We start from the raw sequence: 57,671 nt of genomic DNA, 5'->3' as shown, positions 1-57,671 counted from the left end.
AACCGAATCATCGCTCTTCGGTTCAACTGCCGCCTGGTCTTTCTTGGAGGCTTGAGAAGCTGGATCTTTTGTTGCTTTAAATTGTTTTTTATTAGCAGAAGTGGTTTTCTTTTTAGTTTCTTCTTTAGTGGTATCTAAATTTTTTTCTGAAGGAAATTCTTCCGAATTAAGATCAGTTTTTGCCATCTTTCTTCCTCCCTTTAGCTGGAATTACCGTTAATCTCACGGAAGTAATCAAAAAGCCGTTTAGCTAGTTCTTTGCGTAAAGATGCAATCAAACCAATTAATTGTGAATACGGCATATTTGTCGGACCTAACAAAGCAATTAAACCCTTGCCATAATCACCCACACTATAACGAGCCGTAATCAAACTATAATTCTTTAAAATTTGTGGATCCAATTCATCACCTAATTGAACACTAATACTAGGTCCTTGATCGGTATCCAAATCATTTTGATCTAGCCCTAAAAGTCTAGTTAAATCACGATCACTATCAAATAATGAATAAAGATATTTTAAATTAGAGCTGTTGCGCACATCAATATAATTAAATAGATTTGATTTGCCATCCACGAAAAAGTGATCAGCCGAAACATTCGCAATAATTTCATCCAGCATTGATAAGAAACCATCCGGAGTTCTTAAATACTGGGAAACTAAATAAGGAAAATCAGTTTTCAGCCGTTGGGAAACTTTGGATAAAGTTTCTCCTACCAACTGATCATTAATGATTCTAACTACCGACTCAATTTGATCTCCGGGTAAATCAGCGGGAATTTTAAAAATCTGATTATAAACATCACCACTACTCGTGACAATAATCGCCATAATCTGCTGCTGACTTAAGGATACGATTCTAAAGCCAGTTAATTTTGTATTTTTACTTTCTGGACCTAAAGCAATCGCAGTATAACTTGTTAAAGTTGATAAAATCTTTGCGGATTGCTGAACAATCTCGTCAATTTTATTAAACTGGGGTTTGGAAAAGTCGGACTGAATTAATTCTGAAATTTGTTCAGAAACATTTATCGGCTCCAATAAGTTATCTAAATAATACCGATAACCCTTATCAGAAGGAACCCGTCCAGAAGAAAGATGAATTTTTTCAATTAATCCTGCTTTCTCCAAACTAGCCATATCATTCCGAATAGTAGCAGAACTAACATGCGTTGGCAAAACGTCCAATAACGCTTTAGAACCAATGGGCTGTCCCGTTTCAATATACTGTTGCACAATTGCTTTTAAAATCTGTGCTTGACGATCAGTTATCATAACAAATCACCTCGCTCTTAGCACTCAATATCTAGGAGTGCTAACAGTATAAAATATAGCAATCTATTAGCACTGTGTCAAGTTGATTGCTATTTTTTTTCAAAATATTTTCGCGTAGCTAGCTGATCTTGTTGTAATTGTGCAATTAATTGTTGTTTATTCGCAAACGCAATCTCACCCCGTAAATATTGCAGCCATTCTAAACGGACATTTTGGCCGTAAATATCTTGTTGAAAATTTAAAATATTGGCTTCCACCGTAACGGGATTTTGGCCCTGATTAAAGGTCAGATTACGCCCAATTTGCGTCATTGCCGGATACCAGCAATCATCGACTAAAATTCGTGTTACATAAACTCCCAAAGCGGGCAATAATTGGTCTGCAGCGACTGCCACATTGGCTGTGGGAAACCCCAAAGTTCGACCTATCGCTCGGCCATGCACCACCGGTCCGGAATTTTGATAATTATATCCTAAAAATAAATTGGCTTGGAAAATTTGGTGCTGTGCCAAATACTTTTTGACATTGGTTGAAGAAATTTTTTCACCAGCTAATTGTAGTTTAGGAATTTCCACTATGTCAAATCTATTAGCTGCTAAAATTTTTAATTGTTTCATAGTAGCAAGATCTTTAGGACCAAAGGTCCAGTCAAAACCGGCCACTAAAGTATCTAAATGTAAGGACATTAAGAATTTGTCGACAAACTCAGGCGGCGTTAATTGCGAAAACTCCCGATCAAATTGAGCAATATAAACAATATCAACTCCCAAGTTACGAAAAAGCTCTAATTTTCGCTTTGGAGCAGACAGATATTGATAATTTGCTCCTTTTTGGGGACCAAACACTACCGATGGATGCCGATCAAAGGTGAGAACTCCCGCTGGCAGGCCCTTGATGCGTGCCAAGCGAATTGCGGTTCCAATAACGTTTTGATGTCCCAAATGCAAACCATCAAAAAATCCGGCCGCTAAAATTAAAGGCTGGTGATTAATAATTTCCATTTGTTGTGGAAAAATTAATTTGCGCACTTTCATTAATTTTCACCTATCATTTTTTAATAGCATTAACTGTGGTACATATAAATTCTGCTGCCGTTGATAAATAGCCTTTAAAACTTTTTGGTAATATAAAGCCACTTGCGGTGCAGTTTCCTTGAGCTCTAAGAAACGTCCATTTTGCACATATTGCCATTGTTGAATATTTAAATCATAAGTAGGCAAGTTCGTAAAGACTTGACTTAAAGGTATTAAAAAATCCTGTTGCTGCTCGGCTATTTTTGCTTGAATTTGCTGTAAAGTAAAGGTTTCCTCTAAGTTAAAACCACCACCACTAACACGCGTTAACTGATTCATATGCGCCGGCACCTGCAATAATTCTCCCAATTGCACAGCTAAGGTCCGAATATAAGTTCCTTTAGAGCATTGTACCGTAAATTGCAGCACTTGCTCACCTTCAATAATGTGAAAGACGGGAGCCTGAGTTAATTCAAATTTATAAATATGCACCGTGCGCGTGGGTCGTTGGACTTCTTGTTGCGCTCTTGCATATTCATATAATCTTTTACCGTTAACTTTTACCGCTGAATACAGCGGGGGAGTTTGCTGTAAGGAACCCGTTAAGGCTTGCATTGCCTGTTTGATCTGCTGAGTAGTAAAGGGTTGAGATAAATGCTTTTGTGCTACCGTTTTTCCTGTAGCATCTTCGGTGGTAGTCGCCTTGCCCAAAGTAATTTGTCCGTGATAGGTTTTAGTTTGCCTCATCAAATAATTCACTAATTTAGTTGCTTGACCAACACAAATTACTAAAACTCCATCTACTTGTGGATCTAAAGTGCCGGTATGGCCAATTTTTCGTTCTTGTAGTATCTTACGTAATCGATAAACACAATCCGCACTGGTCATTCCACAAGGCTTATAGAGGGGAATAATGCCATTCAATATTTATTCCTCCGATTTTAATATAACTCTTAAAAATAATTCAACCCTTTAATTATAGCATAAATAATCCAGTAAAATAGCCGGTTTCCCGGCTATTGATCTTGCTCATGCAATTTATTTATTAATTCATCAATCCGTTCACCATAACGTACTGATTGATCTTGTTTAAAAAAGATCTCAGGTGTTTTATAAATCGATAGACGCTGTCCCAACTCATGGCGAATCAATCCCTTGGCCTTATCTAATCCTGCTTGAGCTTTCTGAGCATTACTAGCAGTTTCTGATAAGATACTAAAGTAAATTGTCGCCTGCTGTAAATCACCAGTAACATCTACTCCAGTGATAGTGACACCCTGAACCCGCGGATCGCGAACCCGCTTGAGTAAAATATCATTAACTTCGCGCTGAATTTCTTGTTCAACTCGACCTACGCGATATTTCATGGACAACCCTCCTATTCTACAGGAACTTCCTGCATAATATAAGTTTCAATTTGATCGTCAACTTTAATATCATTGTAGTTTTCAATCATTAAGCCGCATTCAAAGCCTTGCTTAACTTCTTTCACATCATCTTTAAAACGTTTAAGTGACGCTAATTTACCCTCATAAATCACAATACCGTCACGGATTAAACGCACTCCGCTTTCACGTTGAATCAAACCAGAATCAACAATGCACCCAGCTATGGTTCCTAATTTTGATACCTTATAAGTTTGCCGGACAGTTAAGTTACCAGTAATTTTTTCTTTATAAACCGGTTCTAATAAGCCTTTCATCGCTGATTCAATTTCATCAATAGCATTATAGATAACATTATGCAAGCGAATATCAACATTTTCTTCATCAGCCTGAATTTTGGCCTGATTAGTCGGACGCACATTAAATCCAATAATGATCGCATGACTAGCCGAAGCTAAAGTAACATCAGTTTCTGTAATTGCTCCGGCAGCAGCATGAATAATATTAACGCGGACACCTTCAACATCAATCTTTTCCAAACTATTACGCAGGGCTTCCACTGACCCTTGAACGTCAGCCTTAATAATAACGTCAACCTTTTTCATATCCTGCTGTTTCATAGTGTCGAATAAATTATCCAAAGTAACGGCATTAGTCCGCTTGCGCTCTTGAATTTGCGCTTGTTTAGCCCGTTCTTCACCAGCTGAGCGCGCTAATTTTTCGGTAGCAAATACCACAAACTTATCTGCCGATTGCGGCACATCGTTTAAACCGGTAATCATAACTGGCTGTGACGGCCGAGCTTCTTTAATGCGGCGGCCCCGATCATCTGTCATGACCCGGACACGACCAAAGGTATTACCGACAACGATCGGATCTCCCTTATGCAAAGTACCCTGTTGAACCAACAAACTGGCCACTGGACCTCTGCCTTTATCTAACCGAGCCTCAATTACAGTACCAACTGCCTTTTGTTGCGGATTAGCTTTTAATTCAAGAACATCAGCTTCTAACAGAATCATTTGTAATAAATCATCAATTCCGGTACCTTGTTTAGCAGAGATATTAACAAAAATTGTATCACCGCCGTAATCTTCCGGAATCAAGTCATATTGCATTAATTCTTCGGTAACATGTTGCGGATTAGCATCTGGTTTATCAATTTTATTAATGGCCACAATAATTGGATCGTTAGCTGCTTTGGCATGGTTAATGGCCTCAATAGTCTGGGGCATAACGCCATCGTCTGCAGCAACTACTAAGACAACTATGTCCGTAATGTCAGCTCCACGAGCCCGCATATTTGAAAAGGCCGCATGACCCGGAGTATCCAAAAATGTAATCAGCCGATCATCCAAACGTACTTGATAAGCACCAATATGCTGCGTAATCCCACCCGCTTCATCAGCAGTAACATGAGTATGACGTAAACGATCTAATAAGGTGGTTTTGCCGTGATCAACGTGACCCATAATTGTTACTACTGGGGGACGTTGTGTCAGATTATCAGTATTATTTACTTCCTCTTCAAAGAAAGTATCCAAGTCTGTAATATCTTCTTCTACTTTTTCTTGAGCTTCAATACCATAATCTGTAGCTAAAAGTTCAATGGTATCTTTGTCCAGGGATTGATTTTGATTGACCATAATTCCCAGCATAAAGAGTTTTTTAACAATTTCTGCCGGCTCTCGGTGTAAGATTTTGCCTAAATCCTGCGCATTCATACCAACACTATATTCCAAAACTTCTGGTAAAGGCCGTTCTTTACGCTGTGGCACTTGTTTTTTCGGTTGAGCAGCCTGCTGTTTGCGTAATTTCTTCTTATTTTTATGCTTTGGACGATTCTTATAATTATTAAATTCATTTTTACGGCGGTTATTAGTGAATTCATGTTGCCGCTTCTTATTATCAGTTGTTTGCGTCTCTTTCGTATTAGAAGCAGTAGCGGCCGCTACTGGTGCAGCTGGAGCCGGTTTGGCGGCAGCTTTGGGCTGAGATTTAATAGCTTGCTGTTTATTTTTGACAGGTTGATGCTTACTTCTTTGTGAAGTAGTCGCCTGCCCTTGCGGTTTAGCATGTGCACGTTGTTTGTTAACTGCCGGCTTGGCCGGTTTTTGCCGATCCTTTTCGATTTGTTCTACTGAAGCTTGTGCATTTTGTTTATATTGAGCCAAATGTTTCCGGCCCGCACTTGCACGATTGATCATTTGTGAGCGATGATCATTAACCCGGTTCGAATTGACATTGTTGTTATTACGCCGCCGCCGATTGTTATTATTGTTATTATTAGAATGATTATTATTGTTGCGATTGGAACGACGATTAGTCTGGTTGCTTTGGTTAGAATGATTTTCAGCGTTCACTTTTTTCTTTTCAGTTCTCCGAATTGCAGTTACTTTGATTTTGGTTTTCGTTGCCTTATTGTTTGGGGAAGCAGTTGGTGCCGTTTTTGCTGCCTTTTTCACTGGCTGTTGGCCCTTAACAATATGTGTTAATTGTGCTTCTTGCTGGTCTGATAAAACCGACATATGTGACAAAACCTCAATTTTATTTTTTTGTGCTAAGTCTACTAGCTTTTTGCTGGGAATTGCTAATTCCTTAGCTAATTCATATACACGCTTTTTTCCCATAAATTCACGCTCCTTAATTAATCATCGTTAACTCCTTAAATCTTTTAGCAAATCCTTGATCGGTAATCGCAATTGTTTTGCGCAAACGTCCAATAGCTTGGCTTAATTCAGCTTGTGAAAAATCAGTAGTAAAACTTACCTGATATTGGTCTAAGATAGACGTTATTTTCTTTAAAAAAGTGGTACTTAAATCACTCGCTAAAAAAACAAATTCCACTTGTCGTTGCTTTAAAGATTTTAATACTAAATCCTGTCCGCTGATCACACAATGAGCTTTATAAGCCAAACCTAATAAATTTAATATTTGCTGTTTATTCAATGTTTTTTCCCTAATTCTCCAAAGAGGTCTAAACGCGCCTTTTGGTGATCTACATAATCATACAACTGCTGGTAAAACTCAGCCGATAATTCTGTTTCTAAAACCCGCTCCAGCGTTTTGTTAGCTGCTGCTTGTTTAACCGCCGCCGGATCTAAACCCACATAAGCTCCTCGTCCCGGCTTTTTACCTGTGGGATCTAAAGCAACTTCGCCTTCTTTATTTTTCACAATTCTAACTAATAAGCGTTTAGGTTCCATTTCATTGGTTAGGATATTTTTACGCATCGGAACTTTTCTTTTTTTCAAGTCCACCACCACCTTTTAATTAACAGTGCCATTATTCTTGTTCATCATCCGGTAATTGTAAATCAGGATCCTGATTTAATTCAGCATCATTATCACTATCGTCAGCGGCTGTTGCATTATCATCATCAACAAATTCCACATCAGATTCAGGTTTAATATCGATTCGAAAACCGGTCAATTTGGCAGCCAAACGTGCATTTTGTCCTTTTTTACCAATTGCTAAAGATAAATGATAATCAGGAACAATTACAATACAGGACTTAGGATTGGTTTCATCGTCAAACTGAACTGCAATTACTTCTGCAGGATTTAAAGCATTCGCAATAAAATCTGAGGGATCTTCTTCATATTTTACAACATCGATATTTTCTCCATGGAGTTCATCAACTACCGCCTGCACCCGTTGACCACGCGGTCCGACAGTCGTTCCTACTGGATCAACATCAGGATTGACTGATTTCACAGCAATTTTGGTGCGATCACCGGCTTCTCGGGCAATGGAAACAATTTCTACAGTTCCATCATAAATTTCCGGGACTTCTTGTTCAAATAATCTTTTTACTAAGCCGGCATTAGTGCGCGAAACAAAAATCTGAGGACCTTTAGTTGTGTTTTCTACTTTCGACACATAAACTTTGAGACGATCCTGTGGCCGGTAAACTTCTCCCGGCATTTGATCGGCTCGTCCCATCACAGCTTCGACACGACCAAAATTGATGTACACAAAGCGGTTATCACTTCTTTGCACAACTCCTTGAATTATTTCATCCTGATACTGACTATATTCATCATAAATGTTATTGCGTTCGGCTTCACGGACTCTTTGCATTACTACTTGTTTAGCAGTTTGTGCCGCAATACGGCCAAAGTTGCTTGGGGTTACTTCAAAATTAATATGATCACCCAGCTCATAACCTTTATTAATATGTTCCGCATCTTCTAAACTGATTTCTAAACGCTCATCAGCTACTTCAGGCACTACTTCTTTGACGGTATAGACATGAAAGTCCCCCGTATGTTCATTAAAACTAACATCTACATTTTGTGCTTGCCCAAAATTACGTTTATAAGCAGAAACTAATGCGGCTTCCATAGCTTCAATAATAACATTTTTGTCGATGCCTTTTTCTTTCTCTAATGCTGATAATGCATCAACTAATTCTTTACTCATTTCCTTGTTATCCCCTATCTTTTAAAATTCGATTGCTAACCGCATTGCAGCAATATTTTTTCGTGCTAATTCAATTTCTGAAAATTTATTATTTTGATGTTGGCGCAAGCGCAAATATTGTGAATCATAATCGAGCAACACACCTTCAAAAATCTTCTGCTGTTGCTGTTTTTGATATAAACTAACATGAATATATTTGCCTACTGCCCTTTGCAAATCTTGTTCGGTTTTTAAGGGACGCTCAGCTCCCGGCGATGAGACTTCCAAAAAATAAGCATTAGGAATTAAATCTGGAGCCTGTTCGTCGAGTTTATCACTTAATTCTTGGTTAAAGAGAGCACATTCTTCAATATCAATGCCAGCTGGCTTGTCAATGTAGAGACGTAAATACCAATTGGCGCCTTCTTTAACATATTCGATATCAACTAAATAAAAACCATGCTTTTCTAAAAGTGGCTGTGCCATTTGCTGGATTTTTGCTGTTATTGATTGCAACTTATCACTCCTTTATTAAAAATCAACGCGGTTTCACTATTTTACCAGTACGGCTAATTCAATAAAAAGAGTGAGCATTCCTGCTCACTCGTCATGTAAAATCAACTTATAAAGTATTATATAACTTACAGCCTAATTTTTCAAGAATTTAAACAGGCAGCCTTTTCTCAGAACCACTTTTTCTGCCTTAAAATAAGGATAATTGATTTTCATCAGGTAATTGGTCAATTACATGATTTTGTGTCAAATATTCAATAATTGTTTTCGAAACTTTACCCCGCTTTGATAAATCCTCTTTGGACAAAAACGGTTGTTCTTCTCGGGCAGCCACAATTTGTTTAGCCACACTCAAGCCCAAACTCGGGACAGCTATAAAAGGTGCTAGTAAAGTATGCTCATCCAAAATTTGGAAATTAGTCGCATCCGACTTTTCAAGATCAACCATTTTAATCGTGATACCGCGTGCCAAACATTCATTAGCTACTTCTAAAACCGTCAAAAGATTTTTATCTTTAGCACTGGCATCCATACCTTGGTCTTGGATGGCTTTCATAGAAGCTTCAACAGCGTTTTTGCCCTGTGACATGGCCTGTAAATCAAAAATATCACACCGGACAGAAAAATAAGCACAATAATAAATGATCGGAAAATGCACTTTGAAATAGGCAATCCGTAACGCCATAATAATATAAGCTGTGGCATGGGCCTTCGGAAACATATATTTTATTTTTAGACAGGAATCAATATACCAATCCGGTACATTCTTATTAGCCCGCATCTCATCCTGCCATTCATCAGGAATACCGCGACCCTTGCGGACATGCTCCATAATCTGAAAAGATAGTTGCGGTTCCATGCCCCAATGAATTAGATCCATCATAATATTATCCCGACAGCCAATAACATCCTTTAAAGAAACTATTCCTTGGCGGATATATTCTTCAGCATTGCCTAACCAGACATCAGTTCCGTGAGATAAACCGGAAATTTGTAATAATTCCGCAAAAGTGGTCGGATGAGTTTCCTCCAGCATTCCCCGCACAAACTTGGTACCAAATTCGGGAATACCCAAAGTCCCCATCTTTGAATCAATTTCTTCCGGTGTAACTCCCAAAGATTCTGTTCCTGAAAATAATTGCATTACCCCCGGATCATCCGTAGGAATAGTTTGCGGATCAATACCTGAAAGATCCTGCAACATCCGAATCATGGTGGGATCATCATGTCCTAGAATATCCAATTTCAAAATATTGTCATGAATAGAATGAAAATCAAAATGCGTAGTTTTCCAGGCTGCACTTTGATCATCTGCCGGATATTGAATCGGCGTAAAATCATAGATATCCATATCCTCAGGAACAACAATAATTCCGGCAGGATGTTGACCTGTAGTGCGTTTAACTCCGGTAGCTCCGGCAGCTAGTCGATCTTTTTCTGCTCCGCGAAATCTTTGATCAGTTAATTCTTCATAATTGCTGACATACCCATAAGCAGTGCGATCTGCTACTGTTCCAATGGTTCCGGCACGAAAGACATGATCCTCACCAAATAAAACCTTCGTATAATTATGGGCAATGGGTTGATAATCTCCGGAAAAGTTTAAATCAATATCGGGAACTTTATCGCCTTTAAAGCCTAAAAAGGTTTCAAAAGGAATATCTTGACCGTCTTTTTTAAGAGAAGTACCACATTTTGGACAAGCTTTATCCGGCAAATCGAACCCGGAACCCACTTCACCGTTGGTAAAAAATTGGGTATAGTGACATTGAGGGCAACGATAATGCGGCGGCAAGGGGTTAACTTCCGTAATCCCTGTCATGGTCGCAACTAGACTGGAACCGACGGAACCACGTGATCCTACCAAATAGCCATCTTTATTACTTTTATGCACTAAACGCTGAGCAATAATATAAATAACAGCAAAACCATTCCCAATAATACTTTTTAATTCTTTTTCCAGTCGTTCCTGTACAATTGTTGGCAAGGGATCACCATACATTTGTTGGGCTTTTTGATAAGTTAAATCTTGGATTTCCTGTTCAGCGCCGGGCATCTTCGGAGTATACAACCGATCTTTAACTGGCGTAATATCATCGTCAATCCAATCAGCTACTATATGAGTATTATCAACAACAACTTTTTGTGCTTCTTTTTCGTCTAACCAGTCAAAAGCTTTGAGCATTTCTGTTGTTGTTTTAAAATTTGCCAAAGGTAATTTTTGTCGGGCGAGCGGATTACTTTTCACAGCTTTAACAATAATATCACGATAAATCGCATCCTTAGCCGCAATATAATGCACATCACCAGTAGCAACTACCGGTTTGTCTAAATCTTTTCCCAACTTAATAATATTAGATAAGATTTCATGCAAAGCATTTTCATCGGCAATCAAATTTGAATCTAATAAGGGTTGATAAATATCCGGTGGCATAACTTCCAAATAGTCATAGTATTGCGCCTTTTGATAAGCTTCGTCATAACCTTTTTGCATCATTGCCGTAAAAACTTCTCCGGAACTGCAAGCAGAACCGATGATAATTCCCTCACGATACTTATTTAAAATATTGCGCGGAACTCGCGGGGTACGATAATAATATTCAGTCATTGATAAGGAAACAATTTTGAACAAGTTTTTCAAACCGGCCTGTGTTTGTGCCAATAAGGTGGCATGATAAGGACGGGCTTGTTTATAAGCTTCCGGACCACCTAAGTGATCATTTAGTTGCTGAACATTTTCCGTTTGAAAACGAGCCTGCATTTCTGCTAATAATTTATATAATAAATACCCCGTGGTTAAAGCATCAGAATTAGCCCGATGGTGATGTTCCAAGTTGATAGAATATCTTTTGGCCAGACTATCCAATTTATGGTTGCGATATTCAGAATGTAAAGTGCGCGACATTTCTAAAGTATCAATGACCGGAACAGTAACCGGAGGTTGTTTTTGCCGACGTAAGGCAGTATTTAAAAAGCCAACATCAAAAGTTACATTATGCCCCACTAAGATGTCATCACCGACAAATTTTTGAAATTTGGCTAAAGCCTCCGCCTCAGTATTGCTGCCCTGAACCATTTCATCAGTAATCGAGGTTAAATTAATTGTTGTTGCCGATAAGGGATGACCCGGGTCAATAAATTCATCAAAATTTGCAACCACTTTACCATTTTTCATTTTGGTTGCCGCTAATTCGATAATTGAGTCATAGACTGCTGATAACCCGGTTGTTTCGACATCAAAAATAACATACTCAGCCGAACTCAAATCTTGATCACGTAAATTATAGGCAATCGGCTGCCCTTCATCTACTAAATTAATTTCTACACCGTAAATAATCTTCACGCCGTATTTTTGTCCAGCACTATGTGCTTCCGGAAAAGCCTGAGCGGTAGAATGATCGGTAATCGCAATAGCAGGTTGTCCCCATTGGGCTGCCTGTTGAACTAGATCAGTAGTCGAGCTGACTGCATCCATTTGACTCATATTAGTATGCACATGTAACTCAATTCTTTTTTGCGGTGCCTGATCTTGGCGGCCAATTTTTTTAATGATATTAAGATCATAAGCATTAACGGTTAAATCTCGGGAATAGGTATCTTCTTGCACTGATCCTCGAGCTTTAATCCAGACGCCTTCATGAAATTCTGCAAAAACATCAGGGGAATCGTTAGGTTTAGAGAATTTTTTAATTACAAATGAAGAGGTATAATCCGTTGCTTCTATAATTAATAATTGCCGACTATTTTTTAATTGTCGCACTTCTGATTTAAAAATATAGCCTTGAATAACGACTGACTGTTGCTCTTCGGTAATCTCTTTCATTGAAGTTACGCTTTGCTGTGCATCAATCTTTTTCCCGATAATTTGCGGAACTGCATTAGTATTAGCGGCAGGTGATTGATTCTGTTTTTGCGCGACAGACAAAGCTAATTGCTGTTGTTGTTCAGCCTGTTTTTTACGTAACTCCTCAATTTGAGATTGGGACTGCGAATGATCAATAATTACTTTAATATGAAAAGGCGCAAAACCCAGTTCCTGATAACAATTCTCGATGGCGGTTAGATAATTTTGATTCAAATAATCCCGTAAAACATCATTATCTACACATAAAATAACCTGCTGGCCTTGTAATTTTGGTGCCTGCTGCAAAGACAATTCCTTCATTACCGAAGAATTAGGATTGGTTTGATTCATTACATAGGGCCAGTAAGCCGATAATAATTTTTGGTCAAAATGAGCGTCCTGTGTCACAATTCGAAAATCAACAGCTTGAATATCGGTAAAACTATTCTGCAAATGTTGCGCCAAAGTTTGTAAATCCTTAATCGGCAAAATCTGAGCAAATTCCAAAATAAAAGTCCAACGCTGCGATTCAGTGTGGACTTGCACTTTTTGAATTTTTGCGGTCTGAAATAAGGCAGTTGAACAAAGATCATCTGGCAATTCTAGTTGTTGGACAAGGGTTTGAAATAACTTTTGCTGTTGAGAATTAGACAAGTAATCACCCCAATTATGATATATAATTTTTTAATAAAATATTAATTGTATCCACCAAATCATTCTGAGCCACTTCAATTGCTTCACTTTGATTACGTAATTTAACTTCTACAATGTTATCGGCAGCTTTTTTACCAATAACAATGCGGACCGGAATCCCTAATAAATCAGATTCAGCAAATTTGACCCCCGGACGCTGTTTACGATCATCAACTAAGACCGAAAAGCCTTCTTTTATTAACTGTTGTTCTACTGTTTTTGCCAGACTAGTTTGTTCTGCTTTTTTGGTATTAACAATGACAATATGAGCCTGATAAGGCGCTACTTCCAACGGCCAAATCATTCCTTTTTCATCGTTATGCTGCTCTACAATTGCCGATAATAATCGACTAATACCAATACCATAACAACCCATAATAATCGGTTGCGGCCGTCCAGCTTCATCCAAGAATTCAGCTTGAAAACTTTGAGAATATTTGGTTCCCAACTTGAAAACATGACCAATTTCAATACCACGAGTAAATTGGAGTGTCCCTTTATCATCAGGTGAAATTTCTCCTGCTTTAACGGTGCGGATGTCAGCAAATTGATCTACTTGATAATCTCGATCAATATTAGCATTTTGCACTTGTTGATCCTTATGATTACCACCAGTAGTAGCATTGCACAAATTTTGAACAGATAAATCAGCAATGATCGGCAGTTTAACTGATAAATGAACCGGACCGATAAAACCGGGACTACTCTGAAATTTTTCGGAAATTTCAGCATCTGTAGCTGGACGTAATTCATTAACCTCCAGTAAATTCTTTAATTTCACTTCATTAATATCATAATCACCACGAATAAGAGCCAGGACTGGTTTATCATCAGCCATAAAAGCTACATTCTTAATGATTTTTTGCGGTGCTACTTGCAAATGCTGCACTAAAGCCTCTATCGTATTAACTCCCGGAGCAGCAACTTCTTGCAGAGGCGCTAATTTTTCGGTAGGATTGTCCGCAATAATGCTCGTTGCCATTTCCAAATTAGCGGCATAATCACTCATATCAGAATAAACAATCGTATCTTCACCAATATCGGCAATTGCAGAAAATTCCCGCGAACTATTGCCGCCCATATCGCCTGAATCGCCTAAAATAACCCGATAATCTAAGCCGCAACGATCAAAAATATTATGATAGGCTTGTTCCATTTGATCAAAAATTTTATCGAGGTCATCACTGTTAGCAGTAAAAGAATACCCATCATACATAATGAACTCACGCCCGCGCAATAAACCATAGCGTGGACGGTCTTCATCGCGATATTTTGTTTGAATTTGATAAAGAACTTTCGGCATCATTTTATAGGAATTTAAAACATTTTTGACTAAATAAGTCATCGTCTCTTCATGTGTTGGTCCTAAAATAAAATCACGCTGATGTCGATCCTGTAATTTAAAAAGATTGTCACCATAGGTCTGATAACGACCACTTTCCTGCCATAATTCTGCGGGCAAAATTGCCGGCATTAAGGACTCCACGGCGTCAATTTTATCCATTTCTTCGCGGACAATCCGTTCCACATTTTGAATTACCCGTAACGCTAAAGGCAAATAAGCATAAACCCCAGCGGCAATCTGGCGAATAAAGCCAGCCCGCAACATTAATTGATGACTAACAGCCTCCGCATCAGTGGGTACTTCTTTTAAAGTTGGAATTAAGACTTGTGATTGTCTCATAGCAGCTACTCCTCCTCTTACTTTCGTTTAATTAATAAAAAACCGCATAATATCATTCCAAGTAACAGCAATCATCAAGCCCACTAAAAAGGCCATCCCAATCATCGTAATAACAATTTCCGTTTTTTGTGATACTGGTTTTCGTCTAATTGCTTCAATAATATTTAATAATAGCTTACCACCATCTAAGGCTGGAATTGGTAATAAATTCATAATTCCTAAATTAATTGACAGCCAGGCAATAAAGACAATAACTTGTTTATATCCCATTGCCGCAACTTGGGAAGTTTCAGAATAAATGGCCACTGGTCCGCCTAATTGGTTAATATTAAAACCGCCGCTCACCATCTGCTTCAGTGCATTAAAAATAATTACCATCGAGCCGAAAGCTGAATCGACCCCCGATTTTAAAGTCGGCCAAAAATGATGATCTCTGGCAGGCATAATCCCAATTTGGCCAATTGTTTCCTTTCCACTTTTTACTGCTCGGGGACGTAAAGTCACCTGCTGTACTTGCCGATTTTGTTTTTTAACTATCAGTTTGGTTGATTTATTAGGATTTTTGGCAATTTCCTGCGCTAACTGATCCCAATTTTTAATTTTTTGTTGATTTACCTGCATAATTTGATCCCCAGCTTGCAGATTAACCTGTGCTGCCGGTGAATGCGGCTGAATTTCACCCAATTTATTCCCTGAGCTTAAAGGACCGCCAATTAAAAAAGCACTAATAATATAAACAATAATTCCAAAAACCAAATTATTAAAAGGACCCGCCAAATTAGTCAAAAACCGATTCAGTAAACTAGCGGAATTAAATTGCACATCAACAGGAGCAATCTGCATTTCCGTACCGGTTTCATCAATAATTGTCGCATCATGATCAACAGCATAACGTCGCAAAATTTGTTCGTCCCCGTTGACATAACCTTCAATAAACAGATCTTTTTGTAAATCACTGCTGGCAACTTGTAAAGGTATTAAATCAGAGTTATTGGCTTTTTGTGAATTATCAATTTGAATCACTTGTTCTTGTTCATTTAATTGTAAACCAACAATTGTCCCCGGTTTCAGTTCTTCATCATCATCTTCTGCACCAGCTAACATGACATAGCCGCCGAGAGGCAGTAAACGAATCGTGTACAAGGTATGATTCTTGGTATAGGAAACCAATTTGGGACCCATACCGATCGAAAACTGCCGCACTAAGATGCCGGATCTTTTTGCCCAATAATAATGACCAAATTCATGCACAATAACAATTAATCCAAAAACGATAATAAATGTAATTATGGCTATCACTAGTTTACCTCCAAAGTTTTACCTAAATAAAGCCCAGAGCGTGAATCAACGGTAAAACAAATAGCATACTATCAAAACGATCTAAAATACCACCATGACCCGGCAGAATTTTCCCCGAATCTTTCACCCCATAAAATCTTTTATAAGCTGATTCGACCAAATCTCCGATTTGACCAGCTATCGATAAAATAATCACAGTGATTATCAATAAAGGCACACTTTGGTGTAAGGGCGCAATATATTGAAATTGCTTAAAACTAATCATATAAATCAAAGCAAAAATAACGGCTGCAATGACACCGCCAATCGATCCTTCCCAAGTCTTATTAGGACTGATCGCAGGGTATAACTTATGTTTACCCCATTGACGACCAATTAAATAAGCCCCGCTATCAGTGACCCAAACAATTATCATACCAAATAACAATAATGATAAGCCTCCGGAATCAGCATTACGGATTGCCGCTAAATAATGGAACCCATTACCAATATAAAACATCGACAAAATGGTAGTTCCAGCATCTTCAAAGTTATAACTGTTCTTAGTAAAGACCATCAAAATCAATAATAAGGCTACAAAAACATAGGCTAAATCAAAGCGGGAAAAATCATTTGGTAACCAGCGCAAGGCATTTTCCGGCAACGAAAGCAGGAAAACCCCAATAGCACCAATCACAAAATCAAGCGAGACAATAATCCGCTTGCGCATTATATAAACTTCAGATAAGCCAATAATCGCCAAAACCGAAGCGGTAATATCAATCCAAATCCCGCCAGCTATAATAATAGGTATAAAAATTGCCAAAGCAATGACTGCTGTAATTACCCTTTTTTTCAAAATATTACCTCATTCGTTTATTTGTCTAATCCACCATAACGACGATCACGTTGGCTATATTTCTGTAAGTCTCTTTTGAAATTAGCTTCAGAATAATCTGGCCAATATTCATTGGCAAAAACAATCTCGGCATAGGCCAATTCCCATAAATAAAAATTGGATAATCGTTGTTCACCACTAGTTCTGATCAAAAAATCAGGATTTTGTAATTCGGCCAACTGTGCGCTTTGCAGATAACTGGCAAAACTTGTTTCGTCTAAACTATTTAAGTCGGCCTGATGATCCAAAACCGCCTGACAAAAAGCTTTAGTTGCATTAACGATATCACTATGAGCGCCATAGTTAAATGCAAAATTTAAGATCATTCCTTGATTATGACGCGTTTGTTTAATCGCTTTTTGACAAACTGCCAAAGTTTTGGGAGGCAATTGCTCCATAAAACCAGTAATTACTACCCGCACCTCATTTTGCATTAAAGTCGGCATAAATTTATTAAAAAAAGTAATTGGCAAATTCATTAAAAATTCAACTTCGTTATTGGGCCGTTTCCAATTCTCAGTAGAAAAAGCATAGACCGTTAAAGCCTTAATGCCTAAGTTACTAGCAGCAGTGGCAATACTTTTTAAATTATTCATCCCCGCCTTATGGCCGGCAATGCGTGGTAATCCCCGCTTTTGGGCCCATCGTCCATTACCATCCATAATAATTGCTACATGTTCAGGCAAATTCAACTTGACCATATTAACTCCTACAAAACATCGTTATCTGAATTTACTGACCTAAAAAGTCAGCTTTGATTCTTCAACCCTTATTAATATTTATAACAAACTAAAACATATTTGTGCAATAGGATTGATAAATAAGCATGGTCGCCCATAAATGCTAAAAATGGCTTCTGGATGACAAACCGGTTTTCAGCTGGCGACCTCACAAAGATTAAAATCAAATAAAAATGATCTTGATCTTTTGACTATTATTAAACAAGCACTAATTAATAGCAAAAAATTAGCGATTAAAATCAGCCCTCACTTACTCATAGAGCCGATATCTTTTAATAATTGGTTAAATTTAACCTTCAACTAATTCTTGTGCTTTTTTCTCGGCAATATTTTCAATAGCTTTAACATTACTATCAGTTACTTTTTGAACCTGCTTTTCCAAGTCATAGAATTCATCATCAGTAATATCTCCGCTTTTTTGTTGTTTCTTTAATTTATCAATCGCTTCACGCCGAATATTACGGACACTGACCTTTGACATTTCCGAAATTTTACCTACTTCTTTCGATAATTCTTGACGTCTTTCGCCGGTCAATTGCGGAATCACCAAGCGAATAACCGAACCATCATTAGCAGGATTAATACCAATATCTGATTTTAAAAGTGCCTTCTCAATATTCTTTAAAGCGGATTTATCGAAAGGAGTAATCATCAAAACGCGTGCTTCAGGAACACTAATTGAAGCCACCTGATTAATCGGCAAATCAGCTCCATAGTATTCCACGGTAATTCCATTTAAAATACTGGCATTAGCCCGGCCCGCACGGATTTTACCCAAATCACGCTGTAAGGAATCCTGGCTTTTTTGCATATGCTTTTGGGCTTCTTCAATAATTGAGTTAGTCACTATTTTTTCCTCCTTTAATTGTGGTTCCTATCTGCTCACCTTGAACTACACGTAAAATATTGTCAGTTTCGTTTAAATTAAAGACGACGAGGGGAATATCATTATCCATTGATAACGAACTGGCGGTAGAATCCATGACCCCTAAATTTTTATTAATTACGTCTAATTGCGTTAATTCATCATATTTAGTAGCTGTAGGATCTACTTGAGGATCAGCCGAATATACCCCATCGACACCATTTTTAGCCATTAGAATAACATCTGCATCAATTTCTGCTGCCCGCAAAACTGCCGTTGTATCTGTTGAAAAATACGGGCTGCCAGTCCCAGCTGCAAATATGACTACCCGCTTTTTTTCCAGATGACGAATTGCTTTCCGTCGAATATAAGGTTCGGCAATTTGCCGCATTTCAATGGAAGTTTGCACCCGTGTGGGAACATTAATACTTTCCAGACCGTCTTGTAAAGCTAAAGCGTTCATTACCGTCGCCAGCATTCCAATATAGTCGGCTTGTGAACGTTCCATTCCCATTTCGGCGCCAGTTTCGCCCCGCCAAATGTTACCACCGCCACAAACAATCGCCACTTCAACGTCAAGATCATGAATTCTTTTAATTTGCTGAGCAATGGAAGCAATAACGGGCGGATTAATGCCAAATCCTTTTTTCCCGGCTAATGCTTCACCACTCAACTTTAAAACCACTCGCTGATATTTAACAGACATGTATAAACTCCTTCAATTTCTTTTAATTATTTTAACATAATCAGTAATGAGACGTTCATTAAGTCCAAAAAAAAAGCGCTACGCGCTTTTATTTAATTTGACCCATGACTTCATCAACGAAATTTTCCTGTCTCTTTTCAATTCCTTCACCAACTTGATAGCGCTCAAAGGAAACCAATTTGCCACCTTTAGCAGCCACAAATTGGGAAACAGTTTGATCAGGATCTTTAACAAAATCTTGGTCTGCTAAACTAATTTCAGCTAAATATTTATTCAATCGTCCTTCAACAATTTTCGGCACAATCTTTTCCGGCTTGCCTTCATTAAGTGTTTCTTCAGTAAACACTTGACGTTCATGCTTTAGCACAGAATCCGGTACTTGCTCCCGGCTTAAATATTCTGGATTAATCGCTGCAACGTGCATTGCAACATCATGGGCAGTATCACCATCAGCACCATCCAAAACCACCAAAGCAGCAACCTTTCCACCGTTATGAAGATAGGAACCAAAGACTTGATTATCATTTTTTTCTACTACTTGGAAACGACGTAAAGTAATTTTTTCACCAATAACAGCTGTTAAGTTAGTGATGGCAGCTTCAACCGTGTCGGCTCCAGCAATAGGCAGCTTCAAAGCAGCAGCTAAGTCGTTCGGATTATTCTCCACAATGGTAGTTGCCAAATCTGAAACTAATTGTTTAAATTTGTCATTAGAAGCAACAAAATCGGTTTCGGAATTAACTTCTAATAAAACGGCCCGATTATCAGCAACTTTAACAGCAGCTAAACCTTCCGCAGCAATCCGACTACTCTTTTTCGCAGCTTTAGCTACACCCTTTTCCCGTAATTCATCAATGGCTTTTTGCATATCACCATCAGCAGCCACTAGTGCTTTTTTAGCGTCCATCATACCGACGCTGGTTTTGTCGCGGAGCTCTTTTACTTGAGCAGCAGTAATTTTGGTCATTTAACATTCCTCCCAGCTTTTTGATTGCTACAAGAAAAACTATCTTGATCAGTAAGCAAGACAGTTTTCCAGTATATTAATTATTTATTTTCTGCATCAGCAGTTGCTTGTTCAGCATCGGCTTCAACGACTTGTTCAATATCCGCTGTAGCTTCACCATTATCAGCATCAGCATTTGCTTCTTGACTATCCTGCGCAGCTTGTTCAGGGAAGTCAACATTTTCTTCACCCTGACGGCCTTCAACAATTGCATCAGCCATTTTTGAAGTAATCAAGCGCACTGCCCGAATTGCATCATCATTAGCCGGAATGATTACATCAATATCATCAGGATCGGTATTTGTGTCGACCATAGCAACAATCGGAATATTTAATTTATGAGCTTCCTTAACCGCAATACTTTCTTTATGCGGATCAACAATAAACATTACATCTGGAATACGCGGCATATCTTCAATTCCGCCTAAAAATTTCTCTAGTTTTTGTTGTTGTTTAATTAATAAAGCTACTTCTTTTTTCGGCAAACGTTCAAAAGTGCCATCTTCAGACATCTTCTTGATTTGCTTTAAGCGTTTAATTCGGCTTTGAATAGTATCCCAGTTAGTTAAAGTTCCACCTAACCAGCGATGGTTTACATAATACTGGCCTGCCCGTGTTGCTTCTTCGGCAATGGAATCTTGAGCTTGTTTTTTAGTTCCAACAAATAAAAATACCCCATCATCGGCTGCAACATCTTTAACAAAGTTATAAGCATCATCAATCATATGCACGGTTTTTTGCAAATCGATAATGTAAATCCCATTACGTTGTGTGAAAATATATGGCTTCATCTTCGGGTTCCAACGCCGAGTTTGATGGCCGAAGTGCACACCAGCTTCCAATAATTGCTTCATTGATAAAACAGACATATTAATTCCTCCATTGGTTTTTTCCGCCGTTAATCTACTATCCATGCCACATTTAGATACTTCTAAATGCACCCGCATCGACTAAAATTAACGTGTGTATTTAATGCCATTAAAGATTTTACTGTAATTGATAATATTAATCAAGACTTGTGCGTAAATAGTTGCATTTTTTGTTGGCGAGAATAGTGTTTGATTTCCCATTCCCGTTTGGAAGCTTGCGAACGATCACCCACTAATTCCTGATAAACCAGTTGAACTGGTCGCCGACTTCTCGTATATTTGGCCCCTTGACCCGCATTATGAGCCCGCACCCGTGCCGCAACTTTATTAGAAATTCCGGTATAATAAGTGTCATCGGCACAGTGAACAATATAAACAGAATAGGTCTGACTTTTATCCATTAATAAAATCCCCCAATTGTTGAGTATAAGTGCCATCGGCTTGGTATAAAACTAATTCAGGCCATACTTTCAAACCATTAATTCTTCGGGTTTTTCGACATTTGATTAGAACTAAATTGGCTAAATCATTTTGATGCGGACGGATAAATAACAGTTCTTTAATAGGCAAATGATAAGCTTGTAAAACTTGACTTAATTCTAATAATCGATCCGGCCGATAAACTAAATATAAACTACCGTTATCTTTCAAAAGACTTTGCGCTACTTGCCCTAACAATTTTTGACTGAAATAAAGTTCGTGGCGTGCAATATTTTGTGAAGATGATTGACCCAATTTGGACTGTGATTTAGTGGAAAAATATGGCGGATTGCAGGTAATCACATCAATACTATCATGATCTAAATAATCTAAAGTGTGATTGATATTACTATTGATCAATTTGACTTTGTCTTCTAAATGGTTATAATTAATTGATTCTTGTGCCAAATTTGCTAACGCTTCTTGAATTTCTAAAAGTGTGGTTGTAACTTGAAATTTTTGCGCTAAGCTTAAACCAATAATGCCACAGCCGCTGCATAAATCTACTAACTGATCTTGAGGTTTTAAATAAACCCAATTAGCCAGTAGGACGGAGTCAATAGAACTGCGGAATAATTTGGTATCTTGAAAAATATCAATCGCAAATCCCGGAACTTGGTCTAAAGTTTTCGTCATTGGTTCTCATCCTATCTTTGATATAATATTTGCAAATTACAAAATGAGGTTGATTTAATGTTTTATAAGTTTATGGTACATGTTGTGCGGGTAATTGTTGCCTTGATTAATGGTAATACTCATTTTCAAGGTAAAGAAAACCTGCCGCATAATGAATCTTTTATTATGGTAGCACCACACCGCACTTGGTGGGAGCCAATTTTATTTGCTTTAGCGGTCAGCCCGCTGCCTTGTGCCTTTATGGCTAAAAAAGAGCTATTTAAAAATCCTATTTTACGCTTTATTTTGCATCATGCCAACGCTTTTTCTGTTGACCGCCAACATCCCGGTTTATCTGCTATCAAAATTCCGGTTCGCGACTTAACCGCGCGTAATCTGAGTTTAATTATGTTTCCTTCCGGAACAAGATTCTCCGGAAAATTAAAAGGTGGTGCAGTTTTAATTGCTAAATTAGCAAAAAAGCCATTAGTTCCTGTTGTTTATCAGGGGCCTCTGCGTTTTAGCGACTTTTTAAAACGACGTCGGGCTGTAATTAAATTCGGACAGCCAATCGTAATTGATTCGAAAATGAAAGTAGATGAACAGCATATTGAAAAAGTCAATCAACAAATACAGCAAGCCTGGCAGCAAATTGACTACTCCATTGATCCAAATTTCCACTATGTTCCTTTAAAACACAAAAACAAATAAAAAAGTATCCCCGACTTTGGTTAAGGATACTTTTTTTATAATTTTAACTACGATAATTATTAGAAAGTATCTTTTTCTTGCAGCCGATACAATTCATAATAATAACCTTTTTGCTTCAATAAATCTTTGTGATTACCATATTCAACAACTTGACCATTATCCAAAACTAAGATATTCGTGGAGTTTTTAATCGTGGAAAGCCGGTGGGCAATCGCGACGGTTGTCCGACCTTGTTGCATTTGATCCAGACCAGTTTGAATTAAATCCTCTGTTTGCGTATCAATACTTGCCGTAGCTTCATCCAAAACCAGAATCGAGGGTTGATGAACAATGGTCCGCGCAAAAGAAATTAATTGTTTTTGTCCAGCAGACAAGCCGTTACCGCCAGGTGTTACTCGGGTATGATATTGCTGTGGTAATTTTTGAATAAAATCATCAGCATGAACTAACTTGGCTGCCGCCTGAATTTGTTCGTCACTAATATTTTGATCATATAAGCGAATATTAAAATTAATATCACCATAAAATAAATAAGAATCTTGTAATACTAGGCCAATTTTTTGCCGAATTTCGGAAACCGGCAGCTTCCGTATATCCTGACCATCGATGAGAATTTCTCCTTTTTGAAATTCATAAAAGCGCAATAAGATATTAATCATGGTACTTTTACCACTGCCAGTGTGGCCCACGATTCCTAAACTTTCCCCCGGATTCACTTTAAAACTCACATCATGTAAGACTTCCGGACCATCAGGATAAGCAAAACTGACATGACGAAATTCAATCGCTCCGGCAGAAATCTTACCTTTGGCGTCAGATTTTTGTTGAGGGCCATATTCTTTACTATCTAAAATATGAAAAGAACGTGAACCGGCCACAACACCATCTTGAAAGAAGGATAAAGTATCCATCATATTTGTAATCGGATTAAAAAACTGACTTATATAAGTTGTAAAAGCATAAATCATTCCGGCTTGAACAAAACCGATATGTGCATGCCAACCTAATATATACATGGCTGCAATGAGCGCCAAAGTATAGAGAAGATTAACAATGGGCGACAGCAATAAAGAATTGATTTTAATCATTGAACGCCTTGATTGTAAATATTCATGATTAGTATGTTCAAATTCTTGTTGGATTCTTTTTTGTTGCCGGAAATTTTGAATAATATCTATTCCTTGAATAGTCTCGCTAATCCGCGTATTAATTTCACTGAGTTTTTGCCGCATGTAGCGATAAGCGCTGGAACTATACTTGTTATAAACCCAAATTGACAGGATTAACAATGGTAAAAATAATAACACAGCCAGAGCTGCTGCTTGGTCCGTCAACCACATCGCAATCAGCGCAGATAGAATCGAAAATATTCCAACCAAGCCTGATAGAAACACTTGCATAAAATCCGATAATGACATTGTATCGTTATTGACTCTTGAAACAATGGAGCCTGCAGAAGTACGATCAAAGTAACTCATTCCTAATTGATGCAGCTTAGCAAATAATGAACGGCGTAAGTCCTCTAACATATACTCGCTACCCATATTAAAAGCAAAAGTGGTAAAAAACTGCCCGAAACTACGAATAATTACTCCGACTAAATAGATAACCGCACTAAATAAAATTACTTTCTCAGCTAAAGTGGTTCGTGTTAAAAAATGATCCATATAATATTGTAAAAAGCGCGGTAACAAAATATTCATTGTTGATTGGACTATCACTGCCAGAATCGAAATGATAAAGGAAGGCCAATATTTAGCCGCAATCTTTAAAAGCCGGTGTACAATTTTAAATTGTTGCTTAGTGGGAATACTGCGATAATTATTATATGCTGCCATAGTAACCTTCTTTCTGAAAATTGCGTACTTAATAATTCATTTGTTGCCGTTGCCACATCTGTTGATACCAGCCGGGAGTTTGTAACAATTGTTGATGGGTCCCTCTTTGAATTACTTGGCCCGCTTCTAAAACCAAAATTTCATCAGCTTTCATTACACTGCGTAATCTTTGCGTAATAATGATCCTCGATTGCTGTGCATTACTAAAACGTTGCATATTTTGATTAATTTCGACTTCAGTTTTGGCATCAACAGCAGAAGTAGAATCATCTAAAATCAAGATTTTGGGAGAACTTAAAAGTGCCCGGGCAATGGAAACCCGTTGCTTTTGGCCCCCAGATAAAGAAATCCCGCGTTCACCAACTAGGGTTTGATATCCTTGACTTAAATGTTGAATATCTTCGTCAATCACACCTTCTTGGGCTGCCTGTCGAACTAAGGCGTCATTACTACTGTAATCGGAAAAACGAATATTATTTTTAACGGAAGTGGAAAATAAAAAACTATTTTGCGGAACATAACCAATATTGGATAAGAGGGTATCTAAAGAATAATCGTGGATATCATGACCATCGATGGTAATCAGGCCTTGATAATCATCAAAACGTCGTAAAATTAATTTGATAATTGTACTTTTACCTGCTCCGACCCGACCTACAATACCCAGAGTTTTACCGGGGGTTAATTCAAAATGAACATTCTTTAATACAGGTTGTTCACCGTCAGGATAAGTAAAAGATTGAACCTTAAAATGCAATTCTCCGCGATTTAGTTCAGTTAATCCCTGCTTACTTTCAGTAATTAAAGATTTTTCCTGTAAAATATTTTGAATTCGATCATAACTAGCATTTCCCCGCTCCAAGACGTTAAATAAACGTCCAATAGCAAACATGGGCCAGATTAAAGCATTTATATAACCTACAAAAGAAATCAATTGCCCAATAGTAATTACATGATTAATGACCAGATGTGAGCCTGACAAAATCGTGATGACAAAGGTCAAACCAATAATAAAACCTGTCAAGGGATCAAACATGGCGTCTATCAGGTTAACTTTACGGTTTAAAGAAATTGTCCGATCAACCAGCCGATTGAAATCAGCAATGTCTTCGCTTTCTTGACCAAAAGTTTTAATAACCTTAATCCCGGTCATACTTTCCTGAGTCTTATTGCTTAATTGAGAAAAGGCCGCCTGTGATTGTGAAAAACGATCGTGTAACTTTTTTCCTAAAAAATATGCCATTACCGCTAATAAAGGCAGAGGTAATATAGCAACAACTGTTAATTTCCAATCTACAAATAAGATCATAGCTACAATAGTCATGCCGCCAGTAATAACAGAATCGGCTAAAGTTAAAATACCTACGCCGGCTACGTTTTGCACAGCAGAAATATCATTAGTAGAAAGTGCCATCAAGTCGCCAATTCGGTGACGTTTAAAAAACATTTCATCCATATTTAAATAATGCCAAAACAGCTGGCTGCGTAATTTCTTTTCCAAATCGGCCGCTCCGCCCCAGATCTGATTACGCCAACCGTAGCGAAAAAGATATTGGCCCAAACCGGCCGCCAGCAGTATTGTTAACGCTACCAAAACATGCATTTGTGTCAACTGTTTTTGATTAACCCAATCAGCAAATTGACCAATTGTTCGCGGAATAATTAAATTAGTCAGAGCAGTTAATAATAAAAAGATTATCCCAATGAGATAACGCCGCTTTTGTTTTTTAAAGAACCAACTTAATTTTTTAAAGATCCCCATCTTCCGCCTCCTTTAGAGTTTTTATATGCTCTGTTGAAAGTTTTTATTTAATTGTAAATGACATAATAAAAAAAGCAGCAACAGCTACTTTTCACTCTGGTGACTATTATTATTTCTTCGCTTGATTTTTCATTAATTGCATCATTTGGTTCAATTTCTTTTGCGAAGGTTTTTGTCCCATCTGTGCCATCATCTGTCGCATCATATCAGCTGAAATTGGTGGATTTTCCTGCAAATAGTGTTTCATATACGCTCGTGCTCCAAAGAAACCACCAATTAGTCCAATAATTAACATCACAATACCTACAGTAATTGTAATAGCCATTTTCACTCCACCTTCAATATATATACTCATTATAGTTTATAAGATTTTTAGAGGATTAGCAAAGTTAATTTGACCGCCAACCCTTATTTTTTTGAATTTTACGTATTTTGGCAGGGGTAATTTCCTGCCCCTGAGGATTGTACAGTTTAGTATGCAGAAGCTGTGCTTTAAAACCCTGGCGAAAATTAGCCAAATATTCTTGCCGCAAAGCGGCTTGTTCCTGCTTTTCTTCCCTATTTAATCCTACTTTTTTTTGCTTATGGGCCAATTCATTAATTCTTTGAATTAATTCGGCTTGACGTTTATTTTCATTTAGTTCTACCACTAATTATTCTCCTTAATAATTACGAACGTATGTTTGAAACTAATTAACAGATATGGTATTCTATAGTAAAGATACTAGGAGTAGAATAATGGGTCAAATAATTAGTTCTAAACAAAAAGACATTTTACAGTGTATTTATAATTATGTTCAAGGCTATGGTTATCCTCCTACTGTCCGTGAAATTTGTGAAGAAGTCGGCTTGGCTTCAACTTCAACAGTTCATGGTTACTTATCGCGGTTGCAAAAACACGGTTTTTTACAACGCAGCCCTACTAAACCGCGAGCTTTAGAGATCACTAATACCGGCTTAGAAGCACTGAATATTCAACAAAATCAAATACCTATTTTAGGAACTGTTACTGCAGGAGAACCAATTTTAGCCATTCAACAAAACGCCACTGACTTTTTCCCTTTACCGCCGGATTTACAATATACTGATGGTAAATTGTTTATGTTAACAATTAAGGGACATAGTATGATTAACGCGGGAATTCTGGATGGCGATCAGGTTATTGTCCGCCAGCAAAGTACTGCGGAAAATGGCGAAATTGTAATTGCCATGAATGCGGCTAATGAAGCCACCTGTAAAAGATTTTATCAAGAAAAAGACCATGTTCGTCTCCAGCCGGAAAATGATGAATTTCAGCCTATTATCTTAACTGAAGTGAATATTTTGGGTAAAGTTGTGGGGCTTTATCGGACCCATATCTTCTAAATACGAATTATCAACTTTCAACATCGTTAATTAATATCTTAATTTTATAATAAAAAGCACTTCCTGATAGCGAAGTGCTTTTTTGCATTTTGCAAACTTTAACAAATAATTATTTACGCCGCTTTTCTGCAATTCGAGCTGCTTTCCCACGTAAGGAACGTAAGTAATACAACTTCGAACGGCGTACACGACCATGACGTACTACTTCAATTTTGGCTACTCGCGGTGAATGCAACGGGAAAGTTCTTTCAACTCCTACGCCGCTGCTAATTTTACGTACAGTATAAGTCGCACTGATACCTGTACCACGACGTCTAATTACCACGCCTTCAAAAAGCTGGATCCGTTCACGATTACCTTCAACAACCTTAGCGTAAACCCGCACAGTATCTCCAGCTCTAAAATCAGGAATATCGTCACGTAATTGTGATTGTGTTACTTGATCAATTAAGGGACTTTTACTACTCATAATAACTTCTCCTTTACTGATACTCATGTAAATCTAAACATTACAGCGGAATATCGTTGTATTGTGTAAACACACAAATTACATCTTAACACATTTTATATATTTGTAAAGTTACATCTTGTGTGCTGCTTTCCAGTTGGCCAGAAAATTTTGATCTTCAGCAGTTAATTGGGCTGTCTTTAAGAGATCCGGACGTAGTTGGGCCGTTTTTAAGAGGGACTGTTGATGGCGCCACTGCGCTATTTTTTGATGATTCCCACTTAAAAGAATCTCCGGAACTGCCATTCCTCGATATTCTGCTGGTCGCGTATATTGGGGATACTCCAATAATCCATCACTAAAAGAATCCGAATAAGCCGAATCATCATTACCTAAAACCCCAGGCACAAAACGGGCTAAAGCATCTATCATAATCATAGCTGCCATTTCTCCGCCAGTAATAATAAAATCACCGATAGACAAATGATCAGTCACTAAATTGTCAATCCGCGCATCAAAACCTTCATAATGTCCACAAATGAAAACTAAATGATCTTCAGTGGCCAAATTCTGCGCTATTTTTTGATTAAATTGTTTACCTGCGGGATCCAGCAAGATTACCCGCTTTTTTTGAGAATCAGCAGCATTAATTTCATCCATGGCGCGATAGATCGGCTGCGGTTTTAGTAACATTCCCGCACCTCCACCATAAGGCGTATCGTCAACATGATGATGTTTATCTTGGGAATATTTTCTAAAATCACAGATATTTATTTTTAGTAATTGTTTCGCCTGAGCTTTTCCCAGTAAGGACTCCTCTAAAGGTGTAAACATCTTGGGAAACAGCGTCAATATATCAATTTTCATCAATTAATCCTTCCGGTAAAGCCACAGTAGCCACATGATTCGGCAAGTCCACAGCTATTAACGTCGATTTTAAGATGGGAATTAAAATTTCTTTACCTTGGTGATCACGAATTGTCCAAACATCATTAGGTCCAAGATTCATAATATCAACTACTTGTCCTAAAACACCAAGCTTTTGATCCTGAACGGTAATTCCCATAATATCTTTATAAAAATATTGTCCTGGTTCTAATGCAGGCATTGAACTAGTATCTGCATAAATATCACAATTCTTGTAGATCTGTGCTTGATTTAAATCATTGATTTCTACTAATTTTAAAAGCCAAAATTGCCGTTGAGAGCGAATTTTCTCAACTGTAAAAGGTAAATACTGATCGGGCATTTTAATCCATACCTTTTTGTCAGGAGCAAACCGTTCTGTCAAAAAATCAGTCACGGCTTTAATTTTTAATTCGCCATGATTACCGTGAGTATTAATAATTTGTCCAATACGGACATAATCTAGTCCTGTCATCACTTTACCTTCATCATTCCTTAAATTAAGAAGATATAGTTAAAGGGTAGAACCAAACTGCTCGCTCTACCCTTAAATCATTAGGAAAACTAACCTTATTCAGCAACTGCCAGAATAATACCCGTAAAATAAATAATATTACCCTTCTTCCGGGACAATATTTAATTTAATTCTTTTCGTATTATCATGATTTTGTGAATAAACAATAGTCCTAATTGCCTGTGCTACTCTTCCCTGTTTCCCAATAATACGACCAGCATCTTTGGTACTCACATGCACATCGTAAACTAAACAATCATCTTGTTCTTTAGTTACCAGAGAAAATTGCTCTTTATCTTCTGCTAAGGGCAAGATAATTGCTTTAATAAGTTCTTGGATATCAGTTTTCATTTCACAGCCTGCATTATTTAGCTTTTTTAGCTGCTAATTTAGCTTCGTGAAATTTTTGCATAACACCTTTTTTAGACAATAAATTTCTTACAGTATCAGAAGGTTGTGCACCTTTTTGCAACCAATCTAAAGCTGCTGCTTCATCTAATTTAAATTGTTCCTTGCGTAATGGGTTATAATGACCAATTTCTTGAATAAAACGACCATCACGTGGTGAACGAGAATCTGCTACTACTATCCGATAGAAAGGACGCTTTTTACTTCCCATGCGCCGCATCCGAATTTTAACTGCCATAATTAATTCCTCCAAATAATTTCTTAACGCCAATCATTATACTTAATTTTTTTATAACTGTAAAGCTTTTTTTCTTTACATCTATGATTTAAATCTTTTAACCTTTTTGAGCCGCTTCTTTTTCCGCTTTTTATTGTGCCGGACCATAGAACCCATGGCCATTTTACCTAATTTGCCTTGGAAACCATTCCCCATCATTTGCTCCATTGCGTTAAAGTTTCCTTTAGTCATTTTTTGCATCATCGTCTGCATTTGTTTAAATTGCTTAATCATTCGATTAACTTCAGGTAAAGGACGGCCGGAACCACTAGCCAGACGCTTTCTGCGAGACGGATTTAATAAGTCCGGATTTTGACGCTCCTGCGGCGTCATTGAGTAAACAATGGCTTTCAGGTGTTCTAAATCTTGGGGATCCATATTAGCATTTTGCAAAGCCGGGTTATTGGCCATCCCCGGGATCATCTTCATGATTTCATCCATCGGCCCCATTTTTTGTACTTGCTCCAATTGATCAACAAAATCATTGAAGTCAAAAGTATTTTCCTGCATTTTGCGGGTTAGTTCAGCCGCTTGTTTCTCATCATAATCCTTTTCGGCCTTTTCAATCAGGGTCATCATATCGCCCATACCCAAAATTCGATTAGCCATGCGATCAGGATGAAAAACTTCCAAAGCGTCTAATTTTTCTCCGGAACCAATAAATTTTATCGGCTTGCCGGTTACTGCCCGAATCGATAGTGCTGCTCCGCCTCGGGTGTCACCATCTAATTTGGTTAAAACTACTCCGGTTATATCCAACTGCTTATTAAAGCCTTCGGCCACATGTGTAGCGGCTTGACCGGTCATAGAATCGACTACTAATAGTATTTCTGTCGGTTGAGCTACTTCTTTAATCCGACTTAATTCATCCATCAACTGCTCATCAATTTCCAGTCGGCCGGCCGTATCAATTAAAACATAATCATTTTTAGCATCCTGAGCTTGCTGCAAACCATTTTTGACAATTTCTACGGGATCGGCTGCAGTTCCTTCTTCATAAACCGGAACAGCCAATTGCTGACCAATTGTTTGCAATTGCTCAATGGCCGCGGGCCGATAAACATCGGCGGCTATTAATAAAGGGCGTGCTTGAGACTGTTCTTTTAAATAACGCACTAATTTACCCGCGGAAGTAGTTTTGCCGGCACCTTGCAAGCCCACCATCATAATAACTGTCGGAATTTTAGCAGCTTTATTTAATAAAACAGCCTGCGACCCCATAATTTTGGTTAATTCTTCGTCAACAATCTTAATAACCTGCTGTGCCGGGGTTAAACTATCTAAGACTTCGCTGCCTACTGCCCGTTCACGTACAGTTTTAATGAAGTTTTTTGTGACATCAAAATTGACATCCGCTTCCAGTAATGCCAGCCGGACTTCGCGCATCATTTCCCGGACGTCACTTTCGGTGATTTTACCTTTACCCCGTAATTTAGAAAAAGTTTTTTGCAATCGTTCGCTTAATCCTTCAAAGGCCATTTTCTTTTCTCCTATTCCAGCTTCATTAATTCTTCTACTACTGCTTTTAGGTCGCCGTCAGTAGCGTATTTTTGGGCTATTTGTTTTTGTAAATTTTGTAATAATTGACTGCGTTGTCGAAAATATTGATATAAGTGAAGCTGCTGCTCATAACGCTGTAAAGTCTTGACAGTACGTTGTAAATTATCATAAACGGCCTGCCGACTTACATGCTGCAACTGAGCTATTTCACCTAAAGAGTAATCATCGCCATAATACAAACGCATATATAAATCCTGTTTAGCCGTTAACAATGGTTGATAAAAATCATACAGCATATTAATTTGGGTAGTTTTTTCAATAGTTTCTGCCATAATCATTCATCCACTAATAAGTCACTAAATAAGCCTGTTGCAAATTTTTGCGGATCAAAAATTTGTAAATCTTGCACCTGTTCTCCCAAACCGACTAATTTCACCGGAATATGCAACTCATCATTAATTGCCAACACTATTCCACCTTGAGCTGAACCATCCAGTTTGGTCAAAACAATTCCGGTCACTTGCGTAGCTTTTTCAAATTGCTTGGCTTGACTTAAAGCATTTTGGCCTGTAGTCGCGTCGATTACTAACAGCACTTCATGGGGAGCATCGGGTATCTGTTTAGTAATTATACGTTTTATTTTTTCTAATTCTTTCATTAAATTCGTATTATTTTGTAAACGACCAGCAGTATCAACTAATAAAACATCAAACTGCTGCTGTTGTGCTTTTTGCAATGCTTCATAAACTACTGCCGCTGGATCGGAACCTTCTGAGCCGGCCACTGTTTCGACTCCTACTTGTTGGCCCCAAGCTTGCAGCTGTTCAATAGCCCCCGCCCGAAACGTATCACCGGCTGCTAACAGTACTTTTTGTCCTTGAGCTTTGAATTGGGCCGCTAGTTTGCCAATAGTAGTAGTTTTCCCAGCTCCATTAACTCCCACAAATAAAATAACATTAAGCAAACGCTCCTTATCCAAATTCAGTTGAAAATTATGCCCCTGAGCATCCTGCTGGTATAATTCCGCCATTTTATTAACAATTACTTGTGAGACTTCTTTTTTGGATTTGGCATTTTGCAAACGCACTTCGGCCCGCAAAGCATCCGAAATTTTTAAGGCCATATTATAGCCAACATCAGATTGAATTAATAAATCTTCCAAATCATCAAAAAAATCCTCATCAACACTACGAAAATTGGCCATAAAGGCATTGAATTTATCCCGGAAACTATGGCGCGTTTTCTCTAATCCCTGGTCATAATCTTGCTGTTGCTCTGCCGCTGTTGCCGGTTTTGAGTCCTGCTCTGGTGTACTTGTGACCGAAGCCGCAATGGGTTCTGCCGGTTGTTGTTTTTCACTGGGCTCACCAGTTGTTGCATCTGATGAATCAGAAACCTCAGCTGGCTGGCTGGCAGGAGCTTCTTGTTCATCATTTGATGTTTTACCGGGTGCTTTTTCGGTATTTACTGTTGAAGAATCTGGTTCTGAATTCGAAGCAGCAGCAGTTTCTTTTTGGGCGGGATCAACTTCAGTTTCCGCGGTCTCAGTGGGCTTTTTTTTCTTAAAAATATTAAATAATCCCATAAACAAACCTCATTTCTGTATTATTTTAATTGCACACTAACAATCAGTGAAACACCAGACTCCTGCATCGTGATGCCATAAAGTCGATTAGCGTGCATCATCGTTCCTTTGCGATGAGTAATGACGATAAATTGCGTTTTTTGATCGTACTTTTTCAAATAATCAGCAAAGCGGCTGACATTGGCATCATCCAAGGATGCCTCTACTTCATCCAGAATACAAAAAGCTACCGGATGAACTTTTAAAACTGAGAAAAGCAGCGTAATCGCTGTAAGGGCTCTTTCTCCTCCGGATAACAAACTCAGACGTTGTAATTTCTTCCCTGGCGGTTGAGCAATAATTTCAATTCCTGTTGTAAGTATATCTTGCGGATTGTCCAGAATCAACTGAGCATGACCACCACCAAACATTTGGGGGAAAATTTCAGCAAAAGCGTGGGCCACTTGTTTAAACATTTTGGCAAAACGCTGGGCTACTTCTTGATCCATCTCGGTAATAGTTTTTTGTAACTGTTGCCGAGCTTGGATTAAGTCATCTTGCTGCTGGGTCAAAAACTTATAGCGCTTTTGCAGCTGCGCATAGTCAGTGATCGAATTTAAATTAATTGGCCCTAAGGCCGTAATTTGCTGTTGCAAAAGGTGAGCCCGCTGCTGAGCCTGGTCTAAAGACCAATTAGGAAAAATTTTTTGATAAGCGGCTTCAAAAGAAATACGATATTGCTGCTCTAATATTGTTAATTTTTGTTTAATTTGATTCGTAATAGTAGTTACTTGAACAACATTATTTTCTTGTGCGGCAGTCCATTTTTTCTGTAAGGCAAATAATGCTGTTACTTGTTGCTGTACTTGTTGAATTTGCTGACTAAGTTGTTGCCGAGTGGTTTTCTTTTCTTGGAGCTTACTTTCCAAACTTTGTAACTGCTGCACTTGAAATGCAATTTGCTGATCCTGATCTTGACTAGAAGCGGTCAAATCCTGTTGCTCCTGCTTCAGTTTTTGCAATTGCTTGTCAAGTTGCACTTTTTGTTCTTGCAAGTCCTGAATTTCATTTTGCAGTTGATGTTGTTGTCGGCGTTGATTGTGCATATCATTTTGCAAAACTACTAGTTCGGTCTGCTGTTGTTGTAAGCGCTCCTCTACTCCCTGCTTTTGAGCAGCAAAATCTTTGATTAAAACCTGCTTTTGATTAATTTCCTGCTGCTGTTGAGTTATTTGCATTGTCAGTGTTTGTATTTTTTGTTTTACTGTTAGTTGCTGCTGTTGAATTGGATCTAACTGCAATTTTAACTGCTCAACTTTTGTTGAGCTCTCCTTTACCTGCTGCTGTTGATTAGTTTGTTGTTGCTGCTCCAATAACAGGTCGCTCTTAATTTTTTGTAAACGTTGCGCCAAAGGTCGCAATTGCCGTTGATAACGGGCTAAGAGCTCTGAGGTTTGGGCTATTTGTTCTTGTTGGTGTTGCATATCTTGGCGTTGTTGTTGCAGCTTGAGTTGTGCTTGTTGCACTTCTTGTTCTAAACTGCGCACCTGATTTTTTTGTGCTAGTAAATTCAGACCATTTTTTATTTGTCCGCCGGTCATCGAACCTCCGGGATTAATTAGATCACCTTTTAAAGTAACAATCAAAAAGCGATGCCTAATAATTTTACCGGCCCCAATAGCTGCTTCAATATCAGTTACAATTAATAATCTGCCGAACACATTTTCCATCACCGCAGTTAGACTGGGATCATAATTGATTAAATCACTGGCAATGCCAATAAAATACTTTTGCGTATTTAAGCCTTGCAAGTCGGCAGCGGCAATTTTTCGAGATTTCATAACATTCAAAGGTAAAAAAGTCGCTCGTCCTGCCTTCTGCTGCCGTAAAAAGGTAATGGCCTTGCGGGCCGCTGTTTGATTTTGCGTAACAATTGCTTGTAATTGTGAACCCACAGCAGCCTGCAGTGCTACTTGTAAACGTGGCGGTACTGTAATTAATTCAGCAACGGCCCCAATGATTCCCGGCAAAGCTTCTTTTTGTTTCAAAATCACCCGCACTCCTTGGTAATAGCCTTGGTGCTGCTGCACAATTTTATTTAAAGAAGTCAATTCCGTTCGTTGCTGTTGCCAGTGCTGTAATTTTTGATTATAGTGCCGGCGTTTAGAATCATAGCGAACCTGTAATTGCTGGTATTTTTGTTCAGTGGCCTTTTTATTCACTAACAAAGACTTTTGGGTGTGCTGTAATTGCTGGTACTGCTGAGTTAAATCTTGCCGGTGAGTTTCGGTCTTTTTTAATTGCTGATTTTGGGTTAATAACTGGGTATTAGTCTCTTGTAATTGCTGTTTAATTTGAGAGTTTTGTTGTTTTAGATATTTTTCCTGATTATATAAAGCAGTCTGCTGTTGAACCATTGCTACATAATGTGCCTGCAACTGGGTGATTTTTTGATCCAGTGTTTGTCGATCTTGAGGCACAGCAGTCTGAAGCTGGGCAATTTGCGCTTGTAATTGCTGCAGCTGTTGGTTCAAGTGGCGTTCATTTTGCCGTTGTTGCTGAAAATCATTTTGGAATTTCTGATACTTTTGCTGATTAGCCGTTTTCTGTTGTTGCAAGTTGGCACAATTGGCAGCATTAAAATTAAGCCGTTCTTGAACAAGTGCCTGCTGGCCCCGCAAAGATTCTAATTGACGGCTAAAATTGATAATTTGTTGTTGTTTATGATCAATTTCACTCGTTAATTGTTGGTCCAAGGTTTGCTGATTGTTAGCTTTAGTTTTAGCTGCAGCCAGACGCTGCTCAAGAATTGCCAAGTGCTTGTTAGTTGCTTGTTGTTTAATGGACCATTTTTCTTTTTGTTCATTAAGTTGCTTAATCTCAAAAGCCAAAATGAGTTGCTTGAGCTCATCAGCTTCACGTTTTTGTTTTTGATAACTCTGAGCAACTTGGGCTTGGTGCTTTAAAGGACTTATTTGATGCTCCAATTCCTGTACAATATCATTAATACGCTGCAAATTGTTATCTGTTTGCTGGAGTTGCTGCTGAGCTTGGTGCTTTTTTAATTTAAAACCAGATACGCCTGCCGGTTCTTCAATAATAAAACGGCGATCACTGGGCTTACTATTAAAAATTCTTTCTACGTTTCCTTGAGAAATAATTGAAAATGAATCCCGGCCTAACCCTGAATCCAAAAAGAGATCCACAATATCTTTTAAACGGACTTTTTTATTATTTAACAAACACTCACTTTCACCGCCACGAAAAAGACGACGCCTAATTTCGACTTCGTCAGTTTCTATATTTAATTGGCGATTATGATTATCAAACTTTAAAATTACTTCGGCTCGATCTAAGGGAGCGCGCTTTTCACTGCCAGCAAAAATAATATCTTCCATTTTTCCGCCGCGCAAGCTTTTAGGAGATTGTTCTCCCATAACCCAACGTAAAGCCTCCGTTAAGTTACTTTTACCACTGCCATTAGGACCTACGATCCCCGTAATTTTTTGATCAAATTCTATCGTAACTGGATCTGCAAAAGATTTAAAGCCGCTAATTTTCAATGATTTTAACGCCAAAATATACCTCTTGTTTCTATAGATCGAAAAAACTTGTACTTTTAATTCCTAATAAATTTTACAATCATTTTAAAGGAGTTTTACTGAAAATAACTAAAATAAACAATTTCAATTATTTAGCTTTTAGTTGCAGGATTCTGATACTTATCATGATGGATTTTTAAAAGCTGGCGTTGGGCTGCCTGTTGTTCAGCAGCTTTTTTACTGTGACCTGTACCAGTAGTAAGCTGAATACCATTGACTATTAACTGAACTGTAAAAGAAGGATTTTCTTCACTTGCTGATTGACTAACTACTAGATAGTCAATGTCAACATCACCTTGAGTTTGCAATTCTTCCTGTAATTCAGTTTTAAAATCATTTTCATCACTAAATTCACCGGCATCAATATGATTATAAACTGTCTGTCGTAAAAATTTTTCCACCGCTTGGTTGCCTTGATCAAGATATAAAGCACCATTAAAAGCTTCAAAAACATCTTCCAATAAAGTATTACGATTACGAGCTCCGGCTTTTTCTTCTCCATTACCTAATTTAATATAGGGGGGAAAGCCTACCTCGCGCGAAAATTGCGAAAAACTGGCTGTGCAGACAATATCGGCCCGTAATTTTGTTAATTGGCCTTCTGATAAATGTGGAAATTTTTTATAAATATATTCAGAAACATTTAATTCCAAAACCGCATCGCCCAAAAATTCTAAACGTTCATAATCCGACAAGTGCAATTCTCGATGTTCATTAGCATAAGAAGAATGTGTTAAAGCTGCTTGCAACAAACTTAAATCATTAAAAACGATCTGATATTTTTTCCTGAGTAAATTAACTAATTCTTGATCAATCACGATTAATCCCTTCTGAAGATGCATCCGTGGCATCTTCAAACCCCAAACAACTTTTGTTAATGAGCTTGTTTTTGATTTTCAGTAATGTAAGTGACTGCTTGACCAACGGTCTTAATTTTAGCAGCTTCTTCATCGGGAATTTCTTCACCAAAATCGTCTTCTAATTCTAATTCAAATTCCACCATATCAATGGAATCTGCTTGTAGATCCTCTTGAAAATTCGTCTCCATGGTAATTTGGTCTTGATCAATATCAAATCTTTCACTTAATAAACTAGCAATTTTAGCAAAAACTTCTTGTTCACTCATTGAGTTCATCTCCATTAATAATTATTACTTTTTTGGTTGCTGATCAAAATACTCGATTACTTGTTGCAGCATTCCCTTATTATACATCATTCTTAGTTGAACTAAAGCATAATATACCGTCCGTGCATCAGCCGCACCATGAGCTTTAACTACGGGTGCTTTAACCCCCATTAAAACGGCACCACCATATGCGGCTACGTCAAAAGTGGTTTTAATACTAGCTAAGGCCGGCTTGGCCAAAAGGGCGCCCACTTTTGGCCGCAAACCATTATTCAACAAAGCTTTTTTTAATTGCGACATGATGGTTTTTGCCGTACCCTCAATTGCTTTTAAAGTAGCATTTCCGGTAAAACCATCCGTTATTACAACGTCTGCTACACCCTCTAATAAATTGGTGGCCTCTACATTACCGATAAAATTAATATCCGGTAGTTTGCTTAAAGCTTGATAAGCCTCTTTATGCAAACTATCTCCTTTATCATATTCAGTACCATTATTTAAAAGTCCTACCCGGGGGTGAGCAATTTCTTTCACTTCACGCGCATAAAAAAAGCCCATTACGGCCCATTGCTTGAGATAATTTATTTTAACTTCCGCATTAGCACCGGCATCTAAAAAACTAAATCCCTGCTTGGAATTCATCGCTGGTAAAGTAGGCATCAATGCTGGGCGCATAATATTTTTTAAACGACCAATAATAAAAATGCCGGCTGCTAATAAGGCTCCGGAATTACCTAAAGAAAACAAAGCATCTGCCTGTCCGGCCTTGACAGCTTGAGCTGCCATTACCATGGAAGAATCCTTTTTATGCCGAATAGCCTTTAAAGGCTCATCTGTTCCTAAAATAACGCTTTGGGTAGGGACAATGGTCACACGTTCAGAATTCTGGAGATATTTTTTTATTTGTTTTTCATCACCAAATAAAAGAAATTCTAAATCCTGAAATTGATCACGGGCTTGTTCTACTCCTTGAATAACGACTTGCGGTGCCTGATCACCGCCCATAGTGTCAATTGCTATTCTCATCTTTTTACCTCATAATTAATCTAAACTGGTTTGGGATTGGGATTTTAAATACATTTTTAATGGATAGTGCTTTTTGAGCTGCGGATCGGCTGCAAATAATTGTTGCACTTCTTGATGTGCCCAAAAAAGCATCTGCTCATCAGCTAACGGATCGGCTAGTTTAAAATTGGGCATTCCAGACTGTTTACTGCCAAACAAATCGCCCGCACCGCGTAATTGTAGATCCTTTTGAGCTAATTGGAACCCATCATTGGTTTGAGTCATAACCCGTAAACGTTCAATGGCAGTTTTATTATGGGGATCTGCCAGCAAAATACAATATGATTGTTGCTGACCTCGACCCACACGACCGCGTAATTGATGTAATTGGGATAAACCAAAATGATCAGCATTATAAACAATCATCACTCTGGCATTAGGTATATCCACTCCAACTTCTACAACTGTCGTTGCTACTAAAATATCAATTTTTTGATTTTGAAAATCCTGCATTATAGTTTGCTTTTCTTCAGAATCCATCTGACCATATAATAATGCTATCCGATAATTAGAGAATTCTTTTTGCAGGTGCTGATAGATATCTTCCGCATTATACAAATTCATTTTATCAGATTCACTAATCAAAGGCGTAACTACAAAAACTTGGGCATTTTTTGATAATTGTATCTGTAAAAAATGCCGTACTTGATCTAATTTATTAAAACGCAGCCAATAAGTAGCCACATCTTTGCGGCCGGCTGGTAATTCATCAATTACCGATAAATCCATTTCACCATAATAGGTAATAGCCAAAGTTCGTGGTATCGGGGTAGCTGTCATTAACAAAACATCAGGCTGCTGTCCCTTTTGTCTGAGCGCCCGTCTTTGCTCTACTCCAAAGCGATGCTGTTCATCAATCACGACCAACCCCAAATGTTGGTACAAAACATCAGCTTGAAACAAGGCTTGAGTGCCAATAATGATATTATAGCGGCCCTGGCTGATTTTGGAAAGTTCCTGCCTCCGTTGCAGGGGCGTTAAAGAACTGGTCAATAAAGTCGTTGTTAATTGAAAACTGTCAAATAACGGTTTTAATTTTAAATAATGCTGTCGCGCCAAAATTTCTGTCGGTACCATTAAAGCGGCTTGAAAACCTGCAGTCACAGCAGCAAACATTGCAATTGCCGCTACAGCCGTTTTGCCGCTGCCCACATCACCTTGTAACAAACGATTCATAGTTGACTTTGCTTTCATATCATCTAAAATTTCTTTTAAAACACGTTTTTGCGCTGTCGTCAAAGTAAAATCGAATTGTTGGATAAATTGTTGGACATAGGCTTGATTATATAATTCACTAATTCCGTTAGTTTGCTGGGCATTTTTTTGTTTTAATTGCGCTAAGCGGGCCTGATACAAAAATAATTCACGAAACTTAGCGCTGCGGCGCGCAGCTTTAGCCTCGGCGATATTTTGTGGAAAATGCATACCGCGGATAATTTGAGCTTCTTTTAATAAGTGATATTTTTGGCGTAAAGGATCATCAAAAGTCTCTAACGCTTGATCAGCATATTTAGTAACTGCCTGTTTGATTAGCTTAATTAAAGTTTTTTGATGAATTTTTTTATTAGTGGGATAAACAGCCTCCAAACTGGTCTTTGTTAGAGCAGTTGCGGAGAGAATTTTCATTCCTACAAGTGAACGTTTGGCCTCATTCCACCGACCATAAACTAGAGTTTCTTGACCCACAATAAATTTATCCTGTAACCAGGGCTGATTAAAAAAGGTAACCGGAATCGTCTCATTATCTAATAATAAACGGACAATCAGTAAAGTCTTTTTATAACCAAAACGGCGCAAGACAGGATTACTGGCTACGACACCAGCGATGACAATTTTTTCTTGATCATGTGCTTCATTTACCGATTTCAATAAGAGATCTTCGTAACGTAAGGGAAAATAATATAATAAATCTTGAATAGTGACAATTCCTAAGTCAGCTAAAGCCTGTTGCGTTTTAATCCCTACACCTGACAAATAACTAACGGACTTAAATAAATCTGACATATTTTTAACCTGCTTTAATGAAAAGTTTGCTTTTATTTTTCGTACTATAAAAAAGGCTGCGACAATAAAACCATCCCAGCCTTCTAATATAAAAATACAGAGTTTTGAAAAAGCTCTTTTCAATACATACTATTTTATTCTACCGCAATCAAATAAGGATAAATTGGTTGATCTCCGGCATGGATTTCTGTTTCCAAATCTGGAAAAGTCGCTGCAATTTGCTCAGAAATCTGCTGTGCCTGGCTTTCATTTCCATCTGCACCGACTAGAATGGTGACAACTTCACTATCGCTATCAACCATTTTTGCTACTAAATCTTGACTAACTTGCACTACGTCTTGGCCACTGACAACAATGTCACCATCAACTAAACCAATCAGGTCACCCTTGGTAATTTTAAGAGTGCCAATTTCACTATCTCTGATAGCAGTAGTTATTTGACCACTCTTCACCGTCTCTAAAGCTGCTGTCATGTTTTCTTGATTCTGATTTAAATCAGCGGTCATATCAAAAGATAGTAATGCCGTCATACCTTGGGCAATAGATTTGCTGGGGATAATAGCCGTCGGCACTTTTACTAGCTGTTGCGCTTGTTTAGCCGCCATCACAATATTTCCGTTATTTGGCAACACTAAAACACGCTGAGCATTACTTTTTTCAATGGCCTCAACAATATCTTGTGTGGAAGGATTCATAGTTTGGCCCCCACTGATAATTGTAGTCACGCCTAAGCTTTTAAATAATTTCTCCAGACCAGCTCCGGAAGCTACAGCAATGATGCCGTAATCAATCTGCGGTTGTGCACTCTGCGGTTGTTCTTCAACAATCGTTTCGTGCTGAATACGCATATTATCGATCTTTATTTTAGCTAAAGCTCCATAGCGGCGGCCATAAGTAAACACTTTTTGAGGATGTTGCGTATGAACATGGACTTTAACTACTTCATCATCAGCTACAACTAGCAGAGAATCCCCAATTTGATCAAGATAATTGCGAAAGTCATCATAATTAAAAGTATCTGAAGTCGTTGCATCTTGACCTAAAGTCACCATCATCTCTGTACAAAAACCATTTTGAATATCATCATTACTAAATTGATTTTGGACAGCTTGATGATGCACAGCATTTAACATTTCATCCATTTCATTTTCATCGGGCTGAAATTGATTACCCTCTTCTAAATTACCACCTAAAGCTTTTAAAAAGCCTTCATAAATAAAAACTAAACCTTGACCGCCAGAATCAACAACGCCCACTTCTTTTAAAACAGGCAGTAAATCCGGAGTCGAGGCTAAGGCTTTTTTAGCACCACTGACAGCAGCCCGCATTACTTCAGTCAAATCGTCATCAGTTTCGGCTACCCTCATTGCCGCTTGGCTGGCACCTTTAGCCACTGTCAAAATTGTACCTTCCACTGGTTTCATCACGGCTTTATAAGCTGTCTGCACTCCAGCAGTTAAAGCTTGCGCAAAATCCTGCGCAGTTAAAGTTTCCAACTGTACAATACTTTTACCAAAGCCCCGGAAAATCTGCGAAGTTATTACTCCCGAATTCCCGCGAGCTCCCATTAATAAGCCTTTGGCTAAAGCTTGGGCTAACTCACCCACTCCAGTAGCAGTTGATTCATTAACTGCCTGGTAGCCGGATTGAAAAGTTAAATTCATATTAGTTCCCGTGTCACCATCAGGCACTGGAAAAACATTTAAAGAATTCACAAATTTGGCATTTTGCCCCAGACGGTGTGAACCCATCCGAATCATATCTTTGAATTCAGTATTAGTAATTAATTTAATTGACAACTGGGTTTTCCTCCAATTAATCTTCCTCTAAAATTTTAACACCTTGCACGTAGACATTGACATGAGCAGTAGGTGCACCAAGGAGAGTTTCCAGACTATACTTTACTTTACTTTGCACATTGCGGCAAACTTCAGAAATTTTGACGCCGTATCCAACAATAATATAAACATCAACAACCGTCCCAGTTTCGGTTTGGCGGACAACAACACCTTTAGCGTAATTCTCGCGTTTCAAAATATCATTAAAGCCATCACGGATTTGGTTTTTGCTGGCCATTCCAACAATCCCGTAAATATCCGTGGCCGCACATCCCACTACCGACGCAATTACTTCATTAGAAATTTCAATATTACCATATTTTGTCTTAATAGATACTGCCAAAAATAACACCCCGATTCTTTACATATCATACTCAGATTTTATCATAGCATATTTAATGGCGAAAGCAGCGAAAAACTGTCAAGTAAATTTACTTTATTTCTGCTTGCTTTCTCTTAATGTAGATGTTAACATATTTAAGTGTTCATCAAAAGAAATTTTATGGCGGACAAGGAGGTTTTGTCCCATGGCAAAAGATATTATCACTGGACGCAGAACTCGCTTTGGTAATAAGCGTTCCCATGCTTTGAATTCATCACGGCGCTCTTGGAAAGCTAATTTACAAAAGGTACGGATTCTGGTTGATGGCAAACCTAAAAGAGTTTGGGTTTCCGCCAGAGCTTTAAAATCTGGTAAAGTGACACGTGTCTAAATAATTAAAAATAAAAGGCGGCTAACTGCAGTTAGCTGCCTTTTTAATAACAAGATAAATTCCGAAAACAAAGCGGACTGATGACTTGCTCTTTTATTTTACTAATCACGACTTTGAATGGCTGCCATAATTCCACTTTGAAAAGAAAAATTAACCGTAGAATGAATAAATTCATTACTGGCCAAGCAAACCGGGCGCTTGAAATCAGTGGGCGCTAGCGGATACTTGGCATCAGCAATGACTAACTGTTTTACCGGTGTCAGATTAAAGAAACCCAAGTATTTCATCGCCGCTATATGTTGAAGCTCATAGCTTCCAGGCACAAAATAATCAATTACATTTTGCCGATCAATTAAATGAATTTTAGCAATATCTGCTACTGACTTCAAATCCAACGGCAAAAAGATATTAATCAGTTCATGATCCAGACGCCCGCCTGTGGCGCCGTAAAGATCAACTCTGGTTGCCGCTAAATCTTGGAGGGCTATTTGAAGCCCCATTTGTGAATCCGTATAATCTTTAATCGGATTGGAGTAACGAATATCAGCCACTTGTGCTTCCATTTGCTGGCGTTCTGATGCAGATAAAGAATCAAAATCGCCGACACTAATTAAAGGAGTGATGCCTAAAGATAGCAACGTTATTGTTCCATGATCCACCCCAATCCAAGGTCCTTCAACTTTTGACAAATCAGGGAGATTAGCACCTGTTCCTCCGAGTAGTAAATTAACTTTTTTCATGAATAATCGCCTGTTTTAAATTAGTAATTCTTTGGGAAATATCATGGCCAAAAACATATGACCCCGCAACAAAAATATTAGCCCCGGCCGCCTGACATTGCTGGATCGTCTGTTCATTGATGCCACCATCAACTTCAATACTATAATGATAATTATTTTTTTGCTTCAAGCGGGCCAATTGCTGAATCTTGAACAACGTTGCCGCAATAAATTTCTGGCCCCCAAAACCGGGATTAACTGTCATTACCAAAATGTTATCCACGATAGGTAGAACTGCTTCAATTGCCGATACACTAGTACCAGGATTGATAACTACGCCCGCTTGGGCACCCAATTCCTGCACCTGCTGTACCAAACGGTAAATATGAGGAGTACTTTCAACATGAATATTAACTAGATTAGCTCCAGCTTGAACTACACTTTGTACATAGTTTTCGGGATGATCCACCATCAAATGAGCATCTAAAGGTACTGCGGTCACCGAGCGCAAAGCTTGAATAATATCGGGGCCAAAAGTTAAATGCGGGACAAAAACACCATCCATTAGGTCAATATGAAAATAATCTGCCCCCGCTTCAGTAGCTACTTGCACCTCATGCTGCAAATTGAGAAAATCAGCACTTAAAATTGAAGGTGCAATTAATAATTTATTTGTCATTTATTTGAGTTACTCCTTTTGTTATTTTTCGAATAAACTGGTCGTTTTTGCGCAATTTCTGCTTGAAATTGCTGATAGTTCTGATAACGGCTCGGTAAAATTTTGCCAGCAGCCACTGCTTGTTTTACTGCACAATCAGGTTCATTTAAATGAACACAACTGCGATATTTACAGTGAAGACTCAACTTGTTAAATTCCGGAAATAACTGCGGCAATTGTTCGCGGGTAATTGCTTGTAAAGTCAAAGACGAAAAACCTGGGGTATCAGCAATTAACCCCTGTTGAAACGGATATAAAGTTACTAAGCGGGTGGTATGCTTGCCGCGATTCAAACTATTAGAAATGCTGTTGGTTGCTAAATTTAAATTTGGGATTAAATGGTTTAATAAAGTTGATTTTCCTGCTCCAGTCTGCCCTGCCAAAACTGTTTCGCGCTGGGCTAAAGCTTGTTTGAGCTTTAGCGGATTATTAAGTTGTTCCGATAAAAAAACCGGATAACCGATCTGCGAATAATAATGTAGTTGTTGTTTTAGTTCCGTGCTGCACTTTGCGTCTAACAGATCCATTTTACTAAGATAAATTAGCGGTGCAATGCTTTGAGATTCCAAAATCACTAAAAATCGATCTAATAAATTAGAGGAAAAAGACGGCTGGATTGCAGCCATAACTATTAAGGCCTGGTCCACATTGGCAATGAGGGGACGCACTATTTCATTTTTACGCGGTTTAATCCGTAACAGATAACCCTGGTCACATTCTACCCAATCACCAACTATCGGTTTAATTTTTTGATGACGAAAATTACCCCGGGCGCGGGTGCGAATTATCTTTTGATTAGCTAATTGGACATCATAAAAGCCGCTGTTAGATTTAATTATTTTTCCTGTTTGCATTACGTTTAACCTGCTGTTACATTTCCGGTCTCGACAACTTTGCCGTCATTAACAATTCGATATTGCCCCATTTGCCCCTTGTTTAACTGAAAGGGAACAGTCACTTGCGTAGAACTGTCAATATTCATTGTACGATAGACTTCATTTAAATTGTGAGCTGCATCTTTAATATAAATTTGCACCTGATTGCTAGTGTGATTATCTTGGTCGTTAAAAGGAATCGTAAGCACCCGCGTAACCGTTTGAACCGGATTGCCCGTCAAATCATTATTAAATTCATTAGTATTGGAACTAGTTTCATTAGTGTTTAATTTTCCACTGGAAATATTCACAGTCAAAGTAGACCCTCGCAGTACTTGAGTGCCAGCCGCCGGCGCTTGGGAAATCACTATTCCCTTATCCACACTATTAGAAGCAATGTTTTTGATAACTAATTGCAACCCCTCCTCGTTAGCATAATCTTGAGCTCCTCTTAAATTATAACCCGTTAAATCTTTTAAAGGAAAACTATAATTCTTTTGTCCGAGAGAAACCGTTAAGCGTACCGTTTTTTTTCGGAAAACTACTTTCTTTTTAGCTTGAGGTGATTGCTTAATAATCGTCCCAGCTGCAACTTCTGCAGAATAACGATTAGAACGTTTTACTTTAAAACCCGCCCGCATTAACTTTTGCCGGGCTTCATAATAGTTATCGCCTACTACATTGGGAACAGAATATTTTTTTGGTCCCAAACTCCGGATCAATTTAACTGCAGAACCTGATTTTAAGTGTGTGCCTTTAGGCGGCAGTGATCGAATAATATTATTCTTCGCCACACGATTACTATATTCATTGCCGGAAATTTGAGCTTTCAACTGCGAGTTACCTAAAACTGCCCGTGCTTGGGCCGGGCTTAAATTAGCCACGTCTGGCACTGAGACTTCTTTACGATCATTTAACCAAATCAAGCCAATAATTGCTAAAACTACTCCCAAAAGACTTATCAACCACAACCATTTTTTTTGATACCAAGGTTTTTTTCCAGGCTTATTTTGAGCTTTGTTTTTGTTGTCATCGGCCACCTGCGCCATAACCTTAGTCTTTTCTTCATCGTTACCAATTGGCTTAGTATCTGCAGCTAAGGCAACAAAAACCGGTTCATGCGCCCGCTGAGGTGAAAGCGTAGTTTTCAGATCAGCAGCCATGGCTAAAGCACTAGTATAACGCTGTTTTGAATCTTTAGCAGTTGCTTTAAAGACAACATTTTCTAAGGCTTGAGGAATATCGGGATGCTCCCGCCTTAAACTGGGGGTTGCTTCGTTAAAATGTTTTAAAGCAATCGCTAAAGAAGTGTCGCCATCAAAGGGCAACTTATTGGTTAACATTTCATAAAGAATAATTCCCAAAGCATAAATATCGGACTGAATGCTCGCTTGTTGTCCGCGTACCCGCTCCGGAGCCATATAGTGAACTGAGCCCATCGTAGAGTTTGTTTGGGTAATAGATTGTTCACCTTGGGATAAAGCAATGCCAAAATCAGCTACCTTAGCATGATGATCCGGAGTAATCATCACATTTTGTGGTTTTAAATCCCGATGAATAATCCCATGAGTATGCGCAACTGCCACACCCTTTAAAATCTCTTCCATCAAATCTACTACTTGCTGGTAAGGCAAAGGATAGTTCTGTTTAATATACTTTTTAAGGCTGCATCCGGGAACATATTCCATAACGATAAAAGGAAGCTCTTCATCACCTACATCCAAAATATTCACAATATAGGGACTGGATAATTTACTCATTGCCCGTGATTCACGTTGAAAACGTAATCTGATTTGCTGATCATTTTGTAAATCCGCACGTAAACTCTTTAAAGCCACTTTGCGGTGCAGATAAGTATCTTCGGCCAGATAAACATTAGACATGCCGCCTTCGCCCAGTGTGTCTAAAATCAAATAACGCTTAGCGATCAGATCGCCTTTATTAATCATCGGCGGCCACCTCACTATTGTCTTGGATATCAATAATTAAGGCAGTAATATTATCGGTACCGCCAGCTTCATTAGCCATTTTAATCAACAGATCACATTTTTTCTGTGCCGTAGAAGTTTGTTGCAAAACAGCTGCTAATTGATCATTATCGACCATATTGGTTAAACCATCACTACATAAAAGCAGTTGATCATTCGCTTGCAAAGAAAAAGTTCCAAAAGTAGGACTAACATTTGGTGAGACACCTAAACTTTGCGTGATGATATTTTTATTAGGATGATTTTTAGCCTCTTGTTCCGTAATTGCTCCCGAAATTAAAAGTTCATTGACTAAAGAATGATCAAAACTTAATTGCCGTAATTTATGCTGACTAAAAAGATAACAGCGGCTATCACCGACATTAAAAACCAGTACTTTTTCAGGAAAAACAAAAGCACCAACAATGGTAGTACCCATACCTGTCAGTTCCGTTTTCTGTTGGGAAAGTTCCACTACGCGTTGATTTTCCAGAGTGAGGATTTCATTGGCCCAATGCGAAACCTCTTGAATATCTTGCGAATTATTTTTTTGAAAGGCCTGCCCAAAATGATTGACAACCATATCAGAGGCAACACCACCGCCACGATGTCCGCCCATTCCGTCAGCCACTACGGCAAAAACTATTCCACTGCGATTGCGATAAAACTGCACATAATCCTGGTTAGTTTTCCGTTGTTGTCCAATATCTGTTTTAAAAGCAATATCCATCGTTTTACTCCATTCCCCAAACTGTTCTAAGTTTCAACTCTGCAGTCTAATTTATTGATGAACTTGAGTACTTGACTGTTTTTGTAAAGCGGCAATAAAAAAACCATCAGTTTGATAATCATCCGGATAAATCTGAATAAATTGTCCTCGATGTACTTGAGTGAGTGGCCAATCTGTGACCGCCGGAATAATAGAAAATTCCGGATTTTTTTTTAAAAACTTGGCTACTACTTGCTGATTTTCTGGAGCTAAAATAGTACAAGTACTATATAATAATATACCTTGAACCGCTACTAAAGGAGCAACCGCTTCTAAAATGGCCAACTGTATTTGGGCTAGTTGTTGTAAATCGGTGGCTTTTTTAGCATAACGAATTTCGGGTTTTCGCCGCAGTAAGCCTAAACCAGAACAAGGAGCATCTACCAAAATGCGCTGGAAAGATTGAGGAGAAAACTCCTGCCCAGCTTGGCGAGCATCTAGAGCCTTAGTAGTAATATATTGCTGAACTCCCAGCCGTTGTGCATTTTGCTCAATTAAATGTAATTTTGGTGCATGCAAATCTAAAGCTGTGATTTGCCCCTGAGAATTATTAAGATAAGTCGCAATATGAGTGGTTTTCCCACCAGGAGCGGCACAAGCATCTAAAATATTCATTCCCTTTTGCACTTGTAAAGCCGGAGCCACTAACATAGAGCTTTCATCTTGCATAGTACAATAACCAGCTTGAAACCACTGACTATCAATAATTGATCCCTTATCAATAATCAATCCCCCGGGACTAACTTGGCTTGGATGCACTTGAAATCCGTCATGTTCAAGTTCGGTTTGCAATTGCTTGGGTGTTATTTTATTCGTATTAACCCGTACTGATATTTGAGGCGGCTGATTTAAACTAGTCAGGATTTTTTCTGTTTTCTGCCAACCTACCTGCTGTTTTAAACTTTGAATAATCCAGGTCGGGACACTCGCCGTAATACTTAAATGTTCCAGTGGTGATAATTCGGTCAACGAACGCCAGCCGTCACGCTGCAAATTACGTAAAACTGCCGTAATTAAACCGGCAACTTTTTGACCACCTATGGCTTTAGCAATTTGCGTGGCTTCAAAAAAAATTGCCCGGTCAGGAATTCGATCCAAGTAATACATTTGATAAACCGACAACCGTAATAAATTTTGCACCCAGGATTGTAAATGCTTCTGGCGTTGCAGATATTTTTCCAAAAAATAATCCAAAGTTAACTTATGTTGTAATACTCCGTAAACTAAATTAACCAATAAATGCTGATCAGCAGTTGTCAATTGCCGCTGAGAAAGACATTGGTTAATTAAAATATTGGAATATCCTCCTCCGTTTAGAACCTGGTTCAAAATCTGCATGGCCTCATAACGTGGATTATTTTTGAATGATTTGTTGGCCAATATAAAAATCCTTTCCTTTACCATTTAAAAAGGCTGCTATGGACATCAAAGATTTTCCGGCTGGCTGAATTTGTTCTAAATAAAGAACTGAATGTTCACCAGCCGCAATTGCCAATTGTTTTTTAGACTTATGGACTATTTGTCCCGGATTTAAATCGGTAGTTTCATCAGTAACTGTGGTTTGAAATACTTTAGTCCTAACGCCATTTAACCATAAATAAGCACCGGGATCAGGATTTAAACCTCGTACTTGGCGATTAATCTTTAGCGCCGGCTGACTAATATTAATTTGTTCTTCTTCAGGAGCAATATTAGGTGTAATCGTCACTAAACTTTCATCCTGAACTTGCCGCTGATTAGTTCCGGCTATGACTTGCGGCAAAGTTTGCAAAAGCAGATCTCGACCCACATAACTTAATTTATCAAACAGACTCCCTGCAGTATCGGTATCCGCGATCGGAACTGATTGTTGACTAATAATATCACCGGCATCCATTTGCGCTACCATATACATAATAGTAATTCCTGTAATTGAATCTCCATTCATAATTGCTCGTTGAATAGGTGCTCCTCCGCGATTTCGCGGCAATAAAGACCCGTGAACATTTAGGGCGGCAATTTGGGCAGACTGTAACAATTTTGTTGGTAAAAACTGTCCAAAGGCCGCCGTAATCAGTAAATCTGCCTTTAATTCAATTAAAGTTTTCAACTCAGAACTGTGAGTTAATTTTTCCGGTTGATAAATAGTTAAATTTTGCTGCAAAGCATATTCTTTAACCGGAGAATACAGTAATTTCTGCTTACGACCAACAACGCGGTCCGGTTGGGTCACTACTGCCGCAATTTCATAACCGGCTTGAACTAATCCTGCTAAAATCGGCACGGAAAATTGCGGTGTTCCCATAAAAATAACTTTAGTCATCAATATCACTCCATTTGTTGAGGCTCATTATCAATTGCTACAAGAAAGCCTCTTTTTTTATCGACTTGTACATTATTAACAATCTGATGTAAAGTTTTTAATAAGTTAGGGTTAATGCGGTATTTAATTACTATTTGATAAGAATAACGATTTTTAATCCGGGCAATAGTTGGCTCAGTTGGTCCTAATAACTGCTCCGGGGGGTTTAAAACCGGTTTAATTTGCTGCGCAATTTGGAAAGCCAATTTAAAAGCCTGAGCTTGTGAATGATGTGAAACACTAATCTTTATCAGATAAAAATAAGGTGGATAACCCGACTGATGTCGAAATAACATTTCTTGTTGATAAAATTTTTCATAGTCCTGTTGGGCCGCCAATTGGATAGCATAATGTTGCGGATTATAAGTTTGAATATATACTTTACCCGTTTTTTGAGCACGCCCGGCACGGCCGCTAACCTGAGTTAACAACTGAAAGGTGCGCTCACTGGAACGAAAATCGTTAATCACCAAACTGGTATCCGCATTAATAACTCCAACTAAAGTTACGTTAGGAAAGTCCAGTCCTTTAGCAATCATTTGTGTCCCCAGCAAAATATCCCCTTCATGCTCAAATTGGTTTAAAAGCTGAAGATGACCATTTTTACGCTTAGTTGTATCGTTATCCATACGAATTATTCGTGCTTGAGGCAAAATTGAATGCAGCTGCTGCTCAACTTTTTGTGTCCCAGTACCGCCAAAACGTAATTTATGACTGCCACAACGCGGACAGGTTTTCATAATCGCCTGTTTATGTCCACAATAATGACACATAAGATAATGTTCCTGTAAGTGGACAGTTAAAGTAATATCACAATTCGGACAGTGCGGCACATAGCCACATTCGCGACACAGTAAACAGGAAGCAAATCCTCGGCGATTAAGCAGTAAAATGGCTTGCTCATGCCGCTGTTGGCATTCTTGCAAGGCCTTAACCAAAGGTAGGGACAAGTCCGGTTGGGAGGTTAAATTAGAGTTTTGGCGCAGATCAACTATTTCTACTTGAGGTAGAGCTTTTTGATTAATTCTTTGTGTTAATTGAACTAGTTGATAAACTTGCTTTTGTCCGCGCGCCCGCGATTCCAAACTGGGAGTGGCGCTACCTAAAACTACCGGACAATGATGATAGCGCCCCCGCCATAAGGCCACATCACGGGCATGATAACGGGGATTTTCATCTTGCTTATAACTTACTTCATGCTCTTCATCAATAATAATGATTCCGATATTTTTTAAAGGCGCAAAAACTGCCGAACGTGCTCCGACCACAACTTGAGCTTGACCAGTTTCAATCCGGCGCCATTCATCATAACGTTCACCTTTAGATAAACCACTATGCAAAACTGCCACCTGCTGACCAAAACGACCCCGAACTTGGGCCACCATTTGTGGCGTTAAAGCAATTTCCGGTACCAACATTAAAGCCGTTTTACCTTGGGCTAAAAAATACTGAATAGACTGCAAATAAACTTCAGTTTTGCCACTACCTGTTATTCCCTCCAATAAAATAACCTGATCGTGAGCCGCAATAATTCGTCGATACGCAGCCTGCTGTTGCAAAGTCAGTTGTAAAGCGTGTGTAGGACCTTCATTTACTGTCGTAGGCTTTCGCCAAATAACTTGTTTAACTTTTGCCAACCACCCTTTTTTAACCACGGCATTAATTGTTGCAGCAGTAAAATGCTTCTCTTGTAATAAGGTTTGCAGACTGATGGTTCGCAACTGCGGCTGATCAATAAAAAGCTGTAATAATTGCCGTTGTTTTTTGGCTTGGGGCCGTAACTGAGTTAATAGTTTGGAGTAGTCATAGTCCTTGCGCTTAATAAACCATTGCTTTAAAGGTTGCGCCTGATTTTTTACTAAATATTTAATATCAATAACTTCGTGTTTTTTCCAAGTAATTAATTGCTTTTGTATTGCTAAAGGTAGTTTATTATCTAAAATTTTGGTCGATTGTCCTTGAAAAAAAGCATTGGCTTTTATTGAAGCAGTTAAAGCCACCGCCATTTTTTGATATTTGGCCCGCATTATATTGGGCAGCATCGTTTGCATACAGGAAATCCAAAAACTAAAGGTCTGTTGTGCCAGCCATTGCGATAATTGGAGCAGTTCTTCATTTAATACTGGTTCAAAATCTAACAAATGATCGATCGGTTTGATGGATCCGCCAAATTTTGTACTTGCACTTAAATCAACCACAAATCCCTGTACAAGCCGCTGACTCCGACCAAAAGGCACCGCCACACGCATCCCTTTTTGAATCGTGTCTTGTAAGGCCGCAGGCACCAAATAATCAAAACTATGATTAGTTTGTTGTGTGGGTACGTCAACTATAATTTGTGCGTACAAATAATCCAACCCTTCTCACTTTTTCAAATAAAAAGCTGGGACAAATAATCATCCCAGTCCCCATTATAAATAAACTTAATTAACCCAGTCCAACTTCTAAAATCAGCTTTCCAGAACTACTTAAAACACCAACAGCTTAATTGTCGTTTCTACTTTTTTGATGTTCAATATCTTCTTGATGTTCTAACTTCGCTTCTTCAATGCGTTCTACTTTTTCAGCATTTCGTTCAGATAAAATAGATTCTGGATTAATTTTGACTTTACCATCAGCAATCTCTTCTAAAGCTTGACCTACTGAACGCGGTGACTCATACTTATTTAACATTTTAGCGTCACCATCATCAATTTCATGGGCTCTCATTGAAGCTAAAACAGATAAAGAATAACGAGAATTAACTTGTTCCAATAACTTATCAATTGAAGGATATGAAATCATCTTATTTATCTCCTATCATTTTTCGATAACTATCAATCACACGAGATACCCGCAGATGTTCACTATTGACAATTTGTTCAATCCGTTTTACTGCTTTGGGTACCTCATCATTAACTACTGCATAATCATAGTTTGACATCATTTTAATTTCTTGTCTAGCTTTTTCCATTCTTTTATCAATCGTCGTGGAATCTTCTGAGCCGCGATGCGTAATGCGACTGCGTAAACTTGATAAATCGGGTGGTGTTAAAAAAATGAAAACACCATCCGGCATTTTCTTTCTAACTTGCATTGCGCCCTTAACTTCAATTTCCAAAAACACATCATTACCACTAGCTAATGTATCTTGGACATACCGTAAAGGTGTCCCATAGTAGTTGTCAACATAACGAGCATATTCCAGCATTTCCCCTTGACGGATTTTTTCTTCAAATTCGTTTTTACTACAGAAAAAATAATCAACACCGTTTTTTTCACCAGGACGCATAGGACGAGTAGTCATCGAAACTGAATATTTAAACTTATTAATCGATTCTTTCAGCATTGCTTCTCTGACCGTTCCTTTACCTACACCAGAAGGCCCGGATAATACAATTAACATTCCTCTTGCCAACAACATCACTAACCTTTTACCAAAAATATTAACTACTATATTGAACTAAAAAGCTAATTTTTTCAAGTTAGAACATCAGTTTACCTCTAGCAAATCTCACTTTTAGCCAACAAGTGTGGATGCGCTAATTGTAATAATTCAGCGGCATGTTGTCGAGTAATAGTTGTAACTTTGGCACCTTCCAACATTTGAGCAATTACCTCTACGCGCTGCTCAGGGCTTAAGGCCGTAATTACAGTATTTGTTTTTTGCTTTTGACTTTGTTTTTCTACTAAATATTGCTGGTCGCTAATAGCCGCCACCTGAGGTAAATGCGTGATACATAATACTTGCACATGCTGGGCAATTTGGGCCATTTTTTCACCAATAGCTTGCGCTACACGACCGCTAACACCGGTATCAATCTCATCAAAGACTAAAGTTGCTACTGTCTGATAGCGGGATAACACTGTCTTAATAGCCAGCATGATGCGGGCTAATTCACCTCCGGAAGCAATTTTGGCCAATGGTTTGGCATTTTCCCCCGGATTAGTTTGCAAATAAAATTCAATGGTTTGATCGCCTTTGAGATTGTATTGACAATGCTGAAAATGTACTGTAAAAACCGTTTTGGGCATATACATAGATTTTAATTGTTGTCCAATTTCTTGCACCAGCTGCTGAGCCGCTTTCTGGCGTCTTTGCTGTAAAAGCTGCGCTTTTTGCTGTAAAATATGTGTTTGTTGATCCAGTTCAGTTTGCAATTGTTGCGGATCCTGCTGTTCAGTCTGCAAGCGCTGTAATTTTTCTTGAGCCTGTTGGCCAAAATCCAGAACTGCACCTATTGAGTTGCCGTATTTTTTTTCTAAATCCTGAATTAATTGCAGACGCTGTTCAATCTCATCTAAACGCTTAGGATTATAATCCTGCAGTTCTAATTGTTGGCGGATGCGTTCTTGACTATCTTGCAAATCATAATAAGCATTAGTCATTTCTTGGGCAATTTGATTATACTCAACTTCGTATTCATCAATATCCTGCAGGGCTTTAGCAGCAGTTCCCAATTGTTCCACAATGCCGGTATTTCCCCGAGCTAAAGCAGCATATGCAGTCTGTAAATTAGTATTAATTTTTTCAAAATTAGATAATCGTTTTTGTTCTTCTAATAACTTTTCTTCTTCATTAGCCTGCAAATTGGCAGTTTGAATTTCCTGAATTTGAAACTGGAGCATATCCAATTGTTGAGCGCGCTGCTGCTGATTATTTTGCACATTATCCAATTGTCGTTTTAATTGCTGATAACGACGATACTCAGTTTGATAGGCAGTTAACAGCGGTGCTATTTGTTTTTGACCAAAAGCATCCAGAAAATCAATGTGGGTACTGGCGTCTAATAAACTTTGACTCTGATTTTGACCACTTAAATCCACTAAATATTTTCCAATTTGTTTTAAAACCGTTACCGGGACTAAATGTGTATTTATCCGACAAACATTGCGCCCGTTTGCCTGTAATTCCCGCTGAATTATTAAAGTATGATCATCCCAGTCTACACCATGATTTTGACAAAATTCACTTAATACTTTTTGCTGCTCGGCTGTAACGGTAAATAACCCTTGGATAACAGCTTTTTGGGCTCCGGTACGCACATACTCACTGAAACCACGGCCACCAACTAATAAACCCAAAGCATCCATAATAATAGATTTGCCGGCTCCAGTTTCTCCTGTTAGAGCGGTCAAACCTTCACTAAATTGAATATCAATATTTTTAATAATTGCAAAATCTTGGATAATTAATTCTTGCAGCATAGTTTACCTCAGAGCTTATTTTTGCCGCAAAACTTGATACGCTTGTGCTAACACCTTGTTGACATCTACTTGCGGCATTATTTGACCAGTTTGTTCTCTTAAACGTAAATGAATTAAAAACTCAATATTGCCTTCACTACCTGTAATCGGTGAAAAATCCAATCCTAAAACATCATAGTTATGAGCTAAAGCAAAATGAATAATATCCTGCAATACAGCCTGATGCACCTGAACATCACGCACTACACCATGCTTGCCGACATGTTCTGGACCAGCTTCAAACTGGGGTTTGATTAAACATACTGCATCTTGACCCGGAAGCAAAATTTTTTGCAAAGGCGGTAAAATCAACTTTAAGGAAATAAAAGAAACATCAGTCATGGCAAACTCAGGTAATCCTTGAGTAAAATCGTCCGGCTGGCTATAACGAAAATTAACCCGCTCCATTACAATAACACGCGGATCCGTACGTAATTTCCAAGCTAATTGATTATATCCCACATCTAAAGCATAAACTGTTCGGGCACCTGCTTGTAAAGCAACATCAGTAAAACCCCCTGTCGAAGCTCCAATATCTAAACACAAACGTCCTTTCAGGTTAATCTTAAAGACCTCTAAGGCTTTTTTCAATTTATAAGCTCCCCGGCCTACATAATGCTGATGAGTTTTGGTTTTTAAATGCAACTGACTATCACTGGCAATTTTTTCGCCCGGTTTATCTAAGCGTAAATTGTCGGCATTATAAACTTCCCCCGCCATAATCGCCCGCTTAGCCTGTTCACGAGAACTGACCAGCTTTTGGGCAACTACTAAAACATCTACACGTTCTTTTTTCAAATCCCGACTCCTCAGTCAAAATACTTTAATGAATCTGCTAAAACACTATTTGTTAGATCTACACTATCTAAATAAGATTGGGCTTCTTGCACCAAAAATTTTAATTTAGTTTGGGCCTGGTGAACACCTAAAACTTGGACATAAGTATTTTTGCCCGCCGCCTGATCTTTACCAACTTTTTTCCCCATCTGCTCCTGAGTGCTGGTAACATCTAATAAATCATCATAAATTTGAAAAGCAATACCAAAATTGCGGGCAAAATTATCCAAAGCTGTTAGAAGGTGCTGGTTAACCTGTGCACAAATGGCGCCCATTAAAACCGAGGCTCTAATTAAAGCTCCCGTTTTCTG

General features: G+C 38.4%; 56 protein-coding genes (2 of these 56 only partly in view). 3 read left to right on the top strand and 53 right to left on the bottom strand.

All coding sequences use genetic code 11. The annotated features are described in order from the left end of the window. The 21 genes from grpE to JG29_RS03535 all read right to left on the bottom strand — a co-directional run. Positions 1 to 186, bottom strand: the 5' end (the start) of a protein-coding gene (grpE, locus tag JG29_RS03635) for a nucleotide exchange factor GrpE (protein ID WP_045922537.1). Its footprint begins 471 nt before the window's first position; 186 of the gene's 657 nt are visible here — the first part of the coding sequence; its start codon is at positions 184 to 186; its stop codon lies off the left edge, out of view. 14 nt (positions 187 to 200) lie between these two features. Then, positions 201 to 1,274, bottom strand: coding sequence for a heat-inducible transcriptional repressor HrcA (gene hrcA, locus JG29_RS03630; protein ID WP_045922536.1), 1,074 nt, complete (start codon positions 1,272 to 1,274; stop codon positions 201 to 203). 89 nt (positions 1,275 to 1,363) lie between these two features. Further along, positions 1,364 to 2,308 carry a riboflavin biosynthesis protein RibF gene (gene ribF, locus JG29_RS03625; protein WP_045922535.1) on the bottom strand — a complete coding sequence of 315 codons (945 nt, stop codon included), beginning with the start codon at positions 2,306 to 2,308 and terminating at the stop codon, positions 1,364 to 1,366. A 6-nt stretch (positions 2,309 to 2,314) separates the two neighbouring features. Further along, positions 2,315 to 3,211: a tRNA pseudouridine(55) synthase TruB gene (truB, locus tag JG29_RS03620; RefSeq protein ID WP_045922534.1), complete on the bottom strand. Its 897-nt coding sequence runs from the start codon at positions 3,209 to 3,211 to the stop codon at positions 2,315 to 2,317. A 92-nt stretch (positions 3,212 to 3,303) separates the two neighbouring features. Then, positions 3,304 to 3,654, bottom strand: coding sequence for a 30S ribosome-binding factor RbfA (gene rbfA / locus JG29_RS03615; protein ID WP_045922533.1), 351 nt, complete (start codon positions 3,652 to 3,654; stop codon positions 3,304 to 3,306). A gap of 11 nt (positions 3,655 to 3,665) precedes the next feature. Beyond that, positions 3,666 to 6,302, bottom strand: coding sequence for a translation initiation factor IF-2 (gene infB / locus JG29_RS03610; RefSeq protein ID WP_045922532.1), 2,637 nt, complete (start codon positions 6,300 to 6,302; stop codon positions 3,666 to 3,668). A gap of 13 nt (positions 6,303 to 6,315) precedes the next feature. Continuing rightward, positions 6,316 to 6,621, bottom strand: a complete 306-nt coding sequence (locus JG29_RS03605; RefSeq protein ID WP_045922531.1) for a ribosomal L7Ae/L30e/S12e/Gadd45 family protein — start codon at positions 6,619 to 6,621, stop codon at positions 6,316 to 6,318. Then, positions 6,618 to 6,926 carry an RNase P modulator RnpM gene (gene rnpM / locus JG29_RS03600; protein ID WP_045922530.1) on the bottom strand — a complete coding sequence of 103 codons (309 nt, stop codon included), beginning with the start codon at positions 6,924 to 6,926 and terminating at the stop codon, positions 6,618 to 6,620. The genes JG29_RS03605 and rnpM overlap by 4 nt, the downstream gene beginning before the upstream one ends. Positions 6,927 to 6,957: 31 nt before the next feature. Continuing rightward, the gene (gene nusA, locus JG29_RS03595) at positions 6,958 to 8,097 is read right to left on the bottom strand and encodes a transcription termination factor NusA (protein ID WP_045922529.1); all 1,140 of its coding nucleotides are present in this window, start codon (positions 8,095 to 8,097) and stop codon (positions 6,958 to 6,960) included. A 21-nt stretch (positions 8,098 to 8,118) separates the two neighbouring features. Next, positions 8,119 to 8,592, bottom strand: a complete 474-nt coding sequence (rimP, locus tag JG29_RS03590) for a ribosome maturation factor RimP (protein ID WP_045922528.1) — start codon at positions 8,590 to 8,592, stop codon at positions 8,119 to 8,121. 187 nt (positions 8,593 to 8,779) lie between these two features. Further along, positions 8,780 to 13,087 (bottom strand): PolC-type DNA polymerase III, encoded by a 4,308-nt coding sequence (locus JG29_RS03585; protein WP_045922527.1) that lies wholly within the window; start codon positions 13,085 to 13,087, stop codon positions 8,780 to 8,782. A gap of 13 nt (positions 13,088 to 13,100) precedes the next feature. Beyond that, a complete protein-coding gene (locus tag JG29_RS03580) occupies positions 13,101 to 14,810 on the bottom strand; it encodes a proline--tRNA ligase (protein WP_045922526.1) in 1,710 nt (569 codons plus the stop codon). A gap of 27 nt (positions 14,811 to 14,837) precedes the next feature. Next, the gene (rseP, locus tag JG29_RS03575; protein WP_045922525.1) at positions 14,838 to 16,109 is read right to left on the bottom strand and encodes an RIP metalloprotease RseP; all 1,272 of its coding nucleotides are present in this window, start codon (positions 16,107 to 16,109) and stop codon (positions 14,838 to 14,840) included. A 22-nt stretch (positions 16,110 to 16,131) separates the two neighbouring features. After that, a complete protein-coding gene (locus JG29_RS03570) occupies positions 16,132 to 16,947 on the bottom strand; it encodes a phosphatidate cytidylyltransferase (RefSeq protein ID WP_045922524.1) in 816 nt (271 codons plus the stop codon). A 17-nt stretch (positions 16,948 to 16,964) separates the two neighbouring features. Next, on the bottom strand, positions 16,965 to 17,687 hold the full coding sequence (gene uppS / locus JG29_RS03565; protein WP_045922523.1) for an undecaprenyl pyrophosphate synthase: 723 nt from the start codon (positions 17,685 to 17,687) through the stop codon (positions 16,965 to 16,967). 328 nt (positions 17,688 to 18,015) lie between these two features. Further along, a complete protein-coding gene (frr, locus tag JG29_RS03560) occupies positions 18,016 to 18,573 on the bottom strand; it encodes a ribosome recycling factor (RefSeq protein ID WP_045922522.1) in 558 nt (185 codons plus the stop codon). Beyond that, complete coding sequence (gene pyrH / locus JG29_RS03555) at positions 18,566 to 19,297, bottom strand: UMP kinase (protein ID WP_045922521.1); 732 nt, start codon at positions 19,295 to 19,297, stop codon at positions 18,566 to 18,568. Before pyrH ends, frr begins: the two co-directional genes overlap by 8 nt. Before the next feature lie 88 nt (positions 19,298 to 19,385). Further along, positions 19,386 to 20,264, bottom strand: a complete 879-nt coding sequence (gene tsf, locus JG29_RS03550; protein WP_045922520.1) for a translation elongation factor Ts — start codon at positions 20,262 to 20,264, stop codon at positions 19,386 to 19,388. A gap of 80 nt (positions 20,265 to 20,344) precedes the next feature. Then, positions 20,345 to 21,172 carry a 30S ribosomal protein S2 gene (rpsB, locus tag JG29_RS03545; RefSeq protein ID WP_045922519.1) on the bottom strand — a complete coding sequence of 276 codons (828 nt, stop codon included), beginning with the start codon at positions 21,170 to 21,172 and terminating at the stop codon, positions 20,345 to 20,347. A 140-nt stretch (positions 21,173 to 21,312) separates the two neighbouring features. Then, the gene (locus tag JG29_RS03540) at positions 21,313 to 21,573 is read right to left on the bottom strand and encodes a GIY-YIG nuclease family protein (protein ID WP_045922518.1); all 261 of its coding nucleotides are present in this window, start codon (positions 21,571 to 21,573) and stop codon (positions 21,313 to 21,315) included. Beyond that, positions 21,566 to 22,288: a tRNA1(Val) (adenine(37)-N6)-methyltransferase gene (locus JG29_RS03535; RefSeq protein WP_045922517.1), complete on the bottom strand. Its 723-nt coding sequence runs from the start codon at positions 22,286 to 22,288 to the stop codon at positions 21,566 to 21,568. The genes JG29_RS03540 and JG29_RS03535 overlap by 8 nt, the downstream gene beginning before the upstream one ends. A 57-nt stretch (positions 22,289 to 22,345) precedes the next feature. Here JG29_RS03535 and JG29_RS03530 point away from each other — a divergent pair, with 57 nt between their 5' ends. Further along, positions 22,346 to 22,978 (top strand): lysophospholipid acyltransferase family protein, encoded by a 633-nt coding sequence (locus tag JG29_RS03530; protein ID WP_045922516.1) that lies wholly within the window; start codon positions 22,346 to 22,348, stop codon positions 22,976 to 22,978. Positions 22,979 to 23,037: 59 nt separating this feature from the next. On the opposite strand, the gene JG29_RS03525 is transcribed toward JG29_RS03530, so the two are convergent. The 4 genes from JG29_RS03525 to JG29_RS03510 all read right to left on the bottom strand — a co-directional run bounded on the left by JG29_RS03525 (position 23,038) and on the right by JG29_RS03510 (position 27,228). Continuing rightward, complete coding sequence (locus JG29_RS03525; protein WP_045922515.1) at positions 23,038 to 24,816, bottom strand: ABC transporter ATP-binding protein; 1,779 nt, start codon at positions 24,814 to 24,816, stop codon at positions 23,038 to 23,040. Between the two features lie 28 nt (positions 24,817 to 24,844). Then, positions 24,845 to 26,578, bottom strand: coding sequence for an ABC transporter ATP-binding protein (locus JG29_RS03520; RefSeq protein WP_045922514.1), 1,734 nt, complete (start codon positions 26,576 to 26,578; stop codon positions 24,845 to 24,847). A gap of 109 nt (positions 26,579 to 26,687) precedes the next feature. After that, a complete protein-coding gene (locus JG29_RS03515) occupies positions 26,688 to 26,903 on the bottom strand; it encodes a YneF family protein (RefSeq protein ID WP_045922513.1) in 216 nt (71 codons plus the stop codon). Positions 26,904 to 26,967: 64 nt separating this feature from the next. Beyond that, the gene (locus JG29_RS03510; protein WP_045922512.1) at positions 26,968 to 27,228 is read right to left on the bottom strand and encodes a DUF896 domain-containing protein; all 261 of its coding nucleotides are present in this window, start codon (positions 27,226 to 27,228) and stop codon (positions 26,968 to 26,970) included. Between the two features lie 88 nt (positions 27,229 to 27,316). On the opposite strand from JG29_RS03510, the gene lexA reads away from it, so the two are divergent. Next, a complete protein-coding gene (lexA, locus tag JG29_RS03505) occupies positions 27,317 to 27,943 on the top strand; it encodes a transcriptional repressor LexA (protein ID WP_045922511.1) in 627 nt (208 codons plus the stop codon). A gap of 109 nt (positions 27,944 to 28,052) precedes the next feature. On the opposite strand, the gene rplS is transcribed toward lexA, so the two are convergent. From rplS to JG29_RS03430, 15 genes are all read right to left on the bottom strand, one after another. Further along, entirely contained in the window at positions 28,053 to 28,412 is a 360-nt protein-coding gene (gene rplS / locus JG29_RS03500) for a 50S ribosomal protein L19 (protein WP_045922510.1), read from the bottom strand. A 111-nt stretch (positions 28,413 to 28,523) separates the two neighbouring features. Next, on the bottom strand, positions 28,524 to 29,258 hold the full coding sequence (trmD, locus tag JG29_RS03495; RefSeq protein ID WP_045922509.1) for a tRNA (guanosine(37)-N1)-methyltransferase TrmD: 735 nt from the start codon (positions 29,256 to 29,258) through the stop codon (positions 28,524 to 28,526). Beyond that, entirely contained in the window at positions 29,248 to 29,772 is a 525-nt protein-coding gene (gene rimM / locus JG29_RS03490) for a ribosome maturation factor RimM (RefSeq protein WP_045922508.1), read from the bottom strand. The genes trmD and rimM overlap by 11 nt, the downstream gene beginning before the upstream one ends. A 138-nt stretch (positions 29,773 to 29,910) precedes the next feature. Then, complete coding sequence (locus JG29_RS03485) at positions 29,911 to 30,162, bottom strand: KH domain-containing protein (protein ID WP_045922507.1); 252 nt, start codon at positions 30,160 to 30,162, stop codon at positions 29,911 to 29,913. Positions 30,163 to 30,175: 13 nt separating this feature from the next. After that, positions 30,176 to 30,457 (bottom strand): 30S ribosomal protein S16, encoded by a 282-nt coding sequence (gene rpsP, locus JG29_RS03480; protein ID WP_045922506.1) that lies wholly within the window; start codon positions 30,455 to 30,457, stop codon positions 30,176 to 30,178. A gap of 81 nt (positions 30,458 to 30,538) precedes the next feature. Beyond that, complete coding sequence (gene ffh, locus JG29_RS03475; protein ID WP_045922505.1) at positions 30,539 to 31,975, bottom strand: signal recognition particle protein; 1,437 nt, start codon at positions 31,973 to 31,975, stop codon at positions 30,539 to 30,541. Positions 31,976 to 31,986: 11 nt separating this feature from the next. Next, positions 31,987 to 32,328, bottom strand: coding sequence for a putative DNA-binding protein (locus tag JG29_RS03470; RefSeq protein ID WP_045922504.1), 342 nt, complete (start codon positions 32,326 to 32,328; stop codon positions 31,987 to 31,989). 2 nt (positions 32,329 to 32,330) lie between these two features. Next, a complete protein-coding gene (ftsY, locus tag JG29_RS03465) occupies positions 32,331 to 33,581 on the bottom strand; it encodes a signal recognition particle-docking protein FtsY (protein ID WP_045922503.1) in 1,251 nt (416 codons plus the stop codon). Between the two features lie 20 nt (positions 33,582 to 33,601). Then, the gene (gene smc / locus JG29_RS03460; RefSeq protein ID WP_045922502.1) at positions 33,602 to 37,138 is read right to left on the bottom strand and encodes a chromosome segregation protein SMC; all 3,537 of its coding nucleotides are present in this window, start codon (positions 37,136 to 37,138) and stop codon (positions 33,602 to 33,604) included. Positions 37,139 to 37,254: 116 nt separating this feature from the next. Next, complete coding sequence (gene rnc / locus JG29_RS03455; RefSeq protein ID WP_045922501.1) at positions 37,255 to 37,980, bottom strand: ribonuclease III; 726 nt, start codon at positions 37,978 to 37,980, stop codon at positions 37,255 to 37,257. 56 nt (positions 37,981 to 38,036) lie between these two features. Continuing rightward, positions 38,037 to 38,288 carry an acyl carrier protein gene (gene acpP / locus JG29_RS03450; RefSeq protein WP_045922500.1) on the bottom strand — a complete coding sequence of 84 codons (252 nt, stop codon included), beginning with the start codon at positions 38,286 to 38,288 and terminating at the stop codon, positions 38,037 to 38,039. Positions 38,289 to 38,312: 24 nt separating this feature from the next. After that, positions 38,313 to 39,314 carry a phosphate acyltransferase PlsX gene (gene plsX / locus JG29_RS03445; protein ID WP_045922499.1) on the bottom strand — a complete coding sequence of 334 codons (1,002 nt, stop codon included), beginning with the start codon at positions 39,312 to 39,314 and terminating at the stop codon, positions 38,313 to 38,315. Between the two features lie 15 nt (positions 39,315 to 39,329). Further along, positions 39,330 to 41,393, bottom strand: coding sequence for an ATP-dependent DNA helicase RecG (gene recG / locus JG29_RS03440; protein WP_282432004.1), 2,064 nt, complete (start codon positions 41,391 to 41,393; stop codon positions 39,330 to 39,332). A 98-nt stretch (positions 41,394 to 41,491) separates the two neighbouring features. After that, positions 41,492 to 43,156: a DAK2 domain-containing protein gene (locus JG29_RS03435; RefSeq protein WP_045922497.1), complete on the bottom strand. Its 1,665-nt coding sequence runs from the start codon at positions 43,154 to 43,156 to the stop codon at positions 41,492 to 41,494. 16 nt (positions 43,157 to 43,172) lie between these two features. Then, positions 43,173 to 43,538 (bottom strand): Asp23/Gls24 family envelope stress response protein, encoded by a 366-nt coding sequence (locus JG29_RS03430; protein WP_045922496.1) that lies wholly within the window; start codon positions 43,536 to 43,538, stop codon positions 43,173 to 43,175. 184 nt (positions 43,539 to 43,722) lie between these two features. Here JG29_RS03430 and rpmB point away from each other — a divergent pair, with 184 nt between their 5' ends. After that, positions 43,723 to 43,908 (top strand): 50S ribosomal protein L28, encoded by a 186-nt coding sequence (rpmB, locus tag JG29_RS03425; protein ID WP_045922495.1) that lies wholly within the window; start codon positions 43,723 to 43,725, stop codon positions 43,906 to 43,908. Positions 43,909 to 44,009: 101 nt separating this feature from the next. On the opposite strand, the gene JG29_RS03420 is transcribed toward rpmB, so the two are convergent. The 13 genes from JG29_RS03420 to JG29_RS03360 form a co-directional block, all read right to left on the bottom strand. Further along, entirely contained in the window at positions 44,010 to 44,648 is a 639-nt protein-coding gene (locus tag JG29_RS03420; RefSeq protein ID WP_045922494.1) for a thiamine diphosphokinase, read from the bottom strand. Next, positions 44,635 to 45,306 (bottom strand): ribulose-phosphate 3-epimerase, encoded by a 672-nt coding sequence (gene rpe, locus JG29_RS03415; RefSeq protein WP_045922493.1) that lies wholly within the window; start codon positions 45,304 to 45,306, stop codon positions 44,635 to 44,637. Before rpe ends, JG29_RS03420 begins: the two co-directional genes overlap by 14 nt. After that, positions 45,303 to 46,199 carry a ribosome small subunit-dependent GTPase A gene (rsgA, locus tag JG29_RS03410; RefSeq protein WP_045922492.1) on the bottom strand — a complete coding sequence of 299 codons (897 nt, stop codon included), beginning with the start codon at positions 46,197 to 46,199 and terminating at the stop codon, positions 45,303 to 45,305. The genes rpe and rsgA overlap by 4 nt, the downstream gene beginning before the upstream one ends. A 5-nt stretch (positions 46,200 to 46,204) precedes the next feature. After that, positions 46,205 to 48,169, bottom strand: coding sequence for a Stk1 family PASTA domain-containing Ser/Thr kinase (pknB, locus tag JG29_RS03405; protein ID WP_045922491.1), 1,965 nt, complete (start codon positions 48,167 to 48,169; stop codon positions 46,205 to 46,207). After that, complete coding sequence (locus tag JG29_RS03400; protein ID WP_045922490.1) at positions 48,162 to 48,917, bottom strand: Stp1/IreP family PP2C-type Ser/Thr phosphatase; 756 nt, start codon at positions 48,915 to 48,917, stop codon at positions 48,162 to 48,164. Before JG29_RS03400 ends, pknB begins: the two co-directional genes overlap by 8 nt. 51 nt (positions 48,918 to 48,968) lie before the next feature. After that, entirely contained in the window at positions 48,969 to 50,336 is a 1,368-nt protein-coding gene (gene rsmB, locus JG29_RS03395; protein ID WP_232297077.1) for a 16S rRNA (cytosine(967)-C(5))-methyltransferase RsmB, read from the bottom strand. Further along, a complete protein-coding gene (gene fmt, locus JG29_RS03390; RefSeq protein WP_045922488.1) occupies positions 50,311 to 51,258 on the bottom strand; it encodes a methionyl-tRNA formyltransferase in 948 nt (315 codons plus the stop codon). The genes rsmB and fmt overlap by 26 nt, the downstream gene beginning before the upstream one ends. 5 nt (positions 51,259 to 51,263) lie before the next feature. Then, positions 51,264 to 53,645 (bottom strand): primosomal protein N', encoded by a 2,382-nt coding sequence (priA, locus tag JG29_RS03385; protein ID WP_045922487.1) that lies wholly within the window; start codon positions 53,643 to 53,645, stop codon positions 51,264 to 51,266. A gap of 136 nt (positions 53,646 to 53,781) precedes the next feature. After that, positions 53,782 to 54,081 (bottom strand): DNA-directed RNA polymerase subunit omega, encoded by a 300-nt coding sequence (gene rpoZ / locus JG29_RS03380; protein WP_045922486.1) that lies wholly within the window; start codon positions 54,079 to 54,081, stop codon positions 53,782 to 53,784. A 1-nt stretch (position 54,082) separates the two neighbouring features. Continuing rightward, entirely contained in the window at positions 54,083 to 54,697 is a 615-nt protein-coding gene (gene gmk, locus JG29_RS03375; RefSeq protein ID WP_156961618.1) for a guanylate kinase, read from the bottom strand. Positions 54,698 to 54,780: 83 nt separating this feature from the next. Next, the gene (gene recN / locus JG29_RS03370) at positions 54,781 to 56,484 is read right to left on the bottom strand and encodes a DNA repair protein RecN (protein ID WP_045922484.1); all 1,704 of its coding nucleotides are present in this window, start codon (positions 56,482 to 56,484) and stop codon (positions 54,781 to 54,783) included. 15 nt (positions 56,485 to 56,499) lie between these two features. Then, positions 56,500 to 57,321, bottom strand: coding sequence for a TlyA family RNA methyltransferase (locus JG29_RS03365; RefSeq protein ID WP_045922483.1), 822 nt, complete (start codon positions 57,319 to 57,321; stop codon positions 56,500 to 56,502). A gap of 11 nt (positions 57,322 to 57,332) precedes the next feature. Continuing rightward, on the bottom strand, positions 57,333 to 57,671 hold the 3' portion of the coding sequence (locus JG29_RS03360; protein WP_045922482.1) for a polyprenyl synthetase family protein. It continues 534 nt past the right edge of the window; only the last 339 of its 873 coding nucleotides appear in the window; its start codon lies beyond the right edge, outside the window; the stop codon is at positions 57,333 to 57,335.

It is taken from the genome of Bombilactobacillus mellis, assembly GCF_000967245.1.
Classification (GTDB): domain Bacteria; phylum Bacillota; class Bacilli; order Lactobacillales; family Lactobacillaceae; genus Bombilactobacillus; species Bombilactobacillus mellis.
Note: the sequence above shows the minus strand (reverse complement) of the source record. Positions and strands in the feature narration are given on the sequence as shown.

Excerpts from the sequence above, each read along its gene's own strand:
- hrcA (WP_045922536.1), bottom strand. The coding sequence starts at position 1,274 with ATGATAACTGATCGTCAAGCACAGATTTTAAAAGCAATTGTGCAACAG.
- ribF (WP_045922535.1), bottom strand. The coding sequence starts at position 2,308 with ATGAAAGTGCGCAAATTAATTTTTCCACAACAAATGGAAATTATTAAT.
- rbfA (WP_045922533.1), bottom strand. The coding sequence starts at position 3,654 with ATGAAATATCGCGTAGGTCGAGTTGAACAAGAAATTCAGCGCGAAGTT.
- infB (WP_045922532.1), bottom strand. The coding sequence starts at position 6,302 with ATGGGAAAAAAGCGTGTATATGAATTAGCTAAGGAATTAGCAATTCCC.
- nusA (WP_045922529.1), bottom strand. The coding sequence starts at position 8,097 with ATGAGTAAAGAATTAGTTGATGCATTATCAGCATTAGAGAAAGAAAAA.
- JG29_RS03580 (WP_045922526.1), bottom strand. The coding sequence starts at position 14,810 with ATGAGACAATCACAAGTCTTAATTCCAACTTTAAAAGAAGTACCCACT.
- uppS (WP_045922523.1), bottom strand. The coding sequence starts at position 17,687 with ATGGTCAAGTTGAATTTGCCTGAACATGTAGCAATTATTATGGATGGT.
- pyrH (WP_045922521.1), bottom strand. The coding sequence starts at position 19,297 with ATGTCTGTTAAATATCAGCGAGTGGTTTTAAAGTTGAGTGGTGAAGCA.
- tsf (WP_045922520.1), bottom strand. The coding sequence starts at position 20,264 with ATGACCAAAATTACTGCTGCTCAAGTAAAAGAGCTCCGCGACAAAACC.
- rpsB (WP_045922519.1), bottom strand. The coding sequence starts at position 21,172 with ATGTCTGTTTTATCAATGAAGCAATTATTGGAAGCTGGTGTGCACTTC.
- JG29_RS03540 (WP_045922518.1), bottom strand. The coding sequence starts at position 21,573 with ATGGATAAAAGTCAGACCTATTCTGTTTATATTGTTCACTGTGCCGAT.
- JG29_RS03535 (WP_045922517.1), bottom strand. The coding sequence starts at position 22,288 with ATGACGAAAACTTTAGACCAAGTTCCGGGATTTGCGATTGATATTTTT.
- JG29_RS03530 (WP_045922516.1), top strand. The coding sequence starts at position 22,346 with ATGTTTTATAAGTTTATGGTACATGTTGTGCGGGTAATTGTTGCCTTG.
- JG29_RS03525 (WP_045922515.1), bottom strand. The coding sequence starts at position 24,816 with ATGGCAGCATATAATAATTATCGCAGTATTCCCACTAAGCAACAATTT.
- JG29_RS03520 (WP_045922514.1), bottom strand. The coding sequence starts at position 26,578 with ATGGGGATCTTTAAAAAATTAAGTTGGTTCTTTAAAAAACAAAAGCGG.
- JG29_RS03515 (WP_045922513.1), bottom strand. The coding sequence starts at position 26,903 with ATGGCTATTACAATTACTGTAGGTATTGTGATGTTAATTATTGGACTA.
- lexA (WP_045922511.1), top strand. The coding sequence starts at position 27,317 with ATGGGTCAAATAATTAGTTCTAAACAAAAAGACATTTTACAGTGTATT.
- rplS (WP_045922510.1), bottom strand. The coding sequence starts at position 28,412 with ATGAGTAGTAAAAGTCCCTTAATTGATCAAGTAACACAATCACAATTA.
- trmD (WP_045922509.1), bottom strand. The coding sequence starts at position 29,258 with ATGAAAATTGATATATTGACGCTGTTTCCCAAGATGTTTACACCTTTA.
- rimM (WP_045922508.1), bottom strand. The coding sequence starts at position 29,772 with ATGACAGGACTAGATTATGTCCGTATTGGACAAATTATTAATACTCAC.
- JG29_RS03485 (WP_045922507.1), bottom strand. The coding sequence starts at position 30,162 with ATGAAAACTGATATCCAAGAACTTATTAAAGCAATTATCTTGCCCTTA.
- rpsP (WP_045922506.1), bottom strand. The coding sequence starts at position 30,457 with ATGGCAGTTAAAATTCGGATGCGGCGCATGGGAAGTAAAAAGCGTCCT.
- ffh (WP_045922505.1), bottom strand. The coding sequence starts at position 31,975 with ATGGCCTTTGAAGGATTAAGCGAACGATTGCAAAAAACTTTTTCTAAA.
- JG29_RS03470 (WP_045922504.1), bottom strand. The coding sequence starts at position 32,328 with ATGGCAGAAACTATTGAAAAAACTACCCAAATTAATATGCTGTATGAT.
- ftsY (WP_045922503.1), bottom strand. The coding sequence starts at position 33,581 with ATGGGATTATTTAATATTTTTAAGAAAAAAAAGCCCACTGAGACCGCG.
- acpP (WP_045922500.1), bottom strand. The coding sequence starts at position 38,288 with ATGAGTGAACAAGAAGTTTTTGCTAAAATTGCTAGTTTATTAAGTGAA.
- plsX (WP_045922499.1), bottom strand. The coding sequence starts at position 39,314 with ATGAGAATAGCAATTGACACTATGGGCGGTGATCAGGCACCGCAAGTC.
- rpmB (WP_045922495.1), top strand. The coding sequence starts at position 43,723 with ATGGCAAAAGATATTATCACTGGACGCAGAACTCGCTTTGGTAATAAG.
- JG29_RS03420 (WP_045922494.1), bottom strand. The coding sequence starts at position 44,648 with ATGAAAAAAGTTAATTTACTACTCGGAGGAACAGGTGCTAATCTCCCT.
- rpe (WP_045922493.1), bottom strand. The coding sequence starts at position 45,306 with ATGACAAATAAATTATTAATTGCACCTTCAATTTTAAGTGCTGATTTT.
- rsgA (WP_045922492.1), bottom strand. The coding sequence starts at position 46,199 with ATGCAAACAGGAAAAATAATTAAATCTAACAGCGGCTTTTATGATGTC.
- pknB (WP_045922491.1), bottom strand. The coding sequence starts at position 48,169 with ATGATTAATAAAGGCGATCTGATCGCTAAGCGTTATTTGATTTTAGAC.
- JG29_RS03400 (WP_045922490.1), bottom strand. The coding sequence starts at position 48,917 with ATGGATATTGCTTTTAAAACAGATATTGGACAACAACGGAAAACTAAC.
- fmt (WP_045922488.1), bottom strand. The coding sequence starts at position 51,258 with ATGACTAAAGTTATTTTTATGGGAACACCGCAATTTTCCGTGCCGATT.
- rpoZ (WP_045922486.1), bottom strand. The coding sequence starts at position 54,081 with ATGATTTCATATCCTTCAATTGATAAGTTATTGGAACAAGTTAATTCT.
- recN (WP_045922484.1), bottom strand. The coding sequence starts at position 56,484 with ATGCTGCAAGAATTAATTATCCAAGATTTTGCAATTATTAAAAATATT.